This window comes from Shinella sp. 1A1 (assembly GCF_055379515.1).
The window spans coordinates 1,631,340-1,686,739 of record NZ_AP039672.1 but is presented as its reverse complement, the minus strand read 5'-3'; the positions used below and the strand labels follow the sequence as shown (position 1 = coordinate 1,686,739).

Here is a 55,400-nt window from a genome sequence, read left to right as displayed (position 1 = left end):
AGCCACCGCGCGCTGTCGCGCCTTGGCGAGGACGAGGCCCGCCGCGAGATGGACCAGTCGGCCGAGCGCATCGCCGCGATCACCGGCCAGCGCCCGGAAACCTTCGCCTATCCCTATGGCGACCGCGCCGCCGCATCGCCGCGCGAATACCGCCTCGCCAAAGAGCTCGGCTTCCGCGCCGCCGTGACGACCGAGCCCGGCACGCTCTCCGCGCGTTCCTTCGACATGCCGACCGCCCTTCCCCGCATCTCGCTGAACGGGCTTTACCAGAAGCCGAAATATGTCGGCGCGCTCGCTTCGGGCATCCCGTTCAGGCTGATGCGGCGGTAGGCTTCGAGCAATTGCCCCTCATCCCCCTGCCGGGACCTTCTCCCCGCAAGCGGGGAGAAGGGGCAGAACGGCGCGCCCATCGCTCCTCGCCCCGCTTGCGGGGAAAGGATGCCGGCAGGCAGGTGAGGGGCGCTCCTTCCCCCCATGCCCTTTCATTCAAGGATACATCCGCACCTTCGTCCACCCCTTCCCATCTTCCGTGTGGCGGAATTCCACGCGGTCGTGCAGGCGGAAGGGACGGTCGTGCCAGAACTCGATGGAGACGGGTTTCAGGCGGAAGCCGGACCAGTGGGATGGGCGGGGAATGTCGCCGATCGCATAGCGCGCGGTATATTCCGCGACCGCCTTTTCCAGCGCGAAGCGGCTTTCGAGCGGCCGCGACTGCTTGGAGGCCCAGGCGCCGATGCGGCTGCCGCGCGGGCGCGAGGCATAGTATTCGTCGGCCTCCGCATCCGACACGATCTCGATATCGCCGCGCACGCGCACCTGCCGGCGCAGCGATTTCCAGTGGAAGCACATGGCAGCCTTGCGGGCACCCAGGATCTCCACGCCCTTGCGGCTTTCGAAATTCGTGTAGAACACGAAGCCCCGCTCGTCGAAGCCCTTGAGCAGGACCATGCGCACATTCGGCAGGCCCGTCTCGTCGACGGTGGCGAGCGCCAGCGCGTTGGCGTCGTTCGGCTCGCTCTTGCCGGCTTCCGCCAGCCACGCGCCGAACAGGGCATAGGGTTCGTTTTGCTCGGTGAAGTCACCGCTTGTTAACGCATTATCGCTCATATTTGAATCAATGCCGATCTATCTAGCTGTATGAGGCAGTCTGGAGTGAAAGACATAACAAAGACGCGACCGGAGACAAAGCCAAACTGGACGCGCAGCCTCGGGCTCGCCGCCGTCATGATGTCCGGCATGGCGCTTTCGGGCTGCATGAGCGGTCTTGACCTGTTCTCCTCGGACAGCAACGTCGACAAGACGGTGCGCACCAACACTGTGCCCAACGGCAACGCGGAACGGCTGACCGACGAGATCACCGTGCGCAATGCCGTGTCCTCGGCCGACCTCCTGCGCACCGGCGGCAACCCCATTCCATGGGCGAACTCCGCCTCGGGCAGCGCGGGCGTCATCAGCAGCATCGCGGAAAACCAGGACAGGGCGGGCCGTCCCTGCCGCGACTTCGTGACGACCAAGCACTCCTACCAGGGCATCGCCAGCTTCACCGGCCGCACCTGCATGGGCAATACCGGCGAATGGCTGCTGCTCGCCTTCGACCGCCAGGGCTGACCCGGTTCGGGGCGTATTTGCACTTTCTCAACCCTGATCCGTAACAGCCGATTAGGACGTTTCTCGCTATCTTGGACTGTAAACGGAAACGGGTGGAAGTAATGCGTGATCCCTATTCGGTCCTCGGCGTGAAGCGAAATGCGGGCCAGGAGGAAATCAAGGCCGCCTGGCGCTCGCTGGCGAAGGCCGTCCATCCCGACCAGAATCATGACGACCCGCTCGCGACCGTGCGCTTCACCGAGGCCGGCCGCGCCTACGATCTCCTGCGCGACCCGGAAAAGCGCAGCCGCTACGACCGCCAGCAGCGCGAGGCCGAGCTTCGCCGCATGGAGCAGATGCGCCGCCGAGAGGCCGAGCGCAAGGGCAAGGTCGAAGCCCCGCGCATGTCCGAGGACGCGGAAGACATGATCGCCCGCATCTTCGGTGTCGATTCCCGCGGCCAGCAGGCCGAGCCGAGACCGCAGGCCCGCCCCCAGCCGCAGGCGCAATCCGCCTCGCCGGCCCAGTCGCAGCAGGCCGCGGCGCAGGATGCCCGCAAACCCGCGGACGAGCCCGCCGCCACCGACGAGACGATGCCGGCGCGCGGCAGCGCTCCGGGCGGCGCCATCATCTCCGCCATCATCCGCCGCATCCGCGGCAGCCGCGCAAGGATCGACAAGGCGCCGGATCTCGTTACCGACATCACCGTGACGGTGGAGGACATCCTCAACCGGGTGCGTCCGACCATCGAGACGCCGGAAGGCCAGACGATCCGCGTGCCCATCGGCGCGGGCACGACGGACGGGCAGGTCATTCGCCTCAGGGAGGCCGGCTACCGCATCGAGAATCTGCGGCGGGGCGACGCCGTCGTCACCGTGCGAGTCGCGCCCGGCCGCTTCCGGACCGACGGTTTCGATCTCAGGATCGACCTGCCGATCACCATCGAGAACGCCGTCCTCGGCTGCGAGACGACGATCGACGGGCCGCTCGGCCCGATCCCCGTGACGGTTCCGGCCTGGTCGGGATCGGACCAGACGATCCGCATCGAGGGCGAGGGACTGACGAAGGACAACGGCGAACGTGGTGATCTCATTGCCGAAATCCGCCTTCTCCTGTGGGAGAAGCCGGATGCCAAGATGATCGATCTCATGCGGTCGCTGCGCGAAGGTCTCTATCTTTAATCGATTTATGATTCTTCTGTGAAACATGCACCCAATGTTACGGATGCTAACAGTTCCTGAACCCCCGCGCGCTTGAACCGCATTGCCGCCTATGCCATAGGCAATTTCGACTTTGATATCAGGGGGCAAACCATGGTTCAGGCATCTGGTCTGATGAAGGGCAAGCGCGGCGTCATCATGGGCGTCGCCAACAACCGTTCCATCGCCTGGGGCATAGCCAAGGCTATCCATGCACAGGGCGGCGAAATCGCCTTTACCTACCAGGGCGATGCCCTGAAGAAGCGCGTCGAGCCGCTGGCCGCCGAAATCGGCGCGGTGCTGGCCGGCGACTGCGATGTTTCCGACGAGGCGTCCATCGACGCGGTCTTCGACAATATCGAGAAGATGTGGGGCAAGATCGACTTCATCGTGCACGCCATCGGCTTTTCCGACAAGGAAGAACTGACGGGCCGCTATGTCGACACCACGCCCGGCAACTTCGCCAAGACGATGCAGATCTCGGTCTATTCCTTCACGTCGGTCGCCCGCCGTGCGGAAAAGCTGATGACCGACGGCGGCTCCATGCTGACGCTGACCTATTACGGCGCCGAGAAGGTGATGCCGAACTACAACGTCATGGGCGTCGCCAAGGCCGCGCTCGAGGCGAGCGTGAAGTATCTCGCCGTCGACCTCGGCCCGAAGAACATCCGCGTCAACGCCGTCTCGGCCGGCCCGATCAAGACGCTCGCGGCCTCCGGCATTGGCGACTTCCGCTATATCCTCAAGTGGAACGAGTACAATGCGCCGCTGCGCCGTACCGTCACCATCGAGGAAGTAGGCGATGTCGGCCTCTATCTCCTGTCGGACCTGTCGCGCTCCGTCACGGGCGAGACGCACCATGCCGACAGCGGCTACCATGTCATCGGCATGAAGGCCGTGGACGCACCGGACATTTCCGTCATCAAGGACTGACGCACTTCAGGGACCCGCCTTGCTCATCTACATGATCCGACACGGCCAGACCGCGTGGAATGCAGAGGGCAGGCTGCAAGGCCAGAAGGACATCCCGCTCAACGACACCGGCCGCCGCCAGGCGGCCGGCAACGGCCATGCCCTCCAGGGCATTCTCGGCGACACCGTTTCCGATTTCGATTTCGTGGCGAGCCCGCTCGGGCGCACGCGCGAGACGATGGAGATCCTGCGCCGCGCCATGGGTCTCGACCCGCTCGCCTACCGCACCGATCCACGCCTTGTCGAACTCTCCTTCGGCGACTGGGAAGGTCATACGCTCGCCGAGCTGAAGGCGAGCGCCCCGGAGCGGGTGGAAGAGCGCGCCCGCGCCAAATGGAACTTCATTCCCCCGGGGGAGGACGCCGAAAGCTACGAGATCCTCTGCTGGCGCATCGGCTCGTTCCTCGGCGACGTGACGCGCCCAACGGTCTGCGTCAGCCACGGCGGCGTCTTCCGCGCGGCCTTCCGGCTCAATGGCATGGATGAGGAAGAGGCCGCGAACACGCCTATCCATCAGGATCGCATCCTCAGGCTCGACGGAACGGGGATGCACTGGCTTTAGGATGCCGTGCTGATTAAAGCAGCCTGCCGACGCACCCAGCGCCCTTCGCCCCGCCCGCAGGGAGAAGATTCCTGCAGGGGGATGAAAGGCAGCGCCACCTCTTACTGCACGATCTCCAGATCGTTGATGACGCGCTTGCCGTCGACATCGGTGTAGAACACCACCACCTTCACGCCCGGCTCGAGGCCGTCGAAGTTGAACTCCTCCGGCGCCTGGTACTTCTTGCCGTCGTCGAGCGACAGGCTGAGATTGGCCGTATCCACCTTGGTGATCACCGCCTCGACATCGGCGCTTTCCGCGGAAGCGGCGAGCGGTGAAAGGAGAACAGCCATGGCCATCAGTGTAGCGATGAGCAACCGCATCTTGCGAATCCCTGGAAATGAATCAGTCTTTTTGCCGGTCACGTCAGATGCCCCCCAAATATGGCGAAATTCGCCCGTTGCCCGTCCCGGATGGAATGGATGACGGGAAAGGGCCCGCGAATCAAGGTGACGGTATGCGTCATCCCCCGCATTGTCCGACGGGTAAACCCCCGCTGCTACCCACAGCCAGGAGGAAGCACAAGTATTTCAGTCGCTTATAAATGCAATTTTAAGGAAGCCTCCCATAGTGTTTCGCCACAACCGGGGAATTCTTTTTGCCTTTGCTCGCCGCCCTTCGCCGTCATCTGGCGTCCATCGCAGAGTGGGCGCGGCCCTCGCTCGTTCCCGCCGCGATCGCGGGCTGTGTCATCCTCACCGGCGACGTGCTCTATGAGCGGCTGAACGAGAACATCTACCGCAGCGAACTGCAAAACCATGTATCGGCCGACCTGACGCTGGCGGCCGCACGCCTGCAGAGCGAGGTGAAGGGCAATATCGCCGCCCTGCGCAGCATCTCCAACCTATTCTCCGTCGCCCCCGATCAGGGCACCGCACAGTTCGGCGTTTTCGCCCACAAGTTGATGGTGCAGAACAACCACTTCCGCCGGATCGGCGTGGCACCCGGCGGCAAGGTCTCGCAGGTATTCCCGCGACAGGGCGCCGAGCATTATCTCGGCACGGACTTCAACCGCTTTCCCTCCTTCCGCACCGCAGCGGAGCGCGTGCGAACGCGCGGGCGGTCGCTGATGTTCGGTCCGGTCGAATTCGCCAGCGGCGGGCGCGGCTTCCACCTCTTCATGCCCGTCTTCACCCGTGTCGACGCGCGGAGCGATTTCTGGGGCTATATCGACGGGCTGATCGACGAGCGCAGGCTGCTGATCGATGCCGGCCTGCTCCAGACCGGCCGTCATATGCGGCAGGGCGCCCCGCAGCACACCACCGACATCGAACTTGCCATCCGCGACGTGAGCGTGCCGGACAATATCGTCGATCCGTTCTTCGGCAGCGCCGACGTGTTCGACAACGAACCGGTCGTGCAGGTGCTCGATTTTCCCGGCGGTCGCTGGGAACTGGGCGCGGTTCCGGCCAGCGGCTGGCACCATCCGCCCGCCAACCTCGTGCAGATAAGGCTGACCGCCGCCGCCGCCGCGCTCATCATCATCGTCCCGATCTTCCTGACCGGCGGCCTCGTCAGCGAGCGGCAGCGCAACATGGCGCGGCTGCGGGCGCGCGAGCGGCAGGTCCAGTCCCTGTCGCAACGCCTCGACATCGCGCTCGACGCCTCCAAGATCGGCATCTGGGAAATCGAACTCCCCGCGGGCGGCCGCAGTTGGGACAGCCAGATGCACCGCCTGCACGGCTTTCCGGAAGACGAGACGCCGGACGACGACGAATGGCGCTCGGTGCTGCATCCCGACGACATCGCCAAGACCAAGGCGGAGATGGACCTCATCCTGGCCGGCGGCAGCGAATACCGGTCACAATACCGCATCCTCATGCCGGACGGCAGCTGGCACTATATCCGCAATGTCGGCTCGCGCCTCGTCGGCCCGAACGGCATGGAAAAACTGACCGGCATCAGCTGGGACGTCACCGAGGACGTCCTGCTCAACCAGGCGCTTCAACGCGCCAAGGAACATGCCGAGGTGCAGAATGCCGAGCTTGCGAAGCTGACGCGGCGCCTCGACCTTGCGCTCGATTCCTACCAGTGCGGCCTGTGGGAAGCGGACCTGGAGAACGAGTTAACGCTGTGGGACGAGCGCATGCACCAGCTCTACGGCCTGACCTATACCGACGGCGTCGTCACGCGCGAAATGTGGCTGGGCTCGATCCACGAGGCGGACCGGCAGGCGATCATGGACAATGTGGGCCACTGCATCGAGCACGATCTTCCCTATGTTCACGAAGCGCGCATCCTGCTTGCCGAGGGCATCATTCGCCACGTCCGCTCCGTCGGTAAGATCCACAGAGGCCCCGACGGCGGCCGCAAGCTCATCGGCCTCGCCTTCGACGTCACCGAGGACGTGATCCTCAAGCAGAGCCTCAAGGCGGCGAAGGAACAGGCGGACGCCAAGAATGTCGAACTGGCGCAGGCCAAGGATCGCATCGAGCACAATGCGCTGCACGATCCGCTGACGGGCCTTGCCAACCGCCGCAGGCTCGACGACGAGCTGACCGCGATCGCAGCGCGCAGCGGGACCGCCGACGAGCGCGTCGCCATCCTGCATATCGACCTCGACCGCTTCAAGCAGATCAACGACACGCTCGGCCATGCGGCCGGCGACGCACTGCTGATCCATGCCTCGCAGGTGCTGCGCTCCTGCGCGCGGCCGGGCGATCTCGTCGCGCGCATCGGCGGCGACGAATTCCTCGTGGTCGCCGGCGGCACGACGGACGAGACCTATCTCAGCACGCTCGCCCGCCGCATCATCGGCCTCATGCAGCAGCCGGTCGAATACGAGGGGCATCTGTGCCGCTTCGGCGTCAGCATCGGCATCGCGCTCGCCGAGGGCCGCGCCATCGATACGGCGAAGCTGCTCGTCAATGCCGACATCGCGCTCTACCGCGCCAAGGCGATGGGACGGAACCGCCACGAATTCTTCACCGAGGTGCTGCAGGCCGAGATCATCTCGAACAAGCGCATCGCCGACGACATCCTCTCGGGCATCGAGAACAACGAATTCGTGCCCTATTACCAGCCGCAGATCGACGCCGGCACGATGAAGCTCGCCGGCGCCGAGGCGCTGATCCGCTGGAACCACCCGCGCGACGGCCTGCTGACGCCCGACCGCTTCCTCAAGATCGCCGAAGACCTCAACGTCATGGCGACGCTCGACCGCATCGTGCTGGAAAAGGCGCTGATCGACTGCGCCCGCTGGGCGGCGCAGGGTCTCATCATGCCGAAGATATCGGTCAATGTCTCGGCCCGGCGCCTGCGCGACGAGAGCCTGATCGACAGCCTCACCGGCCTCTCCATCCAGCCCGGCCAGATCTCCTTCGAACTGGTGGAATCGATCTTCCTCGACGAGAGCGACGACGTCGTGCTCGCCAATCTCGAGCGCATTAAGGCGCTCGGCATCGATATCGAGATCGACGATTTCGGCACCGGCCACACCTCCATCGTCAGCCTTCTGAAGCTGAAGCCGAAGCGGCTGAAGATCGACCGTCAGCTCGTCGCGCCGATCCTCTCCTCGCACAACGAGCAGGCGCTGGTGCGCTCGATCATCGAGATCGGCCGCTCCCTCGGCATCGAGATCGTGGCGGAGGGCGTCGAGACCATGGAGCATGCCGAGATGCTGAACCGGCTCGGCTGCGACCTCCTGCAGGGCTTCGCCTTCGCCAGGCCGCTCTCGCGCGAGGCATTCCTCGCCTTCGGCACCGAGATGCGGTGGAAGATCGCTTCGTAGTCGCAAGTCTGCCCCTCATCCCCCTGCCGGGACCTTCTCCCCGCAAGCGGGGCGAAGGGAAGGGTGCACCGTTTTCCCCAGTCGCAAACCTTCCGCCGGAAGGAAAGCCGGGCCACATGTCCCTTCTCCCCGCTTGCGGGGAGAAGGTGGCGGCAGCCGGATGAGGGGCAATCGCAACATCGCGCCGCCAGAAGCGCGAAACCCTTGTCCCTCCCCGCCTTTTTCCACTAAGAGAGGGCGCATATCTTTCAGGTCCGGTTCCGCTCATGTCGCACAACACTTTCGGTCACCTTTTCCGCGTCACCACCTGGGGCGAAAGCCACGGGCCGGCGCTCGGCTGCGTGGTGGACGGCTGCCCGCCCGGCATCCGCTTCACGCTCGCCGAAATCCAGGCCTGGCTCGACAAGCGCAAGCCCGGCCAGTCGCGCTTCGTGACGCAGCGCCGCGAGGACGACCTCGTGAAAGTGCTCTCGGGCGTCATGCTGGACGAGGACAGCGAGACGATGATCACGACAGGCACGCCCGTCTCCATGCTGATCGAGAACACCGACCAGCGCTCCAAGGATTACGGCGAGATCGCCCGCCGCTACCGCCCGGGCCATGCCGACTACACCTATGACGTCAAATACGGCATCCGCGACTATCGCGGCGGTGGACGCTCCTCCGCCCGCGAGACCGCGGCGCGCGTCGCCGCCGGCGGGCTTGCCCGCAAGGTTGTGCCGGGGCTGACGGTGCGCGCCGCGCTGGTGCAGATCGGCAAGCACAAGATCGACCGCAATAACTGGGACTGGAACGAGGTCAACAACAACCCGTTCTTCGCGCCCGACCCCGCCATCGTGCCTGTCTGGGAAGAGTATCTCGATGGCATCCGCAAGGCCGGCTCCTCCGTCGGCGCAGTCGTGGAAATCGTTGCCGAGGGCGTTCCGGCCGGCATCGGCGCGCCGATCTACGGCAAGCTCGACCAGGACATCGCCTCGCTGCTCATGTCGATCAACGCCGTCAAGGGCGTGGAGATCGGCGAGGGCTTCGCCTCCGCGGAACTCACCGGCGAGGAGAATGCCGACGAGATGCGCATGGGCAACGACGGCAATCCGATCTTCCTGTCGAACCATGCCGGCGGCATCCTCGGCGGCATCTCGACCGGCCAGCCGGTCGTCGCGCGCTTCGCCATCAAGCCGACCTCCTCGATCCTCACCGAGCGCCGCTCCATCGACGCCGACGGCAACAATGTCGACGTGCGCACCAAGGGGCGGCACGATCCCTGCGTCGGCATCCGCGCCGTGCCCATCGGCGAGGCGATGGTCGCCTGCGCCATTGCCGACCATTACCTGCGCGACCGCGGCCAGACCGGCCGCCTGAAATAGGAGCCTGCCATGAGCTACGACCAGAAGCGTGTCGTCGACGCCATCCGCGCCTTCGAGGCCGGCGAGATCGTCGTCGTCATGGATGACGACGGCCGCGAGAACGAGGGCGACCTGATCGTCGCCGCCGTGCATTGCACGCCGGAAAAGATGGCCTTCATCGTGCGCCACACCTCCGGCATCGTCTGCACGCCCATGCCGCGCGAGGAAGCCAAGCGCCTCAACCTCAACGCCATGGTGGCGGAGAACGATTCGGCCCACACCACCGCCTTCACCGTCTCCGTCGACTTCAAGCACGGCACGACGACCGGCATTTCGGCCGACGACCGCACGCTGACCGTGCGCAACCTCGCCAATCCGAATATCGGCCCGAGCGACTTCGTACGCCCCGGCCATATCTTCCCGCTCGTCGCCCGCGAGGGCGGCGTGCTGATGCGCTCCGGCCATACGGAAGCCGCCGTCGACCTCTGCAAGCTCGCGAGCCTGCCGCCGATCGGCGTGATCAGCGAGCTCGTCAACGACGACGGCACCGTGATGCGGGGCCCGCAGGTCGCGGCCTTCGCGGAGAAGAACGGCCTCAAGCAGGTCTCCGTCGCCGACCTCATCGCCTATCGCCAGCGCAAGGAAACGCTGATCGAGCAGGTCGGCAGCTTCGATATCGAGACGCCCTACGGCCGAGCCCGGGCCGTAACCTACACGCTGCCCTGGGACCCGATGCAGCACCTCGCCGTCGTCTTCGGCGACATCCGCGACGGCGTCGACATTCCGGTGCGCTTGCATCTCGAAAATGTCGGCGGCGACGTCTTCGGCGCGGACCGCCAGATCGACGGCATCATGAAGCGCATCGCAAGTGAGGGCCGCGGCGTCGTCGTGTATCTGCGCGAGGGCTCGGTCGGCGTCGGCCAGTCGTCCACGGCGCGCAAGGGCATGCATGACCGCGAAGGCCATGACGAGGCGCAGGCCCGCGAGAGCGAATGGTTGGAAATCGGCCTCGGCGCGCAGATCCTGAAGGATCTCGGCATCACCTCGATCCGCCTGATGGCCTCGCGCGAGCGCCACTATGTCGGCCTCGAGGGCTTCGGCATCAAGATCAGCGCCACAGACCTCAGCTGAATTTCAGCCCCATTGAATATCCCGCATCCGTGAAACGTCTCGCGGTTGCGGGATTTTCCTTGGGGGCGGACGGCATGTGGGATTTCAGCATCGGCAGGACCATCGGCATCCTCGCGCAGACGATGCCGTTCATCCTCATGCGCATGGCGATCTATTTCGTCATCACGCTCGCCTTCATCCTGGCGACCGGCACCGGCGCCGGCATCGGCTACGGGGTGGGCTCGCTCAGCGACAGCCCGGAATCCTTCGCCATATGGGGCGGCATCTTCGGCATGGGCTTCGTCGGCGTTGCCGTCTACTGGGCGCGCGAATGGCTGCTCTACATGGTCAAGGCCGCCCATATCGCCGTCATCGTCAAGCTGATCGACGGCGAGGCGCTGCCGGACGGCAAGGGACAGGTCGCCTATGGCCGCGAGATCGTCACCGCCCGCTTCGGCGAGGCGAACGTGCTCTTCGCGCTCGACCAGCTCATCAAGGGCGTGATCGCGGCGATCACCGGCCTCATCGGCGGCATCGCCGCCTTCCTGCCGATCCCCGGCCTCGACGGCATCGCACGCTTCGCCAACACTGTCATCCGCCTGTCGCTGACCTATGTCGACGAGATCATTCTCGGCTATAACATCCGTACGAACAGCGACAACGCTTGGGAAAGTTCCCGCCACGGCCTCGTGCTCTATGCGCAGAACGGGCTGAAGATGGTGAAGAACGCCGTCTGGCTCTCCGTCTTCCTGTGGATGCTCTCCATCCTCGTCTTCGTGCTGGCGCTCGCGCCGGCCGCCGCGATCCTCTACGCCTTCCCCGGCGAGATCGCCCGCCTCAGCTTCGTCGTCGCCATCGTCTTCGCCTGGGCCTTCAAGGCCGCGGTACTGGAACCCTTCGCCATCGCCGCGCTGATGGCCGTCTATTTCGATACGATCCGCGGGCAGGTACCGGACCCCGAATGGGACGCGAAGCTGACCGGGGCTTCGGACAAGTTTCGGGCGCTTGCGGAGAATGCGCGGGGTGCGTTCGGCGGGCGGCCGGTGGCGGCATAGTTGCCCCTCATCCCGCTGCCGCGACCTTCTCCCCGCAGGCGGGGAGAAGGGGTATGCCGGGCCGTTTTCCAGACATCGTGACCATGGCGGGGGGTGAGGCAACGCCACAACGCCCTTCTCCCCGCTTGCGGGGAGAAGGTGCCGGCAGGCGGATGAGGGGCCGCGCTACGCCCCCTCCCCGCGCCATCCATCGAGATACCGCACCTCCTCCACGCCGGAGAACTTCGCCAGCCGCTCCAACTCCGCCTCCAGCCTTTCCATCCGCCCCGCCGAGGCGCGCACCTTCGGCTCCCACCAGAGACGCTTGACATCCAGCGTGCCTGCCTTGCGGTCGGCCTTCATGTCGATGCGGCCGACGAGGCGGTCGCCTTCCAGCAGCGGGAAGACGTAGTAGCCATATTGCCGCTTCGGCTCCGGCACGAAGACCTCGATGCGATAGAAATAGCCGAAGAGCCGTTCCGTCCGGTTCCGGTCGCGGATCAGCGGATCGAAGGGCGAGAGCACGCGCAGCCGGTTCGGCGACTCGGGAATGTCGCCGAGACGTTCGGGGAAATCGGCGAAGGCATGAGAGGCGCGTGGCTTGCCGCCGTCGGCCGGCTCGATCAGGACGGGGCGGAGCTCGTCGCGGTGGGCCTCCACCCAGGCCTTCGCCTCGTCCGGCGAGATCAGGTCCCAGAAGGCGGCGATCTCGCCGTGGGTGGCAAAGCCGAGCCGCTCCAGCGCGCTGCGGCAGGCCCAGTCGACGAAGGCGTCGTGCTCCACGTCCGGCGCGTGATGATGCGCCGGGACGACACGCTCGACGAGATCGTAGACCTTCTGGAAATTCTCCCGCCGGGCGATGGCGACCTTGCCGGTGCGCCAGAGATATTCCAGCGCCGTCTTGTTGGGGTGCCAGTTCCACCAGCCGCCGGACCTGTGATCGTCGGCCTTCAGATCGCGCGAAAGCACGGCACCGCCCGAGACGATGCGCGCATAGGTCTCGTCGAAGGCCTCCTCGAAGCCCGGCTCGCGCCATTTGCGCCAGCGTTCGATGATGGTGGCGTCCTCGCGGCGGAAGCGGTGCTTCCAGTAGCGGAAGAAGGCGCTCGGGATGATCGAGGCGTCATGCGTCCAGTTTTCGAAGAGCTCGCCGTCCTTTTCCAGAAGCTCGGCCAGATGCTCGCGCCGGTAGGTCTGGTTGCGCGAGAAGAGAATCTGGTGGTGCGCGCGCTCGACGGTGGCGATGCTGTCCACCTGCACGAAGCCGATATCGTGGATGAGCCGGAGCAGTCCCTCCTTGCCGAGCAGACGGCCGGGAGAGGCGCTGAGACCCTGTCGGGCGAGGAAGATGCGCCGGGCCTCGGCATTGGGGAGAAGAATCGTCATGGGTGGATGATAGGCATACATTCTTGGTTTGTTCCACTGCTTTTGAAACACCGCATCCAGCCCGCCCCCTCTGCATGCCGGCATCTCCCCGACAAGGGGGAGATGGAGGAGACTTGCTCACCGTTCAGAATTGAAGGCGAACGGTGCGTCAGGTTAAGCCCCTCCCCCTTGTGCGAAGGGGTTTCCCCAACGACCACCGCCCGGGTTCCCTTTGCGCCGCGCCATGCTATAGCTCCCACCCACTTTCCGCGAACCGGGACCCGCTCTTGGACATCGTCTTTTCCGCCGCCACGGTGCGCTACGGCGGGCGCATCGCCCTCCATCCGCTCGACCTTTCGCTCACGGAGCGGCGCATCGGCGTGGTCGGCCTCAACGGCTCCGGCAAGACCACCATGGCCCGGCTCATCAACGGCCTCGTCAAGCCGACCGAAGGCACGGTGACGGTCGGAGGGCTCGATACCGTGAAGGACGAGGCGGCCGCGCGCGGGCGGACCGGCTTCATCTTCCAGAACCCGCAGCACCAGATGATCCTGCCGGTCCTTGCCGAGGACATCGCCTTCGGCCTCAAGAACCGCGGCCTCGCCAAGGCCGAGATCGCCGAGAGGACGGACGCCATTCTCGCCCGCTTCGGCATATCGCACCTCGCGCGGCGGCGCGTGCACGAACTCTCCGGCGGAGAGACGCAGCTCGGCGCCATTGCCAGCGTGCTCGTCACCGGGCCGGACCTCCTCATCCTCGACGAGCCGACCAACCAGCTCGACCTGAAGAACCGCACCCTGATCGAGCGCACCATCGCCGAGCTGCCCGAACAGGTCCTCGTCATCACCCACGACCTCCCGCTGCTCGAGGGCTTCGACCGCGTGCTCGTCTTCAGCGAGGGCCGGCTTGCCGCCGATGCGCCGCCGGACGAGGCGATCCGCGCCTACCGGGAGATCGCGGCATGCTGAACGGGCTCGACATCGAGGGCAACTCGCCGCTCCACCGCATGCCGGTGCGCGGCAAGCTGATCGTGCTCTTCACGGCGGCGATCGGGCTGTTCTTCCTTTCGGACCTTCGCCTTCTCGTGCCGGCGCTCGGCCTTGCGGCCGCACTCTTCCTTTCGACGGGTATCGGCATTGCGGAAGCCTTCCGCCGCACGCGCTTCGTGCTCTTCACGGTGTTGCTCGTGGCGGCCGCGAACTATGTCTTCGTATCGCCGCACGAGGCGGACGTCGTCTTCTGCCGGCTTTCCATCCTCGTGCTGCTTGCCGCCGCCATCACCGCGGCGACCGGCATTTCGGCCTTCATGGACGAGATCGCACGGCTTGCCGCCCCGCTGGAGCGCCTCGGCCTCGTGCGGGCGGCGGATGTAAGCCTTGCGGTCGGCCTCGTCATCCGCTTCGTGCCGGAGATTCTGGCGCGCTATCACGACATCGCCGATGCACACAGGGCACGCGGCCTGCCGCTGCGCCCGCTCACGGCCCTTGTGCCGCTGATCATCCTGACGCTGAAGGATGCGGATACGATCGCCATGGCGATTGACGCCCGTGGCTTTCGGCGTCACTAAAGTGCCGAGGCCTTTCGAGCCACTGGCCTTTTCGAACGAGGACATGAAGTGACCACCAGAGATCTCGTGCTTGTCGCCCTTTTTGCCGCCATCATGGTCGTTCTCGGCCTTCTGCCGCCGATCACGCTCGGCTTCATTCCGGTGCCGATCACCGCGCAGTCGCTCGGCCCGATGCTCGCCGGCTGCATTCTCGGCGCACGACGCGGCTTCCTCTCCATGCTGCTCTTCCTGCTGCTCGTCGCCATTGGCCTACCGGTCCTGTCGGGCGGACGCGGCGGCTTTGCCGTGCTCGCCGGCCCGACGGGCGGCTATGTCGTCGGCTGGGCCTTCGGCGCCCTCGTCTGCGGCCTGATCGCAGAGCGCCTCGTGCGCGAGGGGCAGAACGAGATCGCCCAAATCGCCGCCTTCGTCGCGGCCGCCTTCGTCGGCGGTGTCGTGACCGTCTATCTCTTCGGCCTCGTCTGGCTGAGCTACGCGACCGGCAATGCCTTCCTGCCGGCGGTCGCCGCGTCCGCGGCCTTCCTGCCGGGCGACCTGATCAAGGTCGGCATCGCCGCCCTTGCCGGCCGCGCCGTGCTCGCCGGCTACCCGCTGCTGCCGCAACGCGCCTGAACCCATGCTGCGTGCCGTCGTCCATGCCTTCGGCGATCCCCGAAAGGTGATCGGCCTCGAAGAGGTGGAGCGCACGGCACCCGGCCCCGGCGCGGTGGAAATCCGTATCCGCCGCGCCGTGATCAACCCTTCCGACCTCATCCCCGTCACCGGGGCCTATCGCAGCCGCACCACCCTGCCCTTCGTGCCCGGCTTCGAGGGCGTGGGTGAAATCACCCGCCTCGGCGAGGGTGTGACGGGGCTTGCGACCGGCCAGCGCGTGCTGCCGATCGGCACCAGCGGACTCTGGCAGGAATACCTTGTCCGCCCGGCCGAGTGGTGCTTTGCGGTGCCGGACGACCTTTCTGACGATCAGGCCGCGATGGCGTACGTGAACCCGCTGACGGCCCTCCGGCTGATCGACGCGGTCGAGACGCATTTCGGCACGGCGAACGGCCAGCGGATCGGCGTCACAGCCGCAGCCTCCGCCATAGGGCGGATGCTGCTTGCGCTGCTGGCCGATGCAGGCCTCCGGCCCGTCGCGCTGGTGCGTAGCGCCGCGACGGCGGCGCGGCTCAGTGAAACCTTCGGCGGCGAGATCGTCGTGCAATCGACACCGCCACTCGACGGGGTGCTCGATGCAGTCGGGGGCGCGGCGGGCGATGCGCTGTTCCGGCAGATCCGCGCCGGCGGCGCCTTCATCCAGTATGGCGCGCTTTCCGGCGCGCAGCTCGATCCGGCGCTGGTGACTGCCCGGCGGGAAGAGGTTGCCTTCGCCTTCCTCTGGCTACGTAACTGGGTGCATTCCGCCCCGCGCGCCGCCATCGAGGCCGCCTTCACCGAGAGCTTCGCCGGCATCCGCGACGGCATTCTCGGCTCGGCGGTCGACAGCGTCTTTTCGCTGCCGGACCTTCCGGCCGCCCTCGCCCGGCAGGACGACCCGTCCCGCGCCGGCAAGGTGCTCCTCGCACCCTGACGGTTGAAAAGGCGTGGACACCGGCCCATTTCCCGTGGACCTCGCCAACCGCAATGGGTAGCTTCCGGCCATGACGACGTTTCTCTTCGAGAACCCGATCTTTCTTGAGCACCACACGCCCGAGGGCCATCCGGAGCGGTCCGACCGCATCCGGGCGCTGAATCTCGCGCTGGAGCACGAGCGTTTCTCGCCGCTGGTGCGCGAGAAGGCCCCGCAGGCGAACGAGGATTTCGTGCTGCTCGCCCATCCGGAAAGCCATCTGCGCGCCGTGATGTCCGAAATCCCGGAAGAGGGCATCAACCAGGTCGAGGCCGATACCTATGCGAGCCCCGCGAGCCTGCAGGCGGCGCTGACCGGCATCGGCGGGGCCATCGCGGCGGTCGACGCCGTCTTTTCCGGCAAGGCCGACAATGCCTTCGTCGCCGCTCGCCCGCCCGGCCACCATGCCGAGCGCGAGAAGGCGATGGGCTTCTGCTTCTTCAACAACGCCGCCATCGCCGCCCGCCATGCGCAGAAGGCCTATGGCGCCGAGCGTATCGCCATCGTCGACTGGGATGTGCATCACGGCAACGGCACACAGGACATCTTCGAGGACGACCCGTCCGTGCTGTTCTGCTCGACACATCAGATGCCGCTCTATCCCGGCACCGGCGCCAAGGACGAGACGGGCGCGGGCAACATCGTCAACGCGCCGCTTTCGGCCAATGACGGCAGCGACCATTTCCGCGAGGCCTTCAAGTCCCGCGTCCTGCCGCGTGTCGCAGATTTCAAGCCGGACCTGATCGTCATCTCCGCCGGCTTCGATGCGCATCACCGGGATCCGCTCGCCCAGATCAACCTCGTCGCCGACGATTTCGACTGGGCGACGGGAAGGTTGATGGAGCTTTCCGAAAAATCGGCGAACAACCGGGTGGTCAGCCTGCTGGAAGGCGGCTACGACCTGCAGGGCCTCGCCGAATCCGCCGCCACCCATATCTACCGCCTGATGAGAGGCTGACCATGACCGCTACCGCCCCCGACGTTTCCGCCCTCTCCTTCGAGCAGGCCGTCGAAGAACTGGAAAAGATCGTCGCCGCCCTCGAACGCGGCGACGTGCCGCTCGACCGTTCCATCGAGATCTACGAGCGCGGCGAAGCGCTGAAGAAGCACTGCGAGACCCTGCTCTCGGCCGCCGAGAACCGCATCGAGAAGATCCGCCTCGACCGCGCCGGCAAGCCGCAGGGCACCGAGCCGCTCGACGGGGCGTGAGCTTCGTTCCGGCGACACATCGTCAACAGCCGCCGCCCTATCCACGCCCCTCCTTGCCCGCTAGCATGCGGGCACGAACCAACCACAGGAGGGTGTGATGAGCTTCTTTCCGGGACAGGACCCCGAGGCGGGGGATGCGGCGGCGTGCGATGCGCTGGAGAACCTGATCATTCCGCGCACCAGCGATATCGGCGGGCTCGAGGTGCGGCGGGCGCTGCCGACGGCCAAGCGCCGGCTGGTCGGGCCGTTCATCTTCTTCGACCGCATGGGACCGGCGCTGTTGCGCGCGGGCGAGGCGATCGACGTCAAGCCGCATCCGCATATCGGGCTTTCCACCGTCACCTATCTCTTCGACGGCGAGATCAAGCATCGCGACAGCCTCGGCACCGAGATGGTGATCGCCCCCGGCGACCTGAACCTGATGACGGCCGGGCGCGGCATCGTGCATTCCGAGCGCTCGCCGGAGAACCTGCGCGGCAAGCCGCAATCGATCTCCGGCCTCCAGACCTGGCTGGCCCTGCCCGACCATCTCGAGGAATCGGCCCCGGTCTTCTCCCACACGACGAAGGCCGAGCTTCCCGCCTTCTCAGCCGACGGCATTACCGGGCGCACGATCATCGGCAAATACGAGGGCCATGCTTCGCCCGTCAGCGTGCCGACCGATACGCTCTATACGGACCTGATGCTCGCCCCCGGCGCCTCCGCACCACTGGCGGCGGACTGGGAAGAACGCGCGGTCTACATTCTTTCCGGCACGCTGGATGTCGCCGGCGACGTCTTCGAGGCGGACCGGCTGCTCGTCTTCCGCGCGGGTGACCACATCACGCTGAAGGCGGGGCCGGAGGGCTGTCACATCATGCTCTTCGGCGGCGCGGCGCTCGGCTCCAAGCGATACATCTGGTGGAACTTCGTCTCCTCCTCCAAGGAGCGGATCGAGCAGGCCAAGGAAGAGTGGCGCACCGGCCGCTTCGACATCGTTCCGGGCGACGAGGAAGAGTTCGTGCCGCTGCCGGCAGGATGATGCATAGGCGGATAGCTATTTATTTTTCTCTCCTCCCTGTTGTCAAGCTCGGGCTTGGCCCGAGCATCCATCTCGTATGCAGAGGCTCCCAATTCTTGCTCAAGGCCGCGGATGACGGAGGAGAAGTTTTGCCATTGACCAATCCATAGCTATCGAGCTATATAAAAATCCATAGCCATCGAGGTATGGATTTTGACCGAACCGCACGACATCCTCTTCCGCACATTGGCCGACCCCACGCGGCGGGCGCTTTTCGAGCGGCTGTGCCGCGAGGGCGAAAAGACCGTGGGGGCGCTGACGGCGCAGGCGGGCGTTTCACAGCCGGTCGTCTCCAAGCATCTCGGCCTTCTCAAGCAAGCCGGCCTCGTGCGCGACCGCCACGAGGGGCGGCAGACCCATTACAGCGCGCAGCTCGGCGCGCTCGCGCCGCTGGTCGACTGGACCAGCCAGATGGCCCGGTTCTGGGAGGCGCGGTTCGACGATCTGGAAAATTTGCTCAGGAGAATGGACCAATGAACACGGAGATACGCTCTGTCGTCGTCGAGCGCGAGATCGCGCATCCGCCGGAAAAGCTCTGGCGCGCGCTGACGCAGCCGCACCTCATCGCCGAATGGCTGATGCGCAACGATTTTGCGCCGGTCGTCGGCCACAAGTTCACGCTCAGCGGAGACTGGGGCAGCGTCGAATGCGACGTGCTGACGGTGGAGCCCGGAAAAAGCCTCACCTACACCTGGAATCACGTGCATGCTGACCCAGCTTTCGACCTGAGGAGCGTGGTGAGCTTCACGCTGACGCCGACGGGTTCCGGCACGCTGCTGCGCATGGAGCAGACCGGCTTCCGGCCGGAGCAGAAGCAGGCCTTCGGCGGCGCGCGCTACGGCTGGGAGCAGCACTTCACCAATCTCGAACGGGTCCTGGCAGGGCTGGAACAGGGAGGCGCGCAATGAACTGGACCCTGAAAATCCGTCAGGTTCACCGCTGGCTTTCGATTCTCTTCACGCTCGCCGTGCTCATCAACATCGCGGCGATGACGCAGGGGCAGCCGCCCCTCTGGGTCGGCCTTCTCGCCCTCTTCCCGCTCATCCTGCTTCTCGCAAGCGGGCTCTATCTCTTCGCGCTGCCCTATGCCGCGCGGTGGCGGCACGGCTAGGAGGGCGCAATGGCAGGCGAGAAGACAGACAAGCCCGTCCTGCTTTCGGGCGGCAATCCGCAGATCGCCAAGGGTTACGGCGACGGGCCGATCCAAGCCTATATCGCCGCGATGCCGGGCTGGAAGAGCGATGTCGGCCGGCGACTGGATGCGTTGATCGAAGAAATCGTGCCTGATGTCCACAAGGCGGTGAAATGGAATTCGCCCCTCTACGGCATCGAGGGCGACGGCTGGTTCCTCAGCTACCATTGCTTTGCGAAATACATAAAGCTGACCTTCTTCCGCGGCACGTCGCTCGACCCGGTTCCGCCGGTCGCATCCAGGACGGCGGAAACACGCTATTTCCACATCCACGAAGGCGAGGCGCTGGATGAAGGGCTGCTGGCCGGATGGATCCGGCAGGCAAGCCGCCTTCCCGGCGAACGCATGTAACCGGCGAAAGGCAGCATCATGACCGACGCGCAATCCCCTTCCGAACTGATCGACGGACGTATCGCGGAGCTTGCCGACTGGCGCGGCGAGATGCTGGCGCGCCTGCGCGCCCTGATCAGGGAAACCGATCCCGAGGTCGTCGAGGAATGGAAATGGCGAGGCGTTCCCGTCTGGGAGCATGACGGCATCCTGTGCACCGGCGAGACCTACAAGGCCGTGGTGAAGTTGACCTTCGCCAAGGGCGCCGCGCTGGAGGACCCGGCCGGGCTCTTCAACTCCAGTCTCGAAGGCAACACGCGCCGCGCCATCGACTTTCGCGAGGGCGAGACCATCCAGGAAGACGCGTTCAAGGCTTTGATCCGCGCCGCGGTCGCGCTCAACCAGACCGCGCGGGCGAAGAAGAAAAAGTAGAGGGCACCTTTCCCTTGCCCGTCCGGTAAGGCCGGGTGTCCGCAAAATGCCCCATTTGCCCAACAAGACTCGGTGCATGCGTCGGTTTGTAAGGTATCAATCCGGCGAAATACGCTCTAGACTTGCCGAAACGGTTGAAATCGCGCGCCGCATTCTGCATGTGACAGGCTAGCGCGGTACATGTACCGAACGCCCGGGCGCGCCTCCGCGAGGAGCTGCCATCTTCGGGCCCGACAACGAGGCATGAGAGTGACACAAACGCCAGCCACGCCCCTGCTCGACAAGGTCCGCATCCCGGCGGACCTGAAGGCCGTCGAAGACCGTGACCTGCCGCAACTGGCGGCGGAGCTGCGCACGGAAATGGTCGACGCCGTCTCGCGCACCGGCGGGCATCTGGGCGCAGGCCTCGGCGTGGTGGAGCTGACCATCGCCATCCACAAGGTCTTCGATACGCCGAAGGACCGACTGATCTTCGATGTCGGCCATCAGTGCTATCCGCACAAGATCCTCACCGGCCGGCGCGACCGCATTCGCACGCTGCGCCAGGAAGACGGCCTTTCCGGCTTCACCCGCCGGGCCGAGAGCGAATACGATCCCTTCGGCGCTGCCCATTCCTCGACCTCGATTTCCGCCGGCCTCGGCATGGCGGTCGCCGCCGACCTTTCGGGCGAACACCGCAACGTCATCGCCGTGATCGGTGACGGCGCCATGTCGGCCGGCATGGCCTACGAAGCGCTGAACAATGCCGGCGCGCTCGATGCGCGCCTCATCGTCATCCTCAACGACAACGACATGTCCATCGCCCCGCCGACGGGCGCGATGAGCGCCTATCTCGCGCGCCTCGCCTCCGGCCGCACCTATATGGGCTTCCGCGAACTCGGCAAGAAGCTGACGGCCTATCTCGGCAAGAAGGTCGATCGTGCCATCACCCGCGCCGTCGAGCATGCGCGTGGTTATGTCACCGGCGGCACGCTCTTCGAGGAGATGGGTTTCTACCATATCGGCCCGATCGACGGCCATTCCTTCGAGCACCTCCTGCCCGTGCTGCGCAATGTGCGCGACAATTCCAAGGGCCCGGTGCTGATCCACGTCGTCACCCAGAAGGGCAAGGGTTACCCGCCGGCCGAGGCCGCTGCAGACAAGTATCACGGCGTCAACAAGTTCGACGTCATCACCGGCGCGCAGGCCAAGGCCAAGCCGAATGCGCCCGCCTATACCTCCGTCTTCGCCGATGCGCTGGTGCAGGAGGCGGGTTTCGACGACAAGATCGTCGGCGTCACCGCCGCCATGCCTAACGGCACCGGCCTCGACAAGCTCGCGAACGCTTATCCCTCCCGCACCTTCGACGTCGGCATTGCCGAGCAGCATGCCGTGACCTTCGCCGCCGGCCTTGCCGCCGAGGGCTACAAGCCGTTCTGCGCGCTCTATTCCACCTTCCTGCAGCGCGGCTACGACCAGGTGGTGCACGACGTCGCCATCCAGGGCCTGCCGGTGCGCTTCCCCATCGACCGCGCGGGCTTCGTCGGCGCCGACGGGCCGACCCATGCCGGCTCCTTCGACACGACCTATCTTGCAACACTGCCCGGCTTCGTGGTGATGGCCGCCGCCGACGAGGCGGAACTGAAGCACATGGTGCGCACCGCCGCCGCCTATGATGCCGGCCCGATCTCCTTCCGCTACCCGCGCGGCGAAGGCGTCGGCGTGGACCTGCCGGCCCGCGGCGAAATCCTGGAGATCGGCAAGGGCCGCGTGGTCAAGGAAGGCACGAAGGTCGCCCTTCTCTCCTTCGGCACCCGCCTTGCCGACTGTCTGCTGGCCGCCGAAGACCTTGATGCCGCCGGCCTTTCCACCACGGTTGCCGACGCGCGCTTTGCCAAGCCGCTCGACCACGACCTCATCCGCCAGCTTGCCCGCAACCACGAGGTCCTCATCACCGTCGAGGAGGGCGCCGTCGGCGGTTTCGGCAGCCATGTGCTGCAGTTCCTCGCATTGGAAGGCCTGCTCGACCAGGGCCTCAAGGTGCGTCCCATGGTGCTGCCGGACGAATGGATGGAACAGGCCAAGCCCGAGGCCATGTATGCCAAGGCCGGCCTCGACCGCGCCGGCATCGTCTCCACCGTCTTCCAGGCACTGGGCCAGAAGGCCGTCGCGGATGTGGGCGCGGCGGGCTGAGGCACCCTCATCCGCTTGCCGGGGCTTGCCTCTTTGCCGCCGAAGCGGCATGAGAGGCGCATGTCCCACACCAGCGAAACCATCCGCCTCGACCAGCTCCTGCTGAATGCCGGCCTCGTCGCCAGCCGCTCGCGGGCGCGCGATGCGATCACGCGCGGCACCGTCACGGTGAACGGCCGCGTCGTCACCAAGCCGAGCGCCAGCTTTCCCGCCTCCGCCACCCTCGCTATCGACGATCCGGCACGGGCCTATGTGTCGCGCGCGGCGCTGAAGCTGACGGCGGCGCTTGACCGGTTCGGGCTCGACCCCAAGGGCCTCGACTGTCTCGATATCGGCGCCTCCACCGGCGGCTTCACGCAGGTCCTGCTGGAGCGCGGTGCGGCGCATGTCGTCGCCGTCGATGTCGGCCATGACCAGATGCATCCCCGCCTTCGCGTCGATCCGCGCGTCACCAATCTCGAAGGGCTGAACGCGCGGGCGCTCGGCCGCGCCGACCTTGGCGGACGCGCCATCGGCGCGGTCGTCTCTGATGTCTCCTTCATCTCGCTGAAGCTCGCTCTGCCGCCGGCGCTGACGCTGGCCGAGCCCGGTGCCTTCTGCGCTCTTCTGGTCAAGCCGCAATTCGAGGCGGGGCGCGAGGCTATCAGCAAGGCGGGGCTTCTGAAGGACCCGGACAGCGCCCCCGCCGTGGCGGCGGAGCTGGAACGCTGGCTGGTCGAGGAAATGGGCTGGCAAAGCCTCGGCCTCGTGCCGTCGCCCATCACCGGTGGCGACGGCAATCACGAATTTCTTCTTGGAGGGCGAAAGCCATGACGACGGAAACCCTCACCATCACGCGGCTCGGCAGCGGCGGCGACGGCATCGCCGAGGCGCCGGGCGGCCCGGTCTACGTGCCCTTCACGCTGCCGGGCGAGACGGTCGCCGTCGCGCGGGTGAAGAACCACGGCACCATCATGTCCATGTCGGTCGCCTCGCCCGAGCGGGTGGAGCCGCCCTGCGTGCATTTCGGCCCCGACGGCAGGAACGGCACCTGCGGCGGCTGCACGCTGCAACATGCGAGCGACGCCCTCTACCACGACTTCAAGCGCGGCCTCGTCGTCAATGCGCTGAAATCCAAGGGCCTGACGCCCGACGTGGCCCCGCTCGTCATCGCCCGGCCGGGCGAACGCCGCCGCGTCGCCTTCACCGCGCGCAAGACGGAAAAAGGCATGCTGCTCGGCTTCAACCAGACCGGCAGCCACCACATCGTTTCCATCGAGCACTGTCCCATCGCCAGCGACGGCATCGTCTCCCGGCTGGAGGATATCCGCCGGGTGGCCGCGGCCATCGCGACGTCGAGCGAGCCCTTCCGCCTGACGGTACTGGAAACCACGACCGGCCTCGACCTCGCCTTCGAGGGCGTGAAGAAGGTGGGCGACAGGGAGCGGCAGGCCGTCACCGCATGCATCCTCGCGCTGCGCGGCATCGCCCGCGTTTCCAATGACGGCGAAATCCTCATCGAGCCGGTGAAGCCGGAGATCGACTTTGCCGGCGTGCGCGTCTTCCCGCCGGCCGGCAGTTTTACGCAGGCGACGAAACCGGCGGAAGAGGCCATGGCCGAACTGGTGCTGGACGCGCTCGGCAAGGCCAAGCGCGTCGCCGACCTCTTCGCCGGCTCCGGCACGTTTGCGCTGCATATCGCGCGCAAGGCCAAGGTCCATGCGGTGGAGGGCGACGAGAAGGCGATCAAGGCGCTGGACCACGCCGCCCGCAACACGCAGGGGCTCAAGCCCGTAACGGTGGAGCGGCGCGATCTCTTCCGCCGCCCGCTGATGACCTCCGAACTCAAGGTCTATGACGCCGTGGTCTTCGACCCGCCGCGCGCCGGCGCGGAGGACCAGTGCAAGGAACTCGCGCGCTCCGGCGTGAAGACCATCGTCGCCGTCTCCTGCAACCCGGTGAGCCTCGCCCGCGACCTTTCCATCCTCACCGCCGCCGGCTACCGCATCCGCCTCGTCACACCCATCGACCAGTTCCTCTGGTCGGCGCATGTAGAGGCGGTGGCGGTGCTGGAGAAGGCCGTATAGCAAAAGGCCCGGAGCGATCCGGGCCTTTCGTTTTCCTGGGCTTCTATGTTCAAGCCGCGCGGCGCGACGGGGTGGCAGAATGTGCCACTGCCCCCGCCCCCAACCTGAACTGCGCCAGCAGCGTGTTGAGGGCTGCGGCCTCGGCGGCCAGGCCGTGGCTGGCGGCGGTCTGTTCCTCGACCATGGCGGCGTTCTGCTGCGTGCCCTGGTCCATCGTGTTGACGGCGGTGTTGATTTCCTGGAGGCCGGTCGACTGCTCGCGGGCGGCGGTGACGATGGCGTTCACATGGCCGTTGATCTCCTGCACCTCGCGCACGATGGCCTCAAGGGCGGCACCCGTCTCGCCGACGAGGGTCACGCCGGAGCGCACCTGATCGCCGGAGGTGGTGATCAGCGCCTTGATCTCCTTGGCGGCATTGGCCGAGCGCTGCGCAAGTTCGCGCACTTCCTGCGCCACGACCGCAAAGCCCTTGCCGGCCTCGCCGGCGCGGGCGGCTTCGACGCCGGCATTCAGCGCCAGAAGGTTGGTCTGGAAGGCGATATCGTCGATGACGCCGATGATGTTGGAAATCTCATGCGAGGACTTTTCGATGCCCTGCATGGCGTTGACCGCGCGGCGGACCACTTCGCCGGACTTTTCGGCGCCGGTGCGGGTGCGCGAGACAAGCGAGCCGACTTCCTCGGCACGGCGGGTCGAGTCCTTGACGGTGGTGGTGATCTCCTCCAGCGCGGCGGCGGTTTCCTCGACGGAAGCCGCCTGCTGCTCGGTGCGGCGGGCGAGATCGTCGGCGGCCGAGCGGATTTCCGTCGCGCCGGCATCGATGGCGCGGGCGTTCTGGCCGACGGTCGTCATCGCCGTGTGCAGCTTGGTCAGCGAGTGGTTGAAGTCCGTGCGCAGGCGGTCGAGGTGGCCGGCGAAGGGTTCTTCGATGCGGTGGGCAAGGTCGCCATCGGCAAGGCGGCCGAGGCCATCGGCCAGCGCCTCGACGGCGTGCTGGATCTCAGCGGCTTCGTGGGCCTTCATCGCCTCGCGTTCGCGGCGCTCGCTTTCGGAAAGCACCCGGCCCTCCTCGGCGGCGTTTTCGAGACGCGTGCGCTCGATGGCATTGTCGCGGAAAACGGCGACGGCGGCGGCCATGCGGCCGATCTCGTCGCGTCGCTCCTCGCCGGGGATTTCAGTGCCGACATCACCGGCGGCAAGCCTGTCCATGGCGACGGTCATGTCCTTGACCGGGCGCACGACGAGGCGCGACAGCACGGTGGCGAGGAAGCCCATCATGACGATGACGGCGAGCACGGTGGCGATCGTCGCGGCGATGCGGAACTGGTCGATGGCCGAGAAGGCCATGCCGCTGTCGATGGTGAAGCCGAGATACCATTCCACCGACGGCAGGCCCGTGACCGGCACGAAGGAGACGAGCACCGGCTTGCCGTCATAGGTGGTGTGCACGATGCCGCTGCCGATGGCGGGCGTTGCTTCGGGGAAGGCGTCTGCGAGTGTCTTGGTGACGAGCGCCTGGTTCTTGTGCACGAGGATCTGGCCGTCCTTGCTGACGAGGAAGGCAAAGCCCGCACCGCCGAGATCGACCGAATTGACCATGTCGACAAGGGACTTCAGCGAGAAGTCGCTGCCGGCGACGCCGACGAGCTTGCCGTCACGCTTGACGGGAACCGCCGCGGTGATGACGAGATCGCTGGTAGAGGCGTCGACATAGGGCTCGGTCAGCACGCCGCCATTCGCCTTGACGGCATCCTGATACCAGGGCCGCTGGCGCGGATCGTAGCCTTCCGGCATGTCCGACTTCGGCCATTGCGTGAAGACACCCGCCTCGTCGCCGACATAGGTGGAGATGAACTGGCTGCTCAGGACCTCGTTGTCCAGAACGGTTTCGGTGCCGGCCGGGTCGGTGGATTTCGCGGCTGCGTTGGCGGCCATTTCGGTCAGCGCCACGCGGCCGTTCAGCCAGTTGGCGATGCTCTGGGCGGCCTGCTTGCCGGAACTGTCGATGCTCTCCTCGACGGATTTCGTCAGCACGGAGCGCTGCAGGCTGTCGATATAGAGGGAAAAGCCGGTGAAGGCGGCGATGACGACGAGGGACGCGACGACGAGGATGCGCGTCATGAGATTGGAGCGTCTGGACACGGTAGCGGTGTTCCTTCCGATCGTCGGCGCTAAAGCGCCGGCGCGATGCTGAACGGCATGCCGAAGGCGAGGTCGACCGCATCATGCGGCAGCCGGCTGGATCGCCGGGAGAATGCCGCACCATAGGAAAACGTGTTTAAGGTCCTCTTAAAATTGACGGACCACAAATGGGGGACGCCTATCCTTTGCCCCGCGCCATGAAGGCCTCGAAGGCGGCGCGCGCCTCGGGGCTCTTCAGTTGCGCGGCGAAATGGTCCGCCTCCTCGTCGATCCGCGCTGCGACCTCCGCCCGGTCGCCGCGGATGAGACTGCGGGCGATGGCGAGGGCTCTGGGCGGCTTGGCCGCAAGGCGCCGTGCGGCGGCAAGCGCATCGCGCTCCACGGCGGCCGGCTCCACGACTGCATAAACGAGGCCGGCATCTTTTGCGGCGGCCGCCGAAAAGCCTTCTCCGGCGGCCAGCAGCGCGAAGGCGCGCTGGTGGCCCATCAGGCGCGGGGCAAGGAGGCTGGAGGCGGCTTCCGGCACGAGGGCGAGGTCCACGAAGGGCGTCCTGAATTCCGTGCGGATGGAGGCATAGGTGAGATCGCAATGCAGATGGATGGTCGTGCCGATGCCGATGGCAAGGCCATCGACGCCGGAGACCAGCGGCTTGCCGTGGGCGGCGAGCGCGTGGAGAAAATCGATCACCTCGCGGCCCATCGTGCCGCCCATGGCGAAGGCCATGAAGTCGTTGAGGTCGTTGCCGGCGGAAAAGCAGCCTTCGGAGCCGAGAAAGACGGTCGCACGCACGCCGTCGTCCGCATCGCCCGCCCTCAGCGCGTCGGTCATCGCCTGATACATGGCGCGGGTGATGGCATTCTTCTTTTCCGCCCGGTTGAGGCGGATCACCTGCACCCCGGGGGCGCTTTCCGGGCGCTCGATCAGGATATGGTCGGTCATCGACGTGGGTCCTTTATTCTGTTGCAAGTCCCCCTCTGCCTGCCGGCATCTCCCCCCCACAAGGGGGGAGAAAGATAGAGGCTTGCCCACCGTTCCAAAATGATTGCCACCGGGGCGGCACATTAAGCCCCTCCCCCTTGTGGGGAGGGGTTGGGGAGGGGTCTTATTCCAGAACCACCCGCGCTGCTTCCAGGCTCGCGGCACCGGACATCACCCGGTCTCTCAGCGCCGCCGTCTCGCCGATGACATTCTCCGCGGCAAAGCGGCAGAGGGCGGCGCGTTCGGCGTTGCGGCCATCGCCGCCATCGGCGAGCGCGCCCTTGGCGAGGTAGGCGCCGGTGAGCACGAGGCCGAAGAGGCGTTGGTAGGGCGTCGCGCCGGCAAGCGCTTCGGCCTGCCGGCCCTCGGCGAGCGTCGCGAGCAGCCATTCCGTGGCGGCTTCGAGATCGGCGATGGCGGCCTCGAGGCGCGCGCCCGTCTCGCCGAGTTGCGGCGCATTCGCAGCGCTCGCCTTTGCCGCGATCGCATGCAGCTCGGCGATGAAGCCGCGCACGTGGCTGCCGTCCGAAAGCGGCAGCTTGCGCGTGACGAGATCAATGGCCTGAATGCCGTTGGTGCCTTCGTAGATCGGCGCGATGCGGGCATCGCGGTAGAGCCGCGCCGCGCCCGTCTCCTCGATGAAGCCCATGCCGCCATGCACCTGCACGCCGAGCGAGGCGACATCGACGCCGGCATCGGTGGCAAAGCTCTTGGCAATGGGAGTGAGGAGGCTCGCGCGCTCCGCCCAGTGCTGCGTCTCCTCACCATGCGCCATGTCGACGGCATGGGCGCAGGCATAGGTGATGGCGCGGGCGCCTTGGGTCAGCACCTTCATGGTCAGGAGCATGCGGGCGACATCCGGATGCTCGATGATCGGGCTCATGCCAGAACCCTGCCAGCCGGGCGCCTTGCCCTGCGTGCGCTCCTTCGCATAGGCGATGGCCTTCTGCGTCGCGGCCTCTGCGATCGCCACGCCCTGCATGCCAACGGCGAGGCGGGCGTTGTTCATCATGGTGAACATGCAGGCAAGGCCGCGGTTCTCCTCGCCGATGAGCCAGCCGATGGCCCCCGGCTCGTCGCCGAAGCGTCCGTCACCATAGATCATGGTGCAGGTCGGCGAGCCGTGGATGCCGAGCTTGTGCTCGATGGAATGGCAATAGGCGTCGTTGCGCGCGCCGAGCGACCCGTCCTCGTTGACGAGGAATTTCGGCACGAGGAAGAGCGAGATGCCGCGCGTGCCGGCCGGCGCATCCGGCAGGCGGGCGAGGACGAGATGCACGATATTATCGGTGAAGTCATGCTCGCCATAGGTGATGAAGATCTTCTGGCCGAAGAGGCGGTAGGTGCCGTCGGCGCGGCGCTCGGCGCGGGTCTTCATGACGCCGAGATCGGAGCCGGCATGCGGCTCGGTGAGGTTCATCGAGCCCATCCACTCGCCCGAGACCATCTTCGGCAGATAGGTGCGCCTGAGATGGTCGGAGCCGTGGGCCGCCAGCGCCTCGACGGCGCCGATGGTCAGCGTCGGGCCGATGGCGAAAGCCATGGAGCCGCCGTTCCACATTTCGAGCGCGGCGACATGCAGCATGTGGGGAAGCCCCTGCCCGCCGAAATCGGGGGAGGCCGTCAGCGAATTCCAGCCGCCTTCCGCCCAGGCCTTGTAGAGCGCCGGCCAGCCTTCGGGCATCTTCACCACGCCGTCGGCGAGGCGGGCGCCCTGCCTGTCGCCGATCTCGGCGAGCGGCGCCACTTCCTCGGTGGCGAAACGGCCGGCTTCGGCGAGGATGGCATCGACGAGATCGTCCGTGAGGTCGCCGAGATGGCCGCCTTCCAGTGCCGGGGTGAGTCCCGCCACATGCTTCAGCGTGAACGCAATCTCCTCGACCGGCGCCTTGTACATCTCTATCCTCCTCCATCGCGCCCGAACCATGGACGCCGCTTGCTGGCCGGAAGATTATTGATTTTTACGTAAACGTCAATATTCGACAACATATTCCCGAAGAGAAACGGGCCGGCCGGCGAGGAGCCGGTCGACCCGTTTGCGTGCCGCAGCGCCATCGGACGCCTTAAAGACGGAACCTCAGCGATAGGGCGAGATGCACTGGCGGCGCGGCCCGTGATAGGGCTGGAACGTGTTGTCATAGGCCCGGTACGAGCGATAGCGGTTGGCGCACCAGCGCACATGCGAGCTGCCGCCGCGATAGTAGCCGCGGTCGTTCGCCATCGCGCTGCCGATCATGGCGCCCATACCCATCATGGCGAAGGGAACCCAGGCATCGCTGTGATGGCGGTGGCGGTAATAGCCGTAGCGTGGGCCGTGGCGATAGTAGCGCGGCCCATGGCGATAGTAACGACCCCGATCGTAACGGTTATGGCGCGGGCCGTATCCGCTGCGGTCATGGCGCGGCCCGTACCCGCTGCGGTCATGGCGATTCCAGTTTTGGCCGCCCGAATTCCGCCACTTGCGCCAGTAGCGCCGGTCTGCGACGCGCTGGACCACACTAGCGCCGTCGTCGGCCGGCTGCACCTTAACCACCGGCAGCGGCATGGCCCCAGCCGGCACGACAGGCGTTGCCGCAAAGAGGGCGGAAATGGCGACGACGAGGCATTTGCTTGTAAGTCTCATGGCATTTCTCCCGGATCGATTGCCGCGCGCAAAGCGCAAGGCTTTGATGCTGAAACGCAAAACGGCCCGGATGGTTCCGCCCGCCGGAAGCGGCAGGCATCGCTTAGCGCTTCGTTAACCATGATAGCCGCACCATGGGTGCTTGCGAAGGACCTGAGATTCGCAAGGAGCGTCCATGAATCCGCAGCTTTCCGGCCTTGCCGCCCTCCTCCTCCCGTCGGCCCTTGCCCTTGCGGCACAGGCCGCGGATGTCGAGCCGTGGAAAAAGCAGGAAAATGCCATTGTCATCGACGCCTACGAGCTGAACGAGATCGACTGGTCCGAGATGCTCGCCGACAAGCGTATCGCCGGCTTCATCTCCAAGGCTTCGGACGGATTGCCGGAAAGCTATAGCTGCAAGGGCGATCACAATGGCGACACGGTCGCGCATTGCAAGACCATGTGGCGCAAATACGCGGTAAGCCGCGAGCTCTACGAGACGCGCCGGCTGCTCGCCCGCTCGAAGGGCTTGCTCTGGGGCGCCTATCACCTGGCGCGGCCGGGCAACCCGATCGAGCAGGCCGACCATTTCCTCGACTATGCCAATCCGCAGGACGACGAGATGATGGTGCTCGACATCGAGAGCATCGACGCGGACAACTACATGTCGCTCGAGGATGCGCAGGTCTTCGCCGGTCACGTCAAGACGCGCACCGGCCGCTATCCGGTGCTCTACACCAACCATGCCACCGCCCGGTACATCGCCGCCAACCGCGACAGGTACCGCATCCTCTCGCGCCTTCCGCTCTGGTATGCCCGCTACAAGCCGGCCATCGCCGGCAGCTTCCCGATGGGCAACTGGGAGAATTACGCGCTCTGGCAGTTCTCCGCCGCGGCCAATTGCACGAAACGCCGCTGCCCCTACCGCGTCAAGGGCACGGAAAGCGACATCGACGTCAATGTCGCGCCGATGGGCAAGGCGGCGCTGCGGCAGGTCTGGGCCTTCGGCAGCCTCCTGCCCGAAAAACCGTTCGAGCCGGTGGACGACATCCTCACCGCCTCCATTCCGGCGACCGGCGCGCTGAAGGCCTCCGTCGAGGCCGCGGCCGCCACCGGCGCGGCGGCGCAGACGACGGGCGCGATCACCCTTGCCTCCGGCACCGCCGCCACCTTCTCCGTCAGCGTTTCGGCCGACGCCACGGCCGGCCTTGCCGCGTCGGGCGCGGCGACGGTCACGCCCGGCCGCAACCTCGTCGAGGTGACGCCGCTCAACTACCAGGACTTCTGACTACCAGCCCCCGCCGCCACCGCCGCCTCCGCCCCCACCGGACGAGCCGCCGCCGGAGGAGAAGCCGGAGGACGAGCTTTTCGGCGGATCGGGCAGCGAGGAGCGCATCGTGCCCGCCATGGAGCCGGCAAAGCCGCCCATCCGGTCGGAGAAGGCACCCGAGGAGAAACCGTCGCCATGATACCAGGCGGGCTGGTAGGCGGCCGCAGCCCCGGCGGCGGCGGCCGTCAGCAGCCAACGGTCGAAGGTCTGCGACCACGGCTTCTCGACGCCGAGCGCCACCGCATAGGGCAGCAAAGTCTCGTAATGACGCGGCGACATTTCCGGCGCGCCGGCCATGTTCATCCGGTCCTTTTCGGCAAGCGTCAGGTATTGCCGCAGCCCCTCGATACCGTCCATCATCCTGCGCCCCACCGGCGTCGGCGCGCCCATCAGGAAGAAGAAGACCAGATTGGTGACGACGATGCCGCCGATGGCGGCAAAGAGCGGCAATTGCCCTGCTGCCTCCACCGAAACGAAGGTCGCCAGCGCGATGCCGCCGAAGACGGTCAGGAGGATGAAACCGACGAAGGCGATGAGCGCGACGGCGAAGATGCGCGCGCCGAGGGTCCTCGCCTGCCGCAGGTTCTGCCCGAGCCCGGCCGCGAAGACCGAGATGAAGATCGAGGCGAAGACGGGCATGACGACGAGCGCGATGCCCTCCTCCGGCAGCGAGCCGAAGATCAGCAGCGCCGCAAGGCAGGCGAGCGTCAGGACGATGCCGCCGATCGCCTGCGGCCAGTTGGCATGGTAGTATTTCTGCCGGTGTTCCTTCTCCATCGCGTCGCGAAAGTCCCGGCCGAGCTTCTGGACGCTTCTGCCGTTCGACTTCTGGATGGAGAAATGGCTGCCCGCCGCCGGCAGGGCGGCCAGCAGCGTGGCTTCGCCCGTCGGCAGGGGGCCTTGCACCGGCTTGTCCGTGCGCGTGACGGTGATGGAATTCTTGAGGTCGCCGAGTTCCACCAGTCCCTTGACGGCGAGGTTGAGGAAGGCCGCCGAGATCGCCGTCCAGCCGTGGCCGCCGAAACCCTTCTCGTCGATATAGTTGACCAGCCCCGGGGAAATGCCTTCCGGCGCATCCCAGCGCGGCACGACCACGCCGCGCGGCGGATCGCGGCCGACGGCAAGCCAGGCCCAGAGATAGTAGCCGAGGACGAGTACGAAGCCGCCGAAGGCGAGGAAAAGATTGCGGTTGTCCTTGAAGAACAGCGCGCGCTCATCGGCGGCTGTCGGCTTGTCGATGCTGCCGGCGGGCATCTTCACGCCGATGGTCAGGCCCTCCTGCGGGCCGAGCGCGCGCGTCGTCTCGAAGAGCGCCCGGTTGCCGCGGTTCTCGGCGCGGGCGTTCCTGTCCGTCGCGCCATTGGGGCCGGTGAAGTAGGTGAGTTCCTCAGCGCTGACGCCCGCCGGCAGCGTCACCGTGGCGCTCGCCCGGTGGATGGGAAAGGCCCATTCCGTGCCGGTGACGTTCCAGAAGAGTTCGTCATGCGTGTCGAAGAAGCGGATCTGCCGGCTCGTCTCGTAGGTCAGGCGATAGTCGTGGAAACCCGGCGCGAGCTGCGTGTCGGACGAGCCGAAGAAGATGCGGATACCGCGGCGGATGCTCTCCGTGTGATAGGGCTCGGGGCGCCCGTCCCGCTCGACGCCGAGGATCTTGAAGCCGACCTCCTTCTCGCGGCCGTCCGCATCGGTGAAGGTCAGCGGAAAGTCGCGGTAGATGCCGCGGCGGATCCGGTTGCCCTCGGCATGGACGCGCATCGTCTCGGTGACGGTGAGCGTGCCGTTCCTCGCCACGACGATATCGGAATTGTAGCGGTCGAAATATTCCTCCGCGCGCGCCACGCCTCCCGCAAGAAGGCAGAACCACAGGGCAAGGAGGGCGGCGATCCGTGTCATCGGGCGCTCCGGGTTCAGAACTTCACCGTCGGCACGGCGCGGTCGGCCGGGTTGTCGATCTCGAAATAGGGCGCCTTGGCGAATTTGAAGAGGCTGGCGAGGAGGTTCGACGGGAAGCTCTCGACCTTCACGTTGAGATCGCGGGCCGCGCCGTTGTAGTAGCGCCGCGACATCTGGATCTCCCCCTCGATGGTCTCCAGCGTCTGCTGCAGCTCGGCGAAGTTCTGGTTGGCCTTGAGGTCCGGATAGGCCTCGGCAAGGGCGAAGATGCGGCCGAGCGCCTGGCTCAGCATGCCCTCTGCCTGCGCACGGCCGGCGACGTCGCCAGCGGGGATGGACTGCGCCCGGTTGCGCAATTCGACGACCTTTTCCAGCGTCTCCTTCTCGTGCGCGGCATAGCCCTTCACGGTTTCGAGGAGGTTGGGGATGAGGTCGGCGCGGCGCTTCAACTGCACGTCGATGCCGGACCAGGCCTCCTCCTTCATCTGCCGCGCCCGCACGAGGCCGTTGTAGATGACGATGGCATAGATGACGACCACCGCCGCGATTGCGAGACCAATCATGCGCTTCAAAGCTCCCTGTTCGCGTTTTCCGGGAGATTAGCATCCGAAACGCCGCTGGAAAGCCCCGGAGGCCGCTTTCCTGTAACCGCGGGAACCGCGCCGCCGGTCGCCTTGCCCGATAGTTGCTTCATCGACCACCCGAACCCGAAGCAGCCGCCATGAAAACCCTCGCCCTCTCCATCAACGTCCTCGGCTTTGCCGCCCTCTTCCTCGCCTATGCGGCGGGCGCTTCGGTCGAGCGGCCCTCGGGTGTGCGCCGGGCCCTCCAGACCTATGCCGGCCAGCTCCCGACCGGCGCCTATCCGACGCTCAAGCCGGTGTGGGAGCTGGGGGTGACGGTTTCGGCGAAGGTTTGAAGAAGGAGAGAAAGGATTGCCCCTCCTCCCCCTGCGGGGACCTTCTCCCCGCAAGCGGGGAGAAGGGGAGGATGCAAGGTTTTCCCAAAGCTTGGATGGGTAGGAAGCCGTTTCTCCATCCCCTTCTCCCCGCTTGCGGGGAGAAGGTGGCGGCAACCGGATGAGGGGCGATCCCGTTCAGGCCGCGTCCTTGGTCCAGTTCGCGCCGCCCGCATCCGTGAGCAGGAAGGCCTCGCCGCAGGCCTTGGCCAGCGTGCGCACGCGCAGGATGTAGCTCTGGCGCTCGGTGACGGAGATCACGCCGCGCGCGTCGAGCAGGTTGAAGACGTGGGACGCCTTGATGCACTGGTCATAGGCGGGCAGCACGCATTTGTGCAGCGCGTTGGTATCGCCCGGTGCGCCGGCCGCGAGAAGCGCCTGGCACTCCTTCTCCGCGTCAATGAAGTGCCGGTGCAGCATGGCCGTGTCGGCATATTCGAAGTTATGGCGGGAATATTCCTGCTCGGCCTGCAGGAAGACGTCGCCATAGGTGATCTTCTCGTCGCCTTCACGGCCGTTGAAGTTGAGATCGTAGACGTTGTCGACGCCCTGCACATACATGGCGAGGCGTTCCAGGCCATAGGTCAGCTCGCCCGCGACGGGCGCGCATTCGATGCCGCAGACCTGCTGGAAATAGGTGAACTGCGAGACCTCCATGCCGTCGCACCAGCACTCCCAGCCAAGGCCCCAGGCGCCGAGCGTCGGGCTTTCCCAGTCGTCCTCGACGAAGCGCACGTCATGCAGCAGCGGATCGAGGCCGATGGCGGCGAGCGAGCCGAGATAGAGCTCCTGCAGGTTCGACGGGTTGGGCTTCAGGATGACCTGGTACTGGTAATAGTGCTGGAGACGGTTCGGGTTCTCGCCGTAGCGGCCGTCCGAGGGGCGGCGCGAGGGCTGCACATAAGCGGCGCGCCAGGGCTTCGGGCCGAGCGCGCGCAGGGTCGTCGCCGGGTGGAACGTGCCCGCGCCGACTTCCATGTCGTAGGGCTGGAGCACCGCGCAGCCCTTGTCCGCCCAGTAGTTGTGCAGCGTCAGGATCAGCCCCTGGAAGGAGCGGGTCGGATTCATGTGGTCGGGCAGGGCGGTGGAGGTCATCGGTTTCGTGTCCGGGCATTCTGGAAGAGCTTGCGGACTGGTGCCACGATGCGCCTGATGGGTCAAGGGTTTCGGCCGGGCGCGAGCGTCGCCTCAATGGCGCTCCAGCGAACGGAAGAGGCCGGAGCCCGCGGCCTGCGTGACGGCCTGCACCCGCTGCGGCGCAAGGCCCGGCACGCCGCGGATGCGGCGGCGCGCGCCGCCCGGCACGCGGGCACCGTACCAGGCGGCCAGCATCGGCAGTTCGCGGCGCAGCGTGCCCGTCGCCCGCCAGCCGAGCGCCTGTAGCGCGCTTGTATCGAGCGGCGATCGGCCGGCATCGCCCGGCCGGCCCTCGGTGAAGGCGACGCCCGCGACCGGGTCCTGGACGGCCTCGAGCACCATGCGGGCGATGGAGAGGATGTCGTGAAGGTCGTCACCCGCCACATTGTAGGTGGCGTTTTCCGCTCCACGGGTGACGACGGTCCTCAGCGCCGCGCAGAAATCGGCGATGGTGACGAAGGCGCGCGTCTGGCGCCCCTCGCCATGCACCGGCAGCGGCTGGCCGACGGCCGCCATTTCGAGGAAGCGCGGCAGAAGCTTTTCCGTGTTCTGCCGCGTGCCGACGATATTGACCGGACGCAGCACGCGGATATCGAGATCGAAGGAGCGGCGAAGGCCGGCGATCAGCATTTCGGCGGCGGCCTTGGAGGCGCCGTAGGGATTGTCCGGCAAGAGCGGCGCGCTCTCGCCGATCGGCGCGCCCGTGCCGACGCCATAGACCTCGGCGGTGCCGACATGGATCATCAGCGGCACGCGGCGGCGGCCCATCGCCTCGACCAGCACCTGCGTGCCGAGCGCATTGGCGACCGTGAAGCGCTCCGGCACCGCGAAGGCGCGCTCGACATGGCTTTCGCCGGCCGCATGGACGACGAGGTCGGCATCCTTCAGCATCTCCGTCACGAGATCGAGATTGCCGACGTCGCCCTGCTGGATCGTCACCCGGCCGGTACGGAAGGCGGCGTCGAGATGCGACATGTCTGCGGCATAGGTGAAGGCGTCGAGCACGCGGATGCGCGCCTGCGGGCAATGCACCAGGAGATCGTCGACGATATGCGAGCCGACAAAGCCCGCGCCACCGGTCACGACGATGGTGTTGATCCGGTCGAGATCGAGCGAGGCCATGGGTAACTCCGTTCATGCGAACACGTCACGGGCCGCATCATGCAACCCTGGCCCACAGATCGCCCTGCCTGCGCGCGGGCGCAACGGCCGGGAACGTCCGCAAACGGATAAATACGCCGTTAACCTTACGGGGCATGGTTAATGTGCCGGAACGGCACGAGGGGCCTCTTTCCGCCGGTCCCGGCGCAGGACGGAGGCGTGCCGCGACGCTACTCGTCGTCGCGGCGCAAACGGTATTCGCCGGTCTCCGGATCCTTGACGAGCGTGCCCGTCGCCCCGGTGCGGCGCTCCTCCTCGGTGCGGCGGCGCTGCTTGCTCAGCCGCTCGGCATCGGTCACGAACTTGCGATAGCCGTACCAGGCAAGCCCGACGACCAGAAGCAGAAAGATGATCTGGGCCATCGCCCCTCCCCTTATCGTTTTGTCGGCGCCTTAGCCGGAAAGGCCGAAGCGACCCCACAGCGCCTTTTCCTCCGCAAGCTCGGCCACCGCCGCCACGCCCGCAGAGCCTATACGCTCCGCCATGTCGCCGGAAAGCCCCCCGACGCCCGGGGTCTTGCGGCCGAAGAGTCCCTTCGGCGCCGAGACGAGCTCCAGCCGCGTCTTCGGCCCGTAGCGCCGCTTCAGTTCCGAGCGCATGTCGGAGAGACCATCGACGAGGCCGAGCGCACGGCCGCGGGTACCCGTCCAGAACAGGCCGGAGAACAGGTCCGGGTCATCGGCAAGCCTTGCCCCGCGCCGCGCCTTCACCATGTCGATGAAGACCTGATGGATCTCGAGCTGGAGGGATTTGAGGTATTCGATCTCGCTTTCCCGCTCCGGCTGGAACGGATCGAGGATCGCCTTGTTGGTGCCGGCGGTGTAGACGCGCCGCTCGACGCCGATCTTCTTCAGCATTTCCGGGAAGCCGAAGCCACCCGAGACGACGCCGATCGAGCCGACGATGGAGGTGGGATCGGCGAAGATCTCGTCGCCCGCCAGCGCGATCATGTAGCCGCCGGAGGCCGCGACGTCTTCGACGAAGACGAGCACCTGCTTGCCCTTCTCGGCCGCGAGATCGCGGATGCGCTGGAAGATCAGACGCGACTGCACCGGCGAGCCGCCGGGCGAATTGATGGAGACGGCGACCGCCGGCGCATCCTTGTAGGCGAAGGCCTTGTCCAGCGCCGTGGCGACGCCGGCAAGGTTCAGCGCCGGCCGGAACTGGCTGCCGCCCGTCATGATCGCGCCCTGCAGCCGGACGACCGGGATGACGACCTCTTCCTTGCGGAACTTCTTCGGCAACAGTCTCTTCAAAAATCCGGCCATCGCGCGACCCTGTCTCCTGTTCGGTTGCCCGGCAGATGTATGCATGGCCGGAAAAAACGCAATGCCGCACCTGAAAAATCAGGCCCTCGGCAGGCGCGGATAGGCCGCAAGGCCGTTATTGAGGTCGTCGACGAAGGAGGTGAAGTCGTGCTGGCCAGGCTCGTGCATGACGAGCGGCATGCGCAGCGCAAGCTTGCTGCGCGAGCCCTTGATGGCCGTGACGAGGATGCGCAGCGCCACTTCTCCCGCGCGGGCGTGGAGGGCAGTGATCTCGATGCCGCCGAAGCGGCGGCCGCAGGCGGCGATGATCTCGGCGATGGATTGCGGGCGGGCGATCAGGGAGAGCTGGCCGCCGGGCTTCATGATGGCGCCGGCCGTCTTGATCCAGCGCTCGAAGAGGTCGTGCTCCATCGCATGGGCTTCCGCCTTCAGGGCATCGGGCGTGCGGCTGTCGGTGCGGTCATTGAAGGGCGGGTTCATGATGACGTGGTCGTAGACGTCGTCGGCAAGGCCGGCCGCGATGCGCGCCTTGCCGGAAAGGGAGACATCCGCCTCCAGCACCGAGACGCGGCCCGCAAGGGCGGCATTCGCGGTAAGCGCCAGCGTCTTGCGGGCAAAGCCGGCCATCAGCGGCGAGCGCTCGACAAGCGTCACCTCCGCCTTTTCAAGGCGCGAGGCGACGGCAAGGCCGGCCGCCCCCGCCCCGGCCCCGAGGTCGGCGACACGCATCGGCCCTTCACCCGCGACCAGCGCGGCGAGCAGCATCGCATCCATGCCGGAGCGATGGCCTATGCCCTTCGGCTGGACGATGTGGAAGCGGCCATAATGGAAAGCGTCGACGGTTTCGCGGACGGTCATGGGCGGGAGGCCTCGGCGGAGAACGAGTGGGAGGCGGCACCTGGGCAGCGCCCCATGCCCCTCATCCGGCTGCCGCCACCTTCTCCCCGCAGGCGGGGAGAAGGGACAAGCGGCGAGGTTTTGGGCAAGGGCGAATGTCTTCTGACTTGGGAAAGCCGGGCGGCATTCCCCTTCTCCCCGCTTGCGGGGAGAAGGTGGCGGCAGCCGGATGAGGGGCACTTGCCCGCCCACATGCTCACGGCCGCAACTCCGCCCCAAGCCCCGCATCCGTGAGGATGCGCCGCGCCTCGTCCTCCCGGTCCGCCTCCACCAGGAAGCGGCGCGGCAGCATGCCGAGGGAACCTTCGAGAATGCTCATGCCCTGGTCGGCGATGAGGCAGTGGATACCCGCCTCCTTCATCAGGCTTTCCGCGAAGGAGAGCAGGACGGCGTCGTTGGTGCGGATCAGTTCGATCATTCCGGTCTTTTTCCAGCCTTAATTCCGAGGGCGGGACAATTCGCCTCTTGCCGCAGAAGGCCCCGCTTTCTATTGTCTTTCAACAAAAATGAACAGGAGTCCGGGCATTTGGGCGTCGTGATACCGCTTGAAGAAGGCAAAAACAAACAGGCATCGGTGAAGCCGCTCGTCGACCTTACGAAAGCCGACATGGAGCGGGTGAACCAGCTCATCCTGTCGAAGGCCGGTTCGGACGTGCAGATGATCCCGGAAGTCGCCAACCATCTGATCTCCTCCGGCGGCAAGCGCCTGCGTCCCATGCTGACGCTCGCGGCCGCCTCGATGTTCGGCTATGACGGCGACCACCACATCAAGCTCGCCACCAGCGTCGAGTTCATGCACACGGCAACGCTGCTGCATGACGACGTCGTCGACGAGAGCGACATGCGCCGCGGCAAGTCCACCGCCCGCATGATCTGGGGCAACCAGGCGAGCGTGCTCGTCGGCGACTTCCTGCTCGGCCAGGCCTTCAAGATGATGGTCGAGGTCGGCTCGCTCGAAGCGCTCGACGTGCTCTCCACCGCCGCCACCGTGATCGCGGAGGGCGAGGTGCTGCAGCTCTCCGTCGCCAAGAACATGGAGACGACCGAGGACGACTATCTCGAAGTCATCCGCGCCAAGACGGCCGCGCTTTTCGCCGCCGCCGCCGAAGTCGGCCCGATCATCGCCAATACCAGCCGGGCCGAGCGCAACGCGCTGAAATCCTACGGCATGAATCTCGGCCTTGCCTTCCAGCTCGTCGACGATGCGCTGGACTATGGCGGCAAGGCCGCCGATCTCGGCAAGAACACCGGCGACGACTTCCGCGAAGGCAAGATCACGCTGCCGGTCATCCTCGCCTGGCGGCGCGGCACGGCGGAAGACCGCGCCTTCTGGCGCGAGGCCATCGAGGGCGGCAACAGCGACGATGCCAATCTGGAGCGCGCGCGCGGCCTCATCACCCGCTACGGCGGCCTTGCCGACACCATCGCCCGCGCCCAGCACTACGGCATGATTGCCCGCGACGCGCTCGCCCCGCTGCCGGCCTCGCCCTGGAAGGACGCGCTGCTCGAGGTCATCGACTTCTCGATCGCCCGCGTCAGCTGACCCGGCCCGCGAAAACGCGGGCGGCAGGATTTTCTTGCCGCACCGCGCCAAAAAAGCCATTCTCTGCCGTCATGAGTCCGTGACTGATTTGGGCGCCATCGTGGCACGATGTGCCATGCGCGGCTCGGGGCGAACTCCATACCTTCCGGCGAAAGGCATTTTGATGCGGCATTCCCTTCTCCTTCGGCTTCTTTCCGGCGTGGCGATTGCGGCCAGCATCGCGCTCACCGGTCCTCTGGCGGCATTCGCGGAGGACAAGCCCGCAGCAGCGGCCACAGCCGCCGCGGAGGAAACGCCGTTCGATCCGCTCAGCGTCAACACCTTCTCGGGCGCGTTCCTCGCCGCCCGCACGGCGGATTTCGACAAGGACTACGAGACCGCCGTTACGCTCTACAAGATCGCGCTGCAGTTCGACCCGACCAATTCGGACGTCAAGCAGCGCCTGATGGTAACGCACCTGATGAACGGCGACTTCTCCGAAGGCGTGAAGCTCGCCGACACGCTGAAGAACGATCCCGCCGTCGAGCGCATCACCTCGGTCGTGCGCGCCATGGAGGCGATCCGCAAGCGCGAATACAAGACCGCGGAAAAGATCCTCGCCTACAAGGGCCCGAACGATCTCGACCGCATGATGAACGACCTGCTGCTTGCCTGGGCCAAGTTCGGCGACGGCAAGCCGAAGGAAGCGCTGAAGCTCATCAGCGGCATGCAAGGACCGGAATGGCTCGCCATCTTCAAGAACTACCATGCCGGCGCGCTGGCGGCTGCCGCAGGAGACAAGACGACGGCCCGCGCTCGGCTCAATGAGGCGATCCTCGACCGTAACGGCGCGAGCGCCGCGCCCGACACGTTCCTGCGCGCCGTGATGGCACTGGCACGGCTGGAAGCGCGCGAGGGCAACAGGCAGAAGGCGCTCGACGCGGTTTCCGTCGGCGATAACTTCGTCAACAGCTATGCGCCGCTGAAGGCGCTTCGCCAGAGCATCGAGGCCGGCGACAAGCAGGAGCAGCAGGTACGCACCGCCGCGCAGGGCGCCGCCGCCGTGCTCTTCTCCATCGGCGGGGCGCTGAACCGCGAGGGCGCGGAAGACATCGTCTCGCTCTACCTGCAGGCCGCCCACGCGCTCGATCCCGACAGCGACGACGTGCTGGTGCTTCTGGGCGGCCTCGCCGAGACCCAGAAGAAGCCGGAAAAGGCGATCGAATATTACCGCGCCGTGCCGGAAAAGTCGCCGATGCGCCGCATTTCCGAACTGCAGCTCGGCCTCAACCTCAACGACACCGGCAAGCCCGACGATGCCAGGAAGCATCTTCAGGAGCTGATCGATGCCGACCCCTCCGACCTGCGCTCCTATCTGGCGCTCGGCAGCGTGCTTTCCGACGCCAAGGACTACAAGGCGATGGGCGCGCTCTACGACAAGGCCGTCGACGTCATCGGCTCCGTGCCGCAGCGCACCCATTGGACCATCTTCTTCCAGCGCGGCATCGCCTATGAACGCCTGAAGGAATGGGACAAGGCCGAGCCCAACTTCCGCAAGGCGCTGGAGCTCAATCCGGACCAGCCGCAGGTGCTGAACTATCTCGGCTATTCCTGGGTGGACATGAACCTGAACCTCGACGAGGGCCTGGACATGATCCGCAAGGCGGTGAGCCTCAAGCCCGACGACGGCTATATCGTCGATTCGCTCGGCTGGGCCTATTATCGCATGGGCCGCTTCGATGACGCGGTGGCGGAACTGGAACGGGCGGCCGAACTCAAGGCCGGCGACCCGACCATCAACGATCACCTGGGCGATGCCTACTGGCGCGTCGGCCGCAAGCTGGAAGCCACCTTCCAGTGGAACCGCGCGCTCGGCTTGAAGCCGGAAGAAGCGGAGATTCCCAAGATCAAACTGAAGGTCGAGAACGGCCTGCCGGACCTGCCGAAAACCGTCCCTGCCTCCGCGGAAGCCAAGGACGACAAGCCCGCGCAGAACACCTCGCCGGAAGGCAAGGCGACAGACCGCAAGTCCTGACGCGATGCCCGTCGAAAGCCTTTCGGGCTTTGCCGTTGTCGAACCGGCACCGGCCAAGATCAACCTCGCGCTCGCCGTCGTCGGCCGGCGCGAGGATGGCTACCACCTCCTCGACAGTCTCGTGACCTTCGCCGCCTTCGGCGACCGCATCGGCCTGTCGCCCGCGGCCGAAGACCGGTTCACGCTTTCCGGCCGCTTTTCCGAGACCCTTGCTGCAGAGGGCGACAACCTCGTCATCCGTGCCCGGGACCGCCTGCGCGCTGCGTTCGCCCGGCACGGCAAGGCCGCCCCGCCCGTCCACATCCATCTCGAAAAGAACCTGCCCATCGCCTCCGGCGTCGGCGGCGGCTCGGCGGATGCGGCGGCGACGCTGCGCGCTCTTGAGGCGCTCTGGCAGACCCGCCTGCCGCACGGGGAGCGCGAGGCGCTCGCCCTCGGGCTCGGCGCGGACGTGCCGATGTGCCTTGCCGGCCGCCCGCTGATCGCCCGCGGCATCGGCGAGGATATCACGCCCCTCGCCCTGCCGGCGCTGGCGATGGTGCTGGTCAATCCGCTGGTCGGCGTTTCCACGCCCGCGGTCTTCAAGGCGCTCGCCTCCCGGCACAATCCGCCGCTCGTCATGAACGACGCGCCTGCCGGCTGGCTCGATGCCATCGGCGGCTTGCGCAACGATCTGGAGCCCCCTGCCCGCGCGCTCTGCCCGGAGATTTCCATGATCACGGAAAGCCTTGCCGCGACGGATGCGCGCCTGGTGCGCATGTCCGGTTCCGGCGCCACCTGCTTCGCGCTATATACGAGCGAGGCGGCGGCGGAAGCGGCGGCGGCGATGCTGGCGCAGCGCCATCCCCGCTGGTTCGTCACCGCCACCCGGACAATCGGAGGCAGCGATGGCGAAGCTTGACGAAACGAGACCCTTCATTCCCGTCGGCATCGCCGTGCTCACCGTCTCCGATACGCGAACGCCCGAGACCGACCGCTCCGGCGATACGCTCGCCGCACGCATCGCCGATGCCGGCCACCGCCTCGTCGCCCGCGCCATCGCGCCGGACGATGTCGGCGCGATCCGCGCCCGGGTGGAGGCATGGACGCGCGACGAAGCCATCGACGTCGTCATCACCACCGGCGGCACGGGCTTTACCGGCCGCGACGTGACGCCCGAGGCGCTGGAACCGATCTTCGAAAAGCGCATGGACGGCTTTTCCGAGGTCTTCCACCGCATCTCCTACGACAAGATCGGCACCTCGACGATCCAGTCGCGCGCGACCGGCGGCGTCCTCAACGCCACCTTCGTCTTCGTGCTGCCGGGCTCGCCCGGCGCCTGCAAGGACGCCTGGGACGGCATCCTCAAGGCGCAGCTCGACTATCGCCACATGCCCTGCAATTTCGTGGAAATCATGCCGCGCCTCGACGAGCATCTGAAACGCTCGCCCGGCTGACCGCACTCTCTAGTTCTGTGTCTTAATGCGCATCGCCTTCGCCGCCCAGGCAGGCACGATCTCGGCGACAAGCTCGCGCACCGCCCGGCCGTTGGCGATGTCCGCCAGCGCCATGCCCGGGCGCAGGCCCGCCGCCGCCGTGCGCTTGCTGACGAGATAGCCCTGTTCGAGCAGCGACCTGCGGCCGAGCCGCTGGAGGAAGCCCCGACGATGGTTGCGGGAAGCGGCGAAGCGCGCCGGCTTCAGGTCGATCGCGACATGGTCGGTGACGGCGTCCACCCAGCCCGCCAGCGGCCGGGCACCGGGCTCCAGCAGCAGCAACCAGTCGCCGCGCGCCGACTGCACCACGTCCTTCAGGTCCCAATCCGTCAGAAACCGGCAGCCGGCAGCGTCGGCCACCCGCGCCGAGCCATCGGTCGAACCGTGGTCGAGCACGATCACGTCACGTACAACGCCTTCGACCGCGCCCGCCACGAGCGCGGAAAGCGTCTGCGCCAGTTCCGCCTCGTCGTTGCGGCATTCCATGATGATCGTCAGCATTCCTTCCCATACCGCATCGCAGCATCGATTGCCACCATCCGACCGCCCTGCCGGGCGGGACGGAAATTTGTTCTTGCAATGTTCTCATTTCGGCGATAGGAATATAGTCATTGAATCGGGGCGAGACGGCCCCGCCCGGAGACAGCCATGAACGATCTTGTGAGCCTCAGGCAGGGCGCATTGGCGCCCGGCCACACGAAGGACGTTGCCGATGCGCTGATGGCGCAGACGGGCATGCGGGTCGACGGCGACCGGCGGCGCGGCCGCGCCGCAGGCCTCAATTTCACCGGCCGCTTCGAGCCGGTGACGCGCGAGACATTCGACGACGGCTGGCAGACGCTGGAGGAGCTTCCACCCTTCCGCACGGAAGTGCAGGTCGAGAAGCCCCGCACCATCATCACCCGCAACGAATCGCCGGACATTCCCTTCGACCGCTCGATCAATCCCTACCGCGGCTGCGAGCATGGCTGCATCTACTGCTTCGCCCGGCCGACCCATGCCTTCATGGGCCTCTCCGCCGGCCTCGACTTCGAGGCGAAGCTCTTTGCCAAGCCCGATGCGCCGAAGCTTTTGGAGCGCGAGCTTTCCAGGCCCGGCTACAAGCCGCGCGTCATCGCCATCGGCACCAATACGGACCCCTACCAGCCGATCGAGAAGGAGTGGCGCATCATGCGGCAGATCCTCGACGTGCTGGACAAGGCGAACCATCCGGTCTCCATCGTCACCAAGTCGGCGCTGGTCATGCGCGACATCGACATCCTCTCGCGCATGGCGGCGCGCGGGCTCGCCTGGGTCGGCATGTCCGTCACCACGCTCGACCGCAAGCTCGCCCGCACCATGGAGCCGCGCGCCGCGACCCCGCCGCGCCGGCTGGAGGCGATCCGCGCGCTGTCGGAAGCCGGCATCCCGACGGCGATCATGATGGCGCCGATCATCCCCGGCCTCAACGACCACGAGATCGAGCGGGTGCTCGATTCGGGCAAGGCGGCGGGCGCGCTGGAAGCGAGCTACGTGCTGCTCCGCCTGCCGCTGGAGGTAAGCCCGCTCTTCCGCGACTGGCTGCTGCGCAACTACCCGGACCGCTACCGCCATGTCATGTCGCTGGTGCGTTCCATGCGCGGCGGCAAGGATTACGACGCCGAGTTCGGCAAGCGCATGAAGGGCGCCGGCCCCTATGCCTGGCAGATCGCCCGCCGCTTCGAAATGACCGCCAAGCGGCTGGATCTGACCCGCACCCGCCGCAACCTCGCCATCGACCAGTTCATCCCGCCCTCGGGCAGCGGCGTGCAACTTTCGCTGCTGTAAATCCGCGTCGCAGGCGAGGGATGTGTCGCCACACATCTCTCTCTGGCAAGCCTATCGCCATGGGATTGGACCTCGCCATTCTTCCTTTTCCCCTCGGGGAGAAGGCGGCCCGAAGAACCGGATGAGGGGGCCATACAGCTAACGGCGTCAATTTGAATATGTCCTCCGGCCCGGTAGCGGGCCGGCCTCGGCAGAACCGCTTTCCGGCCCGCGCCATCCCCTGGGCGCCCCGGAAGCTCCTCCGGCGCGCCGCATCCGCCGGAGGACTTGCAGGGAATCGGACGGATGTGCATGGTCTCCGCCATGGCCAAGAGCATATCCTCCGATTCCCGCCTCCTTTTCGACATGCCCGAAGGGCCCGATTTCTCGATGGAGATCGCGGCCCGCAAGCGCGGCCTGTGGCCGGTCGCCGGCACGGACGAAGCCGGACGCGGCCCGCTCGCCGGCCCCGTCGTCGCCGCCGCCGTGGTGCTCGACCCGGACAATATCCCGCCCGGCCTCCACGATTCCAAGCAGCTGAGCGCGGCAAAGCGTGAGTTACTTTTCGCGCTCATCATGCAGAGCGCCTTCGTCTCTGTCGCGTCCAGCTCTTCGCGCCGTATCGACGTCATCGATATCCGCAAGGCCAGCCTCGACGCCATGCGCCGGGCGGTCGCCGGCCTCGAAGTCACGCCGAAGCTGGTCCTGACGGACGGCCGCGACGTGCCGCCGGGGCTCGCCTGCGAAGGCCGCGCCGTCGTCAAGGGCGATGCGCTCTCCGTCTCCATCGCCGCAGCCTCCATCGTCGCCAAGGTCATGCGCGACCGCATGATGGCCCGTGCCGAAGCCACCTTCCCAGGCTATGGCTTCGCCATCCACGCCGGCTACGCCACGGAAGTCCACCGCAAGGCCATCGCCTCCATAGGGCCGTGCCGCCTCCACCGCATGAGCTTCCGGCCGCTCAAGCAGGACTGACGCGCCTAGTCATACGGGGTCTGTGGACCTCTCCGCTGGTCGCCCCCTCCCTTCGCGCGTCTTTCTCGATTAGGCTCTACCTGAAACGGGCGATCTGGAGCCGCGCTATGGAGAAGGCTGTAAGGCGACTATTCGAGCGGTACGAACGCTTTTTCAACCGCTCTCTGCGCGGCAAGTCAGACATGAGCGAACTCGCATCGCTTTATGCTTCCGAGTTCATAGGCGCCGCTCCCGCCGGGGTAAGAGCCGGGAAGAACGACGATCAATTCAGGCGAGGCATGGCGCAGGGCCATGACCGCTACCGTGCGATCGGGACGAAGGAAATGCGGATACGCGATATCCGCCTGTCCCCGATCGATGAGCATCATTGCATGGCCCATGTCGCCTGGGCCGCCACCTATGCGCGGACAGATCGGCCGGACGTCGCCATAGATTTTGACGTTCACTATCTGGTTCAGGTGCTGGACGGAGAGCCGAAGATTTTCGGCTGGATATCGGGTGACGAACAGGCGCTTTTGAAGAAGCATGGCATAGCCTGACCTTCAGCGGCGGTCGGCTATAATCGGCGAAGCAGCCGCCAATACAAAAAGGCCGCCCGGGGGCGGCCTTTCTAAATCGTTCTGCGAAAGGCACCTCAGTTGAGGCGGGCCTTCACTTCCTTGACGGCGTTGTCGAAAAGCGTCTTGCCGGTGGTCGCATCCGCCTTGGCGGTGATGACCTTCTCGGCAGCGGCGACGGCGAGGTCGACGGCGGCAGCGCGCACGGCGTTGATCGCGTCGGCTTCCGCCTGCTTGATCTTCTGCTCCGAGAGCGCCGTGCGGCGGGCGACGTATTCTTCCGTCTTCTGCTTGGCTTCGGCGGTCAGCGCGCTTGCCTCGCGTTCAGCGGCGGCGACGATGCTGGCGGCTTCCGCCTCGGCATCCTTGCGCTTGCGCTGGTACTCGGCGAGCAGGTGCTGGGCTTCCTCGCGAAGACGCTTGGCTTCCGCCAGCTCGTTCTGGATCTTCTCGGCGCGGGCGTCGAGACCCTTGGCCATCATGCCCGGAACCTTGAGATAGGCGATGAGGGCCAGGAACAGCAGGAGGCCGACAAAGGCGTAGAATGTTGCGTCGAATTCCATCGAAACCTCCCTTACTCGCCTGCGACCGTCTTCACGGCGGAAGCGATCTCGGCCTTGGTGGCCTTGGCGCCGATCAGCTGTTCGACGACGGCGGCCGTGGTTTCCTCGGCGATGGAGCCGACATCGGCAAGCGCCTTGGCCTTGATTTCGGCGATGCGGTTCTCGGCACCGGCGATCTTGTCCTGCAGCGAGGCTTCGATCTTGGCGCGCTCGGCATCGGCCTTGGCCTTGGCTTCGTCGCGGGCGGTCGAGGCGATGGCGTTGCCCTTGGCACGGGCGCTCGCGAGGTCCTGCTCATAGGACGCGATCGCGGCATCCGCTTCCGCCTTCAGGCGCGCGGCTTCGTCGAGATCCTGCGCGATGCGGTCGTGACGCGTCTCGAGGATGCCGCCGATGCGCGGAATGACGACCTTCGACATGAGAAGGTAGAAAAGACCGAAGGTGATCGCCAGCCACAGGAGCTGCGATGCGAATGTGGTCTGGTCGAAAGGCGGGAAGACGCCGGTGGCGTGCTCTTCACCATGTGCGACACCCGTTTCGGTGTGCACTTCGCCTGCCGGCTGGGCCTCATGCGTGGTAACGGCAGGAGTCTCGGCCTGGGCGATTTCGAAAGGGGTGGACTCGGCCGACGCCGGGGTCACGGACATGCTCACCTCCAGGGGGCACTCTCAATCATGTACTCAAGCGTACGGTGGACCATGGCCCAAGGGGCCATGGTCCGATCCTCTGCCGATATCAGACGGCGAAGAGGAGGAGGAGAGCGATGAGCAGCGAGAAGATGCCCAGAGCTTCCGTAACGGCGAAGCCGAATACGAGACGGCCGAACTGGCTGTCAGCAGCAGACGGGTTGCGCAGAGCGCCGGAGAGGTAGTTGCCGAAGATGTTGCCGAGGCCGAGAGCCGTGCCGGCAAGACCGAACGTGGCAAGACCTGCGCCGATGAACTTTGCTGCTTCCGCTTCCATGTTGAACTCCTTGAATGGGTTGTTGCGGCTTATGAGCGACGCCCGAGGGCGCCGACGACTGTTTCCTTAGTGACCACCCGGATGCACGGCATCGTTGAGGTACATGCATGTCAGAACTGCGAAGACATAGGCCTGCAGGAACGACACGAGGAATTCGAGACCGGTCAGGGCGACGGTCATGAGAAGGGGCAGGACGGCGCCTGCGACACCCACGGCGCCGAGCGCGCTCAGCGAGGTGACGAAGCCGGCGAAGACCTTCAGCGTGATGTGACCCGCCAGCATGTTGGCGAAGAGACGGATCGAGAGGCTGATCGGGCGCGAGAGGAACGAGATGACCTCGATCGAGACGACCAGCGGAAGAAGTGCGCCGGGCACGCCGGAGGGCACGAAGAGCTTGAGGAAGCCGAAGCCGTGCTTGTAGAAACCGTAGACGATGACTGTGCCGATGACGAGGATCGCCAGGGCGAAGGTGACGATGATCTGGCTGGTGACCGTGAAGAAATAGGGCATCATGCCGATGAGGTTCGCCGTCAGCACGAACATGAAGAGCGAGAAGACGAATGGGAAGAACTTCATCCCGTGGCTGCCCGCCCCTTCCCTCAGCATCGAGGCGATGAACTCGTAGGACATTTCCGAGACCGACTGCATGCGGCTCGGCACGAGGCCGCGCTGGCCCGTGGTGAAGTAGAGGAAGCCCGCGGCGACCGCGACGGTGGCGACCATGAACAGCGAGGAATTGGTGAACGAGAAATCGATGCCGCCGATTTCGATCGGAACAATCTTGTTGACCAGGAACTGATGGGTCGGATCGTTGGACACCGCTTATCTCTCTCGCTTGCCCGCCTTGCGGCGGAAGTCACCCACTATAGGGACCACGCCGTCAGGCGCCGTCCTTCGTCTCGGTTTCGTCCCGCCTGCCGCCGGCCTTGCCGGGCTCTCGCCCCGCCAGCCTGTCGACCGGGTGGGGCGATGCCACCATGCCAGCCGCGCGCATCACGTTCAGAACGCCGGCACCGAAGCCAAGGAGCAGGAAAACGATCATCCCCCAAGGCCCTGTACCCGCAAAATGGTCCAAAAGATAGCCCAGAAGCGCCCCGACGATGACGGCCGCGACGAACTCGCTCGAGAGCTTCATGGCGACCGCGTAGCCCGTACGGCTCTCGGCTGCCCTCGCCTCGGCGGCTGCATCCGCCCCGTCTGTCTTGCGCCGCTCCGCGAGTTCCGCGTCGAGGCGTTTCAGCCGGTCTTCCAGACTTTCCTTTTGCTGATCGGTCATGGCGCCCTCCTCGTCTTTCTCCGCCGGTGCATTCGCCCCATTGCGGACATATTAAAGGCTAGGCTGCAAGCCATATCCGACCCCTTTTGAAGTCGGGCGCAACATAGTTTTAGGTGCCGGTATAGTCAAGGCATGGCGAAGCTTTGCGCAACACCAAAAATATCGAACAATATCAGTTAATTAACAGGATTCACGCGGAGGCCGCGACTCTCCGCCCCGGGAATCGCGCGCGGTGTGGCACGGACTCACCACACCCGCCGGACGATCGGCAGGCCCCTCAGCTCCAGCCGCCGCCATAGGTGCGGTAGAAGATGTGCTTGCCGATCTTGGCCACACGCTTCATCGTCCGCCCCCAGGGCGGGTTCACATAGGTCGCATGGTAGTGGGTAGCCGAGCCGACGTCGTCGAGCCAGATCTTGCCGGCGGTGACGGCCATGGCGACTTCCTTCGCCGTCTTCCAGTTCCAGGGCGACAGGATCAGGTCGGGGATGCGGTCGCAAGCGAAGGAGAACTGGCAGCGGCCGCGCCAGTTTTCGTTCTGGTAGACGACGCCGCAGATGGTTTTCGGATAGGCGGGATTGCGCACGCGGTTGAGGATGACCTGCGCGACGGCGGCCTGGCCCTTCACCTCCTCGCCGCGCGCCTCGAAATAGATGCCTTCGGCAAGGCATTTCTGCTCCTTGGCGCTGAAGACCTCCGCCGGCAGGGCCGTTGCGGCCCAGGCGTGATCGTCGGGGGAGATGTCGGGAATGAAGCGGCCGAGTTCCGTCTTGGGCTTCAGGATCGAATCGAAAGGCGATTCCCGGGCATAGTCCGGCCCGACGGGGGCATAGGCGGTAGCAAGCACGTCGGCCTTGTCGTTGGTGACGAGGCTGGCGAGCATGGGCGAGACGCCCGTATCCTTGTGCGCGGCCTTCTTCTTGTAGAAGGCGGTGGCGATGGCGATCTCCTTGCCCTTGATCTGGGGCTTGGCGAAAGCCATGCGCTCCTCGGCGTCGAAGACCGGCGAGAGCAGCGAGCTGGTGCGCTCCAGGATCGAGCCGGCGGCAAAGCCCTTCGGCGGCAGGACGGGCAGGACGGCGATGATGCGGCCCTTCTTGTCCCGGCGGTTGACGCGTTCCTCGTCGGGAGTTCCGCCCTTGCCCTTGTCTTCGCTGAGCACCGCCGCCTTGACGCCGCCCGGCAGGTCCACCCCGGCCCCGCTCTCGATGCCGCCGGTGGTCATGGCGTCGGCGAAGTCGATCTCGATCTCGTGCACGGAGCCGGCGGGCGAACGCGTCAGCACCATGGTCTGATTGCCGCCCTTGCGGTTGAGGCCGGCAAGATAGGTGGCAAGGTCGGTCCTTGCCGATTCGGTGGGAACGATGGCGGCAAGGCCGAGCCCGAGCGCCAGAGGGACTTTCCATTCCCGCTTCAGATACGCGAAGAAGCGGCCTGCCTTGGCATGACGAATGCTACGCTTACGCAACTGTCTACTCCGCACGCATGTGCAGGCCCCCGCGCCGACGGCTCGCCGGCGTGTTCTCCTGCCCGGAACTGTTCGATAGGAGCCTGCCGCGCCGAGGCACGGGCCCAAAGCGGCTCGTTGTCAGGGTAAAATGAAGCATTAACCTTGATGGTTGGTTAATGCTGATGAACCGCATCGGGGAGGCAGGCACCTCCCCTTCACGTTTTCGTCAGACCACGTGATGCTGCGGGTGCACCTAGATGACGACGTGCGATCCCAGTTCCACGACACGGTTGGTCGGCAGGCGGAAGTAGTCGGAGGGATCGGTGGCGAGGTTGGCGAGCCCGATGAACAGGCGATCCTGCCACATGGGCATGCCGGACTGCGCATCGGGCACCAGCTTGCGGCGGCCGAGATAGAAGGAGGTCGACATGATGTCGAACTTGTGCCCGGCCTTGCGCATCAGCCCGAGCGCCTGCGAGACGTTCTGCGTCTCCATGAAGCCGAAGCGCATTTCGATGCGCGAGAAACGGTCGGAGATGCGCTCCACCGAGAAGCGCTCGGCCGGCACGACGCGCGGCGTGTTGGCGGTCTTGACCGTCAGGATGAAGTTCTGCTCGTGCAGGACGTGGTTGTGCTTGATGTTGTGCAGCAGCGCGGCGGGTGCGAAATCGGGATCGCTCGTAAGGAAGATCGCCGTGCCGGCGACCTGCACCGGCGCATGGGCGCTCTGCTTTTCGACGGACTTGATGAAGGCCGGCAGCGGCACCTCGATGCGGCGGGTCTTGTCGCGCAGAATGCGCGTGCCGCGCGTCCAGGTCCACATCAAGAGGACCACGGCGGCAGCGATGGTGACGGGCACGTAACCGCCGTCATGCACCTTGAGAAGGTTCGCGCCGAGGAAGGTGAGTTCCAGGAGAAGGAGCGGCGTCAGCGCGCCGATGGCGGCAAGCGGCTTCCAGCGCCAGCGGGCACGCAGGAACTCGAAGGCCATGACGGTCGTCACCACCATCGCGCCGGTGACGGAGATGCCATAGGCCGTCGCCAGCTTCTCGGACGAGCCGAAGATGAAGACGAGCAGCATGACGCCGAAGAGCAGCACCGTGTTGACACCCGGCAGATAGATCTGGCCGGTCTGGGTTTCGGACGTGTGGAAGATCTCCATGCGCGGCAGGAAGCCGAGATGGATCGCCTGGCGGGTCAGCGAGAAGGCGCCGGTGATGACCGCCTGGCTGGCGATGATGGTGGCAGCCGTCGCAAGGATGACGATCGGCAGCAGCGCCCAGTTGGGAAACATCAGGAAGAACGGATTCTCGAAGGCCTCGGGATGGGCGAGGATCAGCGCGCCCTGACCGAGATAGTTCAGCGTCAGCGCCGGGAAGACGAGGCAGAACCAGGCCCACTGGATCGGCCGGCGGCCGAAATGGCCGAGATCGGCGTAGAGCGCCTCGGCCCCGGTGACCGTCAGGAAGACGGCGCCGAGAACGACCAGGCCGACATAGCCCTCGTTGATCATGAAGACCACGGCGTAATACGGATTGAAGGCGGCGAGGATGCCCAGGTCGTCGCTGATATGGCGGATGCCGCCAAGGCCCATGACGATGAACCAGATGGCGGTGATCGGACCGAAGAACTTCGACACGGCGGCCGTGCCGAGCGACTGCACGGCAAAGAGCATGACGAGGATGACGACCGAGATGGGCACGACATAGTCCCCGAGCGTCGGCGTCACCAGCTTCAGGCCCTCGACGGCGGACAGCACCGAAAGGGCCGGCGTGATCATGGCATCGCCAATGAACAGCGCGGCGCCCACCGCCCCCATGAAGAACAGCACCGTGGCGCGCCGGCCGGCGGTCTTCATCAGGAGGGCGAGCAGCGAAAGCGTTCCGCCCTCGCCGTGGTTGTCGGCCCGCAGCAGGAAGAGCACGTATTTGAGCGTGACGATGATCGTCAGCGTCCAGATGATCAGCGAGATGAGGCCGATCACCTCGGCGCGCGTGATGCCGTCCTGCGCGACGGGGCGCAGCGCTTCTCGGAAGGCATAGAGGGGGCTCGTGCCGATGTCGCCATAGACGACGCCGATGGAGCCGAGGGAAAGGAGAAACAGCGTGCGCGCCCTGCTCTGGGCCTGCGGTGCGCTACCGGGATGATGTTGCATGGGGCGATCGGGCTCTTAGAGCCAGCCTTTCCAGCGGAAAAAGAAGAACGGGAGGATTGCCGAAAGGACCATCGCGACCAGCGTCAGCGGATAGGCGGAGGCAAGATGCAGTTCGGGCATGAAGTCGAAGTTCATGCCGTAGGTCGAAGCGATCAGGGTTGGCGGCAGCAGCACGACGGAGGCGATCGAGAAGATCTTGATGATGGCGTTCTGCTCGAGATTGATGAGGCCGAGCGAGGCATCGAGCAGGAAGGTGATGTTGCCCGCCACGAAACTTGCATGCTCGGAAAGCGACTGCACGTCCCGCGTGATCGTGCGGCACAGTTCGAGGCTCTCGCGATCCGACTGCAGGGCCGGCAGCGCGTGCAGGAAGGTCAGCACGCGCGACAGCGACATCAGGCTGTCGCGCGTCTTGGCAACGAGACGGTGCAAGGCCGAGACCTGCACCACGCGGTCTTCCAGATAGCGCGGCGGGCGGCGGTTAAGGTGCCGCTGGTCGCCGAACACCTCGATGGACAGCCTGTCGGCGCGCGAGACGGCGATTTCGAGGATTTCCGCGGTGCGGTCGACGACGGTTTCCAATAGGCGCGTGACCATCACGGTCGGCGAGGAACAGCCGCCGGGAATGCGGTGCATGCCGCTCTTGAAGAGCGCGAAGGAGCGCGGTTCGGCATAGCGCACCGTCAGCAGCCTGCCGGCCGTCAGGATGAACGCGACGTCGGTCAGCTGCGGCAGGTCGCTCTCCGCCTTCACCATCAGCGAGGCGGTCATGTAGGCGGCGTTGCCGTCTGTGTAGAGGCGGCTCGAGGGCTCGATGTCCTTGAGTTCGTCGCGGGTCGGCACCTCGATGGAAAGAACGCGCTCGATCAGCGCTTCCTCCTCGCGGGTCGGCTCGACCATATCGACCCAGACGGCGCCGGCAAGGGCTTCGGCGGCCGCAGAATCTGTTTCTGCCGGCAGAGAGCGTGCCTCGCCGTTGGAACGGAAAACCGTGATCACCGGCGAATGGCTCCGGAACGGACCATCGCTCACACTCCTGGTTGGACGCCGCCGTTCAGCGGCCGGCCGCGCATATTGCTCGGCGCCGCACAAAAATCAAGCTTTCGCCACGAACGCGCCGAAAGCGTAAAGGTTCACCTATTCGAAGACGATGGAAGGCGCGCCGCGGGTGCCCTTGTCCTTCAGCGCCTCCAGTTCCTGCCAGACGCGGGTCGCGATCTCGCGGTAGATTTTCGCGGCCGCCCCATCCGGGTTGGAGACGACGACGGGCGTGCCGGCATCGGAGGTTTCGCGGATGTCCATGGTCAACGGTACCTCGCCGAGGAACGGCACGCCGATGCGCTCGGCCTCCTTGCGCGCGCCGCCGTGGCCGAAGATATCATAGCGGTTTCCGGTGTCGGGAGCGATGAAATAGCTCATGTTCTCGACGATGCCGAGCACCGGCACCTCGACCTTGCTGAACATATTGAGGCCCTTGCGCGCGTCGATGAGGGCGAGATCCTGCGGGGTGGAAACGATGACGGCGCCGGCGAGCGGCACCTGCTGGGCCATGGTGAGCTGGGCGTCGCCCGTGCCGGGTGGCATGTCGACGACGAGCACGTCGAGCTCGCCCCAGGCGACCTCGCGCAGCATCTGCATCAGCGCCGACTGGATCATCGGCCCGCGCCAGATCATCGCCACCTCCTCGTCGACGAGGAAGCC

Annotated in this window: 58 protein-coding genes (2 of these 58 cut by a window edge); 33 read left to right on the top strand and 25 right to left on the bottom strand. The window is 66.0% G+C overall.

Features of this window, described 5'->3' with window-relative positions; all coding sequences use genetic code 11:
• Positions 1 to 330 carry the 3' portion of a polysaccharide deacetylase family protein gene (locus tag ACZ48C_RS24615; protein ID WP_464783296.1) on the top strand. It extends 726 nt beyond the left edge of the window, so 330 of the gene's 1,056 nt are visible here — the last part of the coding sequence; its start codon lies off the left edge, out of view; the stop codon is at positions 328 to 330.
• A gap of 156 nt (positions 331 to 486) precedes the next feature.
• On the opposite strand, the gene pdxH is transcribed toward ACZ48C_RS24615, so the two are convergent.
• Positions 487 to 1,107, bottom strand: a complete 621-nt coding sequence (gene pdxH, locus ACZ48C_RS24610; RefSeq protein ID WP_119254509.1) for a pyridoxamine 5'-phosphate oxidase — start codon at positions 1,105 to 1,107, stop codon at positions 487 to 489.
• Positions 1,108 to 1,152: 45 nt separating this feature from the next.
• On the opposite strand from pdxH, the gene ACZ48C_RS24605 reads away from it, so the two are divergent.
• The 4 genes from ACZ48C_RS24605 to ACZ48C_RS24590 all read left to right on the top strand — a co-directional run bounded on the left by ACZ48C_RS24605 (position 1,153) and on the right by ACZ48C_RS24590 (position 4,320).
• Complete coding sequence (locus ACZ48C_RS24605) at positions 1,153 to 1,608, top strand: RT0821/Lpp0805 family surface protein (protein WP_464783295.1); 456 nt, start codon at positions 1,153 to 1,155, stop codon at positions 1,606 to 1,608.
• A gap of 101 nt (positions 1,609 to 1,709) precedes the next feature.
• Positions 1,710 to 2,768, top strand: coding sequence for a DnaJ C-terminal domain-containing protein (locus ACZ48C_RS24600; protein WP_464783294.1), 1,059 nt, complete (start codon positions 1,710 to 1,712; stop codon positions 2,766 to 2,768).
• Between the two features lie 132 nt (positions 2,769 to 2,900).
• Complete coding sequence (fabI, locus tag ACZ48C_RS24595) at positions 2,901 to 3,719, top strand: enoyl-ACP reductase FabI (protein ID WP_119254947.1); 819 nt, start codon at positions 2,901 to 2,903, stop codon at positions 3,717 to 3,719.
• A gap of 19 nt (positions 3,720 to 3,738) precedes the next feature.
• Positions 3,739 to 4,320, top strand: a complete 582-nt coding sequence (locus tag ACZ48C_RS24590; RefSeq protein WP_464783293.1) for a histidine phosphatase family protein — start codon at positions 3,739 to 3,741, stop codon at positions 4,318 to 4,320.
• A 101-nt stretch (positions 4,321 to 4,421) separates the two neighbouring features.
• Here the strand turns inward: ACZ48C_RS24590 and ACZ48C_RS24585 are convergent, their stop codons facing one another.
• A complete protein-coding gene (locus tag ACZ48C_RS24585; RefSeq protein ID WP_119254505.1) occupies positions 4,422 to 4,682 on the bottom strand; it encodes a DUF1344 domain-containing protein in 261 nt (86 codons plus the stop codon).
• Between the two features lie 275 nt (positions 4,683 to 4,957).
• Here ACZ48C_RS24585 and ACZ48C_RS24580 point away from each other — a divergent pair, with 275 nt between their 5' ends.
• The 4 genes from ACZ48C_RS24580 to ACZ48C_RS24565 all read left to right on the top strand — a co-directional run bounded on the left by ACZ48C_RS24580 (position 4,958) and on the right by ACZ48C_RS24565 (position 11,597).
• A complete protein-coding gene (locus ACZ48C_RS24580) occupies positions 4,958 to 8,089 on the top strand; it encodes a bifunctional diguanylate cyclase/phosphodiesterase (protein ID WP_464783292.1) in 3,132 nt (1,043 codons plus the stop codon).
• Between the two features lie 266 nt (positions 8,090 to 8,355).
• Positions 8,356 to 9,453: a chorismate synthase gene (gene aroC / locus ACZ48C_RS24575; protein ID WP_464783291.1), complete on the top strand. Its 1,098-nt coding sequence runs from the start codon at positions 8,356 to 8,358 to the stop codon at positions 9,451 to 9,453.
• A 9-nt stretch (positions 9,454 to 9,462) separates the two neighbouring features.
• Positions 9,463 to 10,563 carry a 3,4-dihydroxy-2-butanone-4-phosphate synthase gene (ribB, locus tag ACZ48C_RS24570; protein WP_464783290.1) on the top strand — a complete coding sequence of 367 codons (1,101 nt, stop codon included), beginning with the start codon at positions 9,463 to 9,465 and terminating at the stop codon, positions 10,561 to 10,563.
• Between the two features lie 74 nt (positions 10,564 to 10,637).
• Complete coding sequence (locus ACZ48C_RS24565) at positions 10,638 to 11,597, top strand: hypothetical protein (RefSeq protein WP_464783289.1); 960 nt, start codon at positions 10,638 to 10,640, stop codon at positions 11,595 to 11,597.
• A gap of 165 nt (positions 11,598 to 11,762) precedes the next feature.
• Here the strand turns inward: ACZ48C_RS24565 and ACZ48C_RS24560 are convergent, their stop codons facing one another.
• Positions 11,763 to 12,962 carry a winged helix-turn-helix domain-containing protein gene (locus ACZ48C_RS24560; protein WP_464783288.1) on the bottom strand — a complete coding sequence of 400 codons (1,200 nt, stop codon included), beginning with the start codon at positions 12,960 to 12,962 and terminating at the stop codon, positions 11,763 to 11,765.
• Between the two features lie 266 nt (positions 12,963 to 13,228).
• Between ACZ48C_RS24560 and ACZ48C_RS24555 the strand changes: the two genes are divergently transcribed.
• From ACZ48C_RS24555 to ACZ48C_RS24485, 15 genes are all read left to right on the top strand, one after another.
• The gene (locus ACZ48C_RS24555) at positions 13,229 to 13,909 is read left to right on the top strand and encodes an energy-coupling factor ABC transporter ATP-binding protein (RefSeq protein ID WP_464783287.1); all 681 of its coding nucleotides are present in this window, start codon (positions 13,229 to 13,231) and stop codon (positions 13,907 to 13,909) included.
• On the top strand, positions 13,903 to 14,508 hold the full coding sequence (locus ACZ48C_RS24550; protein ID WP_464783286.1) for an energy-coupling factor transporter transmembrane component T family protein: 606 nt from the start codon (positions 13,903 to 13,905) through the stop codon (positions 14,506 to 14,508). The genes ACZ48C_RS24555 and ACZ48C_RS24550 overlap by 7 nt, the downstream gene beginning before the upstream one ends.
• Before the next feature lie 48 nt (positions 14,509 to 14,556).
• On the top strand, positions 14,557 to 15,120 hold the full coding sequence (locus tag ACZ48C_RS24545) for a biotin transporter BioY (RefSeq protein ID WP_464783285.1): 564 nt from the start codon (positions 14,557 to 14,559) through the stop codon (positions 15,118 to 15,120).
• Positions 15,121 to 15,124: 4 nt separating this feature from the next.
• Positions 15,125 to 16,075 (top strand): zinc-dependent alcohol dehydrogenase family protein, encoded by a 951-nt coding sequence (locus ACZ48C_RS24540; RefSeq protein ID WP_464783284.1) that lies wholly within the window; start codon positions 15,125 to 15,127, stop codon positions 16,073 to 16,075.
• A 70-nt stretch (positions 16,076 to 16,145) separates the two neighbouring features.
• Entirely contained in the window at positions 16,146 to 17,072 is a 927-nt protein-coding gene (locus ACZ48C_RS24535) for a histone deacetylase family protein (protein ID WP_464783283.1), read from the top strand.
• Positions 17,073 to 17,074: 2 nt separating this feature from the next.
• Positions 17,075 to 17,323 (top strand): exodeoxyribonuclease VII small subunit, encoded by a 249-nt coding sequence (locus ACZ48C_RS24530; RefSeq protein ID WP_119254494.1) that lies wholly within the window; start codon positions 17,075 to 17,077, stop codon positions 17,321 to 17,323.
• Between the two features lie 97 nt (positions 17,324 to 17,420).
• A complete protein-coding gene (locus ACZ48C_RS24525) occupies positions 17,421 to 18,344 on the top strand; it encodes a pirin family protein (RefSeq protein WP_242221038.1) in 924 nt (307 codons plus the stop codon).
• Positions 18,345 to 18,536: 192 nt separating this feature from the next.
• Positions 18,537 to 18,860, top strand: a complete 324-nt coding sequence (locus ACZ48C_RS24520) for an ArsR/SmtB family transcription factor (RefSeq protein ID WP_119254492.1) — start codon at positions 18,537 to 18,539, stop codon at positions 18,858 to 18,860.
• Positions 18,857 to 19,291: an SRPBCC family protein gene (locus ACZ48C_RS24515; RefSeq protein ID WP_454634246.1), complete on the top strand. Its 435-nt coding sequence runs from the start codon at positions 18,857 to 18,859 to the stop codon at positions 19,289 to 19,291. Before ACZ48C_RS24520 ends, ACZ48C_RS24515 begins: the two co-directional genes overlap by 4 nt.
• Positions 19,288 to 19,494, top strand: coding sequence for a hypothetical protein (locus ACZ48C_RS24510; protein WP_318913584.1), 207 nt, complete (start codon positions 19,288 to 19,290; stop codon positions 19,492 to 19,494). The genes ACZ48C_RS24515 and ACZ48C_RS24510 overlap by 4 nt, the downstream gene beginning before the upstream one ends.
• A gap of 9 nt (positions 19,495 to 19,503) precedes the next feature.
• Complete coding sequence (locus ACZ48C_RS24505; RefSeq protein ID WP_464783282.1) at positions 19,504 to 19,926, top strand: DUF1801 domain-containing protein; 423 nt, start codon at positions 19,504 to 19,506, stop codon at positions 19,924 to 19,926.
• An 18-nt stretch (positions 19,927 to 19,944) separates the two neighbouring features.
• Positions 19,945 to 20,337: a DUF1801 domain-containing protein gene (locus ACZ48C_RS24500; protein ID WP_318913580.1), complete on the top strand. Its 393-nt coding sequence runs from the start codon at positions 19,945 to 19,947 to the stop codon at positions 20,335 to 20,337.
• 249 nt (positions 20,338 to 20,586) lie between these two features.
• Positions 20,587 to 22,509 (top strand): 1-deoxy-D-xylulose-5-phosphate synthase, encoded by a 1,923-nt coding sequence (dxs, locus tag ACZ48C_RS24495; RefSeq protein ID WP_464783942.1) that lies wholly within the window; start codon positions 20,587 to 20,589, stop codon positions 22,507 to 22,509.
• A gap of 60 nt (positions 22,510 to 22,569) precedes the next feature.
• On the top strand, positions 22,570 to 23,322 hold the full coding sequence (locus ACZ48C_RS24490; protein ID WP_464783281.1) for a TlyA family RNA methyltransferase: 753 nt from the start codon (positions 22,570 to 22,572) through the stop codon (positions 23,320 to 23,322).
• A complete protein-coding gene (locus ACZ48C_RS24485) occupies positions 23,319 to 24,575 on the top strand; it encodes a class I SAM-dependent RNA methyltransferase (RefSeq protein ID WP_464783280.1) in 1,257 nt (418 codons plus the stop codon). The genes ACZ48C_RS24490 and ACZ48C_RS24485 overlap by 4 nt, the downstream gene beginning before the upstream one ends.
• 49 nt (positions 24,576 to 24,624) lie before the next feature.
• On the opposite strand, the gene mcpU is transcribed toward ACZ48C_RS24485, so the two are convergent.
• From mcpU to ACZ48C_RS24465, 4 genes are all read right to left on the bottom strand, one after another.
• Positions 24,625 to 26,718, bottom strand: coding sequence for a methyl-accepting chemotaxis protein McpU (gene mcpU / locus ACZ48C_RS24480; RefSeq protein WP_464783279.1), 2,094 nt, complete (start codon positions 26,716 to 26,718; stop codon positions 24,625 to 24,627).
• A 178-nt stretch (positions 26,719 to 26,896) separates the two neighbouring features.
• Complete coding sequence (locus ACZ48C_RS24475) at positions 26,897 to 27,658, bottom strand: crotonase/enoyl-CoA hydratase family protein (protein ID WP_464783278.1); 762 nt, start codon at positions 27,656 to 27,658, stop codon at positions 26,897 to 26,899.
• Positions 27,659 to 27,821: 163 nt separating this feature from the next.
• Entirely contained in the window at positions 27,822 to 29,594 is a 1,773-nt protein-coding gene (locus ACZ48C_RS24470; protein ID WP_464783277.1) for an acyl-CoA dehydrogenase, read from the bottom strand.
• Positions 29,595 to 29,774: 180 nt separating this feature from the next.
• A complete protein-coding gene (locus tag ACZ48C_RS24465; RefSeq protein ID WP_464783276.1) occupies positions 29,775 to 30,320 on the bottom strand; it encodes a BA14K family protein in 546 nt (181 codons plus the stop codon).
• A 175-nt stretch (positions 30,321 to 30,495) separates the two neighbouring features.
• On the opposite strand from ACZ48C_RS24465, the gene ACZ48C_RS24460 reads away from it, so the two are divergent.
• Positions 30,496 to 31,587 (top strand): glycoside hydrolase family 25 protein, encoded by a 1,092-nt coding sequence (locus ACZ48C_RS24460; protein WP_464783275.1) that lies wholly within the window; start codon positions 30,496 to 30,498, stop codon positions 31,585 to 31,587.
• Here the strand turns inward: ACZ48C_RS24460 and ACZ48C_RS24455 are convergent, their stop codons facing one another.
• A complete protein-coding gene (locus ACZ48C_RS24455) occupies positions 31,588 to 33,522 on the bottom strand; it encodes a DUF2207 domain-containing protein (protein ID WP_464783274.1) in 1,935 nt (644 codons plus the stop codon).
• Between the two features lie 14 nt (positions 33,523 to 33,536).
• A complete protein-coding gene (locus ACZ48C_RS24450; protein WP_119254479.1) occupies positions 33,537 to 34,085 on the bottom strand; it encodes a LemA family protein in 549 nt (182 codons plus the stop codon).
• A gap of 158 nt (positions 34,086 to 34,243) precedes the next feature.
• Here ACZ48C_RS24450 and ACZ48C_RS24445 point away from each other — a divergent pair, with 158 nt between their 5' ends.
• Entirely contained in the window at positions 34,244 to 34,441 is a 198-nt protein-coding gene (locus ACZ48C_RS24445) for a hypothetical protein (RefSeq protein WP_464783273.1), read from the top strand.
• 177 nt (positions 34,442 to 34,618) lie between these two features.
• On the opposite strand, the gene ACZ48C_RS24440 is transcribed toward ACZ48C_RS24445, so the two are convergent.
• The 6 genes from ACZ48C_RS24440 to ACZ48C_RS24415 all read right to left on the bottom strand — a co-directional run bounded on the left by ACZ48C_RS24440 (position 34,619) and on the right by ACZ48C_RS24415 (position 39,361).
• On the bottom strand, positions 34,619 to 35,575 hold the full coding sequence (locus ACZ48C_RS24440) for a glycine--tRNA ligase subunit alpha (protein ID WP_119254477.1): 957 nt from the start codon (positions 35,573 to 35,575) through the stop codon (positions 34,619 to 34,621).
• Positions 35,576 to 35,668: 93 nt separating this feature from the next.
• Positions 35,669 to 36,739, bottom strand: coding sequence for a dTDP-glucose 4,6-dehydratase (locus tag ACZ48C_RS24435; protein WP_464783272.1), 1,071 nt, complete (start codon positions 36,737 to 36,739; stop codon positions 35,669 to 35,671).
• Positions 36,740 to 36,948: 209 nt separating this feature from the next.
• Positions 36,949 to 37,140, bottom strand: a complete 192-nt coding sequence (locus ACZ48C_RS24430; RefSeq protein ID WP_119254475.1) for a hypothetical protein — start codon at positions 37,138 to 37,140, stop codon at positions 36,949 to 36,951.
• Between the two features lie 30 nt (positions 37,141 to 37,170).
• A complete protein-coding gene (locus ACZ48C_RS24425) occupies positions 37,171 to 38,046 on the bottom strand; it encodes a S49 family peptidase (protein WP_464783271.1) in 876 nt (291 codons plus the stop codon).
• A 78-nt stretch (positions 38,047 to 38,124) separates the two neighbouring features.
• Positions 38,125 to 38,904, bottom strand: a complete 780-nt coding sequence (locus ACZ48C_RS24420) for a tRNA1(Val) (adenine(37)-N6)-methyltransferase (protein WP_464783270.1) — start codon at positions 38,902 to 38,904, stop codon at positions 38,125 to 38,127.
• A 235-nt stretch (positions 38,905 to 39,139) separates the two neighbouring features.
• Entirely contained in the window at positions 39,140 to 39,361 is a 222-nt protein-coding gene (locus ACZ48C_RS24415) for a putative signal transducing protein (RefSeq protein WP_424548757.1), read from the bottom strand.
• A 108-nt stretch (positions 39,362 to 39,469) separates the two neighbouring features.
• Here ACZ48C_RS24415 and ACZ48C_RS24410 point away from each other — a divergent pair, with 108 nt between their 5' ends.
• The 4 genes from ACZ48C_RS24410 (at position 39,470) to moaB (ending at position 43,936) form a co-directional block, all read left to right on the top strand.
• Positions 39,470 to 40,486 carry a polyprenyl synthetase family protein gene (locus ACZ48C_RS24410; protein ID WP_464783269.1) on the top strand — a complete coding sequence of 339 codons (1,017 nt, stop codon included), beginning with the start codon at positions 39,470 to 39,472 and terminating at the stop codon, positions 40,484 to 40,486.
• Positions 40,487 to 40,649: 163 nt separating this feature from the next.
• Positions 40,650 to 42,500, top strand: coding sequence for a tetratricopeptide repeat protein (locus tag ACZ48C_RS24405; protein ID WP_119254470.1), 1,851 nt, complete (start codon positions 40,650 to 40,652; stop codon positions 42,498 to 42,500).
• A 4-nt stretch (positions 42,501 to 42,504) separates the two neighbouring features.
• Positions 42,505 to 43,401 (top strand): 4-(cytidine 5'-diphospho)-2-C-methyl-D-erythritol kinase, encoded by an 897-nt coding sequence (locus ACZ48C_RS24400; RefSeq protein WP_464783268.1) that lies wholly within the window; start codon positions 42,505 to 42,507, stop codon positions 43,399 to 43,401.
• Complete coding sequence (gene moaB / locus ACZ48C_RS24395; RefSeq protein WP_313192216.1) at positions 43,388 to 43,936, top strand: molybdenum cofactor biosynthesis protein B; 549 nt, start codon at positions 43,388 to 43,390, stop codon at positions 43,934 to 43,936. Before ACZ48C_RS24400 ends, moaB begins: the two co-directional genes overlap by 14 nt.
• A 9-nt stretch (positions 43,937 to 43,945) precedes the next feature.
• Here the strand turns inward: moaB and ACZ48C_RS24390 are convergent, their stop codons facing one another.
• Positions 43,946 to 44,476, bottom strand: coding sequence for a glycosyltransferase family protein (locus ACZ48C_RS24390; protein WP_464783267.1), 531 nt, complete (start codon positions 44,474 to 44,476; stop codon positions 43,946 to 43,948).
• A gap of 147 nt (positions 44,477 to 44,623) precedes the next feature.
• On the opposite strand from ACZ48C_RS24390, the gene ACZ48C_RS24385 reads away from it, so the two are divergent.
• The 3 genes from ACZ48C_RS24385 (at position 44,624) to ACZ48C_RS24375 (ending at position 47,274) form a co-directional block, all read left to right on the top strand.
• Positions 44,624 to 45,781, top strand: a complete 1,158-nt coding sequence (locus ACZ48C_RS24385; RefSeq protein ID WP_464783266.1) for a PA0069 family radical SAM protein — start codon at positions 44,624 to 44,626, stop codon at positions 45,779 to 45,781.
• Between the two features lie 303 nt (positions 45,782 to 46,084).
• Complete coding sequence (locus ACZ48C_RS24380; protein WP_119254945.1) at positions 46,085 to 46,735, top strand: ribonuclease HII; 651 nt, start codon at positions 46,085 to 46,087, stop codon at positions 46,733 to 46,735.
• 107 nt (positions 46,736 to 46,842) lie between these two features.
• A complete protein-coding gene (locus tag ACZ48C_RS24375; RefSeq protein WP_464783265.1) occupies positions 46,843 to 47,274 on the top strand; it encodes a nuclear transport factor 2 family protein in 432 nt (143 codons plus the stop codon).
• Positions 47,275 to 47,369: 95 nt separating this feature from the next.
• On the opposite strand, the gene ACZ48C_RS24370 is transcribed toward ACZ48C_RS24375, so the two are convergent.
• From ACZ48C_RS24370 to apbC, 9 genes are all read right to left on the bottom strand, one after another.
• Positions 47,370 to 47,855, bottom strand: a complete 486-nt coding sequence (locus ACZ48C_RS24370; protein WP_318913547.1) for a F0F1 ATP synthase subunit B — start codon at positions 47,853 to 47,855, stop codon at positions 47,370 to 47,372.
• 11 nt (positions 47,856 to 47,866) lie between these two features.
• A complete protein-coding gene (locus ACZ48C_RS24365; RefSeq protein WP_318913545.1) occupies positions 47,867 to 48,502 on the bottom strand; it encodes a F0F1 ATP synthase subunit B in 636 nt (211 codons plus the stop codon).
• 88 nt (positions 48,503 to 48,590) lie between these two features.
• A complete protein-coding gene (locus ACZ48C_RS24360) occupies positions 48,591 to 48,818 on the bottom strand; it encodes a F0F1 ATP synthase subunit C (RefSeq protein WP_119254462.1) in 228 nt (75 codons plus the stop codon).
• A 66-nt stretch (positions 48,819 to 48,884) separates the two neighbouring features.
• Positions 48,885 to 49,637 carry a F0F1 ATP synthase subunit A gene (locus ACZ48C_RS24355; RefSeq protein WP_119254461.1) on the bottom strand — a complete coding sequence of 251 codons (753 nt, stop codon included), beginning with the start codon at positions 49,635 to 49,637 and terminating at the stop codon, positions 48,885 to 48,887.
• 61 nt (positions 49,638 to 49,698) lie between these two features.
• The gene (locus tag ACZ48C_RS24350) at positions 49,699 to 50,094 is read right to left on the bottom strand and encodes an AtpZ/AtpI family protein (RefSeq protein WP_119254460.1); all 396 of its coding nucleotides are present in this window, start codon (positions 50,092 to 50,094) and stop codon (positions 49,699 to 49,701) included.
• Between the two features lie 277 nt (positions 50,095 to 50,371).
• Complete coding sequence (locus ACZ48C_RS24345; RefSeq protein ID WP_464783264.1) at positions 50,372 to 51,562, bottom strand: cell wall hydrolase; 1,191 nt, start codon at positions 51,560 to 51,562, stop codon at positions 50,372 to 50,374.
• 235 nt (positions 51,563 to 51,797) lie between these two features.
• Entirely contained in the window at positions 51,798 to 53,699 is a 1,902-nt protein-coding gene (locus ACZ48C_RS24340; RefSeq protein WP_119254459.1) for a potassium transporter Kup, read from the bottom strand.
• 15 nt (positions 53,700 to 53,714) lie between these two features.
• Entirely contained in the window at positions 53,715 to 54,698 is a 984-nt protein-coding gene (locus ACZ48C_RS24335; RefSeq protein ID WP_318913402.1) for a magnesium transporter CorA family protein, read from the bottom strand.
• Positions 54,699 to 54,836: 138 nt separating this feature from the next.
• Positions 54,837 to 55,400 carry the end of an iron-sulfur cluster carrier protein ApbC gene (gene apbC, locus ACZ48C_RS24330; RefSeq protein WP_318913400.1) on the bottom strand. It continues 618 nt past the right edge of the window, so the window shows 564 of its 1,182 coding nt (coding positions 619-1,182); the start codon falls outside the window, past its right edge; it ends in the stop codon at positions 54,837 to 54,839.

Bases quoted from the DNA above. Each gene is read 5' to 3' on its own strand.
- ACZ48C_RS24515 (WP_454634246.1), top strand. From the start codon at position 18,857: ATGAACACGGAGATACGCTCTGTCGTCGTCGAGCGCGAGATCGCGCAT.
- ACZ48C_RS24535 (WP_464783283.1), top strand. From the start codon at position 16,146: ATGACGACGTTTCTCTTCGAGAACCCGATCTTTCTTGAGCACCACACG.
- ACZ48C_RS24390 (WP_464783267.1), bottom strand. From the start codon at position 44,476: ATGCTGACGATCATCATGGAATGCCGCAACGACGAGGCGGAACTGGCG.
- ACZ48C_RS24525 (WP_242221038.1), top strand. From the start codon at position 17,421: ATGAGCTTCTTTCCGGGACAGGACCCCGAGGCGGGGGATGCGGCGGCG.
- ACZ48C_RS24540 (WP_464783284.1), top strand. From the start codon at position 15,125: ATGCTGCGTGCCGTCGTCCATGCCTTCGGCGATCCCCGAAAGGTGATC.
- ACZ48C_RS24445 (WP_464783273.1), top strand. From the start codon at position 34,244: ATGAAAACCCTCGCCCTCTCCATCAACGTCCTCGGCTTTGCCGCCCTC.
- ACZ48C_RS24360 (WP_119254462.1), bottom strand. From the start codon at position 48,818: ATGGAAGCGGAAGCAGCAAAGTTCATCGGCGCAGGTCTTGCCACGTTC.
- ACZ48C_RS24465 (WP_464783276.1), bottom strand. From the start codon at position 30,320: ATGAGACTTACAAGCAAATGCCTCGTCGTCGCCATTTCCGCCCTCTTT.
- ACZ48C_RS24460 (WP_464783275.1), top strand. From the start codon at position 30,496: ATGAATCCGCAGCTTTCCGGCCTTGCCGCCCTCCTCCTCCCGTCGGCC.
- ACZ48C_RS24425 (WP_464783271.1), bottom strand. From the start codon at position 38,046: ATGGCCGGATTTTTGAAGAGACTGTTGCCGAAGAAGTTCCGCAAGGAA.
- ACZ48C_RS24565 (WP_464783289.1), top strand. From the start codon at position 10,638: ATGTGGGATTTCAGCATCGGCAGGACCATCGGCATCCTCGCGCAGACG.
- ACZ48C_RS24585 (WP_119254505.1), bottom strand. From the start codon at position 4,682: ATGCGGTTGCTCATCGCTACACTGATGGCCATGGCTGTTCTCCTTTCA.
- pdxH (WP_119254509.1), bottom strand. From the start codon at position 1,107: ATGAGCGATAATGCGTTAACAAGCGGTGACTTCACCGAGCAAAACGAA.
- ACZ48C_RS24505 (WP_464783282.1), top strand. From the start codon at position 19,504: ATGGCAGGCGAGAAGACAGACAAGCCCGTCCTGCTTTCGGGCGGCAAT.
- ACZ48C_RS24340 (WP_119254459.1), bottom strand. From the start codon at position 53,699: ATGCAACATCATCCCGGTAGCGCACCGCAGGCCCAGAGCAGGGCGCGC.
- aroC (WP_464783291.1), top strand. From the start codon at position 8,356: ATGTCGCACAACACTTTCGGTCACCTTTTCCGCGTCACCACCTGGGGC.
- ACZ48C_RS24440 (WP_119254477.1), bottom strand. From the start codon at position 35,575: ATGACCTCCACCGCCCTGCCCGACCACATGAATCCGACCCGCTCCTTC.
- ACZ48C_RS24450 (WP_119254479.1), bottom strand. From the start codon at position 34,085: ATGATTGGTCTCGCAATCGCGGCGGTGGTCGTCATCTATGCCATCGTC.
- ACZ48C_RS24375 (WP_464783265.1), top strand. From the start codon at position 46,843: ATGGAGAAGGCTGTAAGGCGACTATTCGAGCGGTACGAACGCTTTTTC.
- fabI (WP_119254947.1), top strand. From the start codon at position 2,901: ATGGTTCAGGCATCTGGTCTGATGAAGGGCAAGCGCGGCGTCATCATG.
- ACZ48C_RS24490 (WP_464783281.1), top strand. From the start codon at position 22,570: ATGTCCCACACCAGCGAAACCATCCGCCTCGACCAGCTCCTGCTGAAT.
- ACZ48C_RS24420 (WP_464783270.1), bottom strand. From the start codon at position 38,904: ATGACCGTCCGCGAAACCGTCGACGCTTTCCATTATGGCCGCTTCCAC.
- ACZ48C_RS24415 (WP_424548757.1), bottom strand. From the start codon at position 39,361: ATGATCGAACTGATCCGCACCAACGACGCCGTCCTGCTCTCCTTCGCG.
- ACZ48C_RS24365 (WP_318913545.1), bottom strand. From the start codon at position 48,502: ATGTCCGTGACCCCGGCGTCGGCCGAGTCCACCCCTTTCGAAATCGCC.
- ACZ48C_RS24475 (WP_464783278.1), bottom strand. From the start codon at position 27,658: ATGACCGACCATATCCTGATCGAGCGCCCGGAAAGCGCCCCCGGGGTG.
- ACZ48C_RS24485 (WP_464783280.1), top strand. From the start codon at position 23,319: ATGACGACGGAAACCCTCACCATCACGCGGCTCGGCAGCGGCGGCGAC.
- ACZ48C_RS24550 (WP_464783286.1), top strand. From the start codon at position 13,903: ATGCTGAACGGGCTCGACATCGAGGGCAACTCGCCGCTCCACCGCATG.
- ACZ48C_RS24400 (WP_464783268.1), top strand. From the start codon at position 42,505: ATGCCCGTCGAAAGCCTTTCGGGCTTTGCCGTTGTCGAACCGGCACCG.
- ACZ48C_RS24600 (WP_464783294.1), top strand. From the start codon at position 1,710: ATGCGTGATCCCTATTCGGTCCTCGGCGTGAAGCGAAATGCGGGCCAG.
- ACZ48C_RS24560 (WP_464783288.1), bottom strand. From the start codon at position 12,962: ATGACGATTCTTCTCCCCAATGCCGAGGCCCGGCGCATCTTCCTCGCC.
- ACZ48C_RS24380 (WP_119254945.1), top strand. From the start codon at position 46,085: ATGGCCAAGAGCATATCCTCCGATTCCCGCCTCCTTTTCGACATGCCC.
- ACZ48C_RS24370 (WP_318913547.1), bottom strand. From the start codon at position 47,855: ATGGAATTCGACGCAACATTCTACGCCTTTGTCGGCCTCCTGCTGTTC.
- ACZ48C_RS24470 (WP_464783277.1), bottom strand. From the start codon at position 29,594: ATGTACAAGGCGCCGGTCGAGGAGATTGCGTTCACGCTGAAGCATGTG.
- ACZ48C_RS24385 (WP_464783266.1), top strand. From the start codon at position 44,624: ATGAACGATCTTGTGAGCCTCAGGCAGGGCGCATTGGCGCCCGGCCAC.
- ribB (WP_464783290.1), top strand. From the start codon at position 9,463: ATGAGCTACGACCAGAAGCGTGTCGTCGACGCCATCCGCGCCTTCGAG.
- ACZ48C_RS24530 (WP_119254494.1), top strand. From the start codon at position 17,075: ATGACCGCTACCGCCCCCGACGTTTCCGCCCTCTCCTTCGAGCAGGCC.
- moaB (WP_313192216.1), top strand. From the start codon at position 43,388: ATGGCGAAGCTTGACGAAACGAGACCCTTCATTCCCGTCGGCATCGCC.
- ACZ48C_RS24455 (WP_464783274.1), bottom strand. From the start codon at position 33,522: ATGACACGGATCGCCGCCCTCCTTGCCCTGTGGTTCTGCCTTCTTGCG.
- ACZ48C_RS24510 (WP_318913584.1), top strand. From the start codon at position 19,288: ATGAACTGGACCCTGAAAATCCGTCAGGTTCACCGCTGGCTTTCGATT.
- ACZ48C_RS24500 (WP_318913580.1), top strand. From the start codon at position 19,945: ATGACCGACGCGCAATCCCCTTCCGAACTGATCGACGGACGTATCGCG.
- ACZ48C_RS24405 (WP_119254470.1), top strand. From the start codon at position 40,650: ATGCGGCATTCCCTTCTCCTTCGGCTTCTTTCCGGCGTGGCGATTGCG.
- ACZ48C_RS24350 (WP_119254460.1), bottom strand. From the start codon at position 50,094: ATGACCGATCAGCAAAAGGAAAGTCTGGAAGACCGGCTGAAACGCCTC.
- ACZ48C_RS24430 (WP_119254475.1), bottom strand. From the start codon at position 37,140: ATGGCCCAGATCATCTTTCTGCTTCTGGTCGTCGGGCTTGCCTGGTAC.
- ACZ48C_RS24435 (WP_464783272.1), bottom strand. From the start codon at position 36,739: ATGGCCTCGCTCGATCTCGACCGGATCAACACCATCGTCGTGACCGGT.